Below are 56,429 nucleotides of genomic sequence, written 5' to 3' on the forward strand. Positions count from 1 at the left end.
GACACGCCTCATATGTTGATGGCCAACCACGAAATCCCTGCAAAAAGACCTGCAACTGGTTCCCACTGATGGAAAGAAGCCCCAATGACATCAAGCAACAATCGCGAATCGCAGTATCCGATCGATAAGATCTTCCTCGATCGCTGGTCGCCGCGCGCCTATTCCAACGAGACCATGCCGGAAAAGGATCTGCTGACCATTCTGGAGGCTGCCCATTGGGCGCCATCCGCTTCGAACCTGCAGCCCTGGCGCTTCGTCTATGCCCTGCGCGGTTCGGAGAACTGGGACAAGTTCCTCGATCTTCTGATCGAATTCAACCAGGGCTGGGCGAAATCCGCTGCGGCGCTGCTCTTCGTCATCTCGCGCACCCATAGCGGCGAACTCGGTTCCGCCGAGCAGAAGCCCAGCTACAGCCACTCCTTCGATGCTGGCACTGCCTGGGGCTTTCTGGCGATGCAGGCACATCTAGCCGGCTATGCAGCCCACGGCATGGGCGGCTTCCATGTCGAGAAGTCCTACGAGGTTCTCGGTATTCCTGAAGGGTTCCGCGTCGAGACCGCTGTCGCGATCGGCAAGATCGGCGACAAAAACCAGCTACCGGAAAAGCTGAGGGAGCGCGAGGTGCCGAACCATCGCAATCCGCTTTCCGAGGTTGCCTTCAATGGCAGGTTTATCGCCAAGTAATTGATATCAATGGAAAAGGCCCGCCAGATGTTCTGGCGGGCCTTTTTGTTTCTCGTGACAGGGATCAGATGTCGAGATTGGCGACGCTTAGCGCATTTTCCTGAATGAACTCGCGCCGGGGCTCGACCTCATCGCCCATAAGCCGGGCAAACAAGCCGTCGGCATCGTTCGCATCCGCGACCCTGACCTGCAACAACGAGCGCGCATTCGGATCCAGTGTCGTTTCCCAGAGTTGCTCGGCATTCATTTCGCCAAGGCCCTTATAGCGCTGCATGGTAAGACCCTTGCGGCCGGCGGTGAAGATCGTTTCCAACAGTTTGCGCGGGCCGGAAATCTCGGTTTCGCCATCGCGGCGCACGAGCTTCGGCGGCACGACGTAGGTTTCCTTGAGCCGGACGCCGAGCTGGTCGATGAGGCGTGCATCCTGCGAACCGATCAGCGCCATGTCGAGAAGCACGACTTCCTTGACGCCGCGCACCATGCGCTCGAAGCGCAAACCGCCCTCATCCGTCACGAGGCCGGTCCAGCCGCGTTCGGTTTCCTCGGCGATGATATCGAGCCGCTTGGCGACGTCATCAACGAGCACCGCGGCCCGCGCCCGATCGCTGACCAGTTCGGCATTGAGCGCGCCGGCAATCGCCGCCTGTTCGACGACATCGCGGTTATAGCGCGAATGCAGATTGTCGAGCAGCGTGCGCAGGCGCAGCGCATCGAAGATAACCTCGCGCAGATCCTGTCCTGCGCGCACCTCGCCATTGCCAAGCCTGAGGCTCGCATCGTCAAGACCCTGCGCGATCAGATATTCTTCCAGCGCCTTCTCATCCTTCAGATATTGCACCGATTTGCCGCGCGTCACCTTATAGAGCGGCGGCTGGGCAATATAGAGATGGCCGCGTTCGATGAGATCGGGCATCTGCCGGAAGAAGAAAGTCAACAGCAGGGTACGGATATGGGCGCCGTCGACGTCGGCATCCGTCATGATGATGATCTTGTGATAGCGCAGCTTGTCGGCGTTGAATTCGTCCTTGCCGATGCCGGTACCGAGTGCGGTGATCAGCGTGCCGATTTCCTGGCTCGAGAGCATCTTGTCGAAGCGGGCGCGCTCGACGTTGAGAATCTTGCCGCGCAGCGGCAGGATCGCCTGATTTTCGCGCGAACGGCCCTGTTTGGCCGAACCGCCTGCCGAATCGCCCTCGACGAGGAAGACTTCGGACTTGGCGGGATCGCGTTCCGAGCAGTCGGCGAGCTTGCCGGGCAGCGAGGCAATATCGAGAGCGCCCTTGCGCCGGGTCAGCTCGCGCGCCTTGCGGGCGGCCTCGCGGGCCGCAGCGGCTTCGACAACCTTGCCGACCAGTACCTTCGCATCGGACGGATGCTCTTCGAGCCAGGTGCCGAGCGCTTCATTGACGAGGCTTTCGACCACCGGGCGGACTTCCGAGGAAACCAGCTTGTCCTTGGTCTGCGAGGAGAATTTCGGATCGGGAACCTTGACCGACAGCACAGCCGTCAGGCCTTCGCGGCAATCGTCACCCGTCAGCGTCACCTTTTCCTTCTTGGTGATGCCGGATGACTCGCCGTAGGAGGTGATCTGGCGCGTCAGCGCGGCGCGGAAGCCGGCCATATGCGTGCCGCCATCGCGCTGCGGGATGTTGTTGGTGAAGCAGAGCACGTTTTCATGGTAGCTGTCGTTCCACCACATGGCGACTTCGACAGTGATGCCGTCCTTCTCGCTGCGGATCGACACCGGCTTTTGGACCAGCGGCTTCTTGGCGCGGTCGAGATAGGCGACGAAGGCTTCCAAGCCGCCGTCATAGAGCATCTCTTCCTGCCTGATGTCGGAATGACGCTTGTCGGTCAAAAGGATGCGCACGCCGGAATTCAGGAAAGCAAGCTCGCGCAGGCGATGCTCCAGCGTGCCGTAATCGAATTCCGTCATGGTGAAGGTGTCAGAGCTCGGCATGAAGCTGACTTCGGTGCCGGTCTCATTGCCGGCATCGCCGGTTTCCTTGAGCGGCGCATCGGCCACGCCGTGGGTGAAGCTCATTTCGTTGATCTTGCCCTGGCGGCGGATCTTCAGCTTCAACCAGACGGACAGTGCGTTGACGACGGAAACGCCGACGCCGTGCAAGCCGCCGGAGACCTTGTAGGAATTCTGGTCGAACTTACCGCCGGCATGAAGCTGGGTCATGATGACTTCGGCGGCCGATACGCCTTCGCCGGTATGGATATCCGTCGGGATGCCGCGGCCGTTATCGGTTACCGTCACCGAACCATCGGGATTGAGGGTGACCGTGACGATGTCGGCATAGCCACCCAACGCCTCGTCGATGGCGTTGTCGACGACTTCGTAGACCATGTGATGCAGGCCCGAACCGTCATCCGTGTCACCGATATACATCCCGGGTCGCTTGCGCACGGCATCAAGGCCCTTCAGAACCTTGATGCTGTCTGCGCCATACTCGGCGTTACCGCCGTTTTCGGTTACGGATATATCGGTCATTTTATTGAAGTCTTTCCAGTGTTTAGAGAATCTCGCCGATCACTGACGAATCAGCGGTTTTTCTTTCCCTGAATATAGGATGTTTCACCCCGAACTTCCAAACGGAAGGCCCCTAAATCAGGTATAAAACAGGGGATTGAGGCGCTTTTCAGCCTGATTTGCCGCCATTTTCGAGAACTCGAGATAGCTCTTGTATCGTTGCTGCGTCAAGATTGCGAATCTTGCCGGCCAAGTGGTTGACGAAGGCCGTATATTCAGGTGCAAGCCCCGACGTGTCGACGACGACGCGGGGGTCGGAAAAGCGCGCCAATAGGAACAATTCCTCGGCTTCGTCCCAGATGATGTTGAAATATCCGGCGATGCGCTGCAGCAGATCAAAGGTCGGTGTCCCGCGTTTTCCGTGTTCTAAGGCGGATAAATAAGCCGGCGTCACATTCAGCGCGGCCGCCATTTCCTTTTGCGAGACGCCCTTGCGCAGCCTGAGCTTTCTCACCGCTTCGCCGAAGGGGGTCAAGGCTTGTCCCCCTTCAGGCGCGACAGGCGGATATAGAGCGCGCCGTCGCCACCATGATGTTGCGCCGCCGTCTCGTAGGAGGAGATCAGAAATCGGAATTCCGGCTTGGAAAACCAGAGCGGTACCGCGCGCTTGAGCGCCCCTTCGCTGCCCATGGAGCTGCCCTTGCCTGTTATGACAAGCACATGGCGAAGCCCGCGGCCATGAGCGCGCAGGAGGAAATCCAGAAGCATGCCATGCGCCTCGCTCTGGATGAGGCCGTGAAGATCGATCCGGGCCTCCAGCGCCAGCCGCCCCTTGGCGATCTTGCGCTTGACCGGACGTTCGAGCTGGTGGTGGCGGCCGGAAGGCTGTTTGGCGGGCGTCGGCACATTTTGCGGGTCGGTTGGCACCGGAGCCGTTCCCGCCTTTGCGGCGCGGGCCTTTTCCTCGCTCTCCGCTTCGGCTGCCAGCGCTGCTTCGAAAGCCTCCATATCGGCCATTCGGCCGGCCATGGGCCGGGTGCTCTTGGCTACCCTGCCCCAGAGGATGCGGTCCTCCGCGCTGAGCTTATGCTCCTTGTTCTTTCGTTCCGAGGCCATCAGCCGAACCTTCGCGCCGCCGCCTTTGGAATGAATATATAAAAATCGGCGTCATTGCGCACTGTGCCGGCGAGCTCCCCGGCATCATAGCCCGAACCGGTAAATATATCGCCGCGCGCCGGCCCGACGATGGCGGAGCCTGTATCCAGCGCCAGCATCAGCCGCGCGAAAGGCTTGCCGGCATCAAGATGAGTGAGACTTTCCGAGCGGATGAAGAAGGGAAAGCCGAAGGTATGGATCAGGCGATCCACCGCAAGGGAACGGCCGGCAAGCAGAGGCACCTTGGCGGCGGCGATCGGACCGAGCGTGGGGTCGCTGACATCGGCCTCGCGGAAGAAGATATAGGACCGATTGTGCCAGAGAACCTCGTCGACCTCCCGTGGGTGGGCATAAAGCCAGTCGCGGATCGTCTGCATGGATATCGTCGCGCGGTCGAGCATACCCCGCTCGATGAGCAGGCGCCCGACCGCCGAGAAGGGATGCCCGGCCTTGGCGGCATAGGTGATGCGGCCCATGCGCCCATCCGGATAGCGCAGGCGGGCAGCCCCCTGCACATGCACGAAGAAGACGTCGACCTTGGATTTCGCCCAGGCGATCTCCAGCCCCTTGCTCTCAAGATAACCGCGATCGATCTCGCCGCGATCGGGATAGGCTGAAATCGCACCGTCGCGGAGGCGTCCGAACATATAGGACGGGTCGAGACCCGCAGGCCGATTGCCGTCGTCCAGGTCGATCAGATCATCCGGTCGCCGGTAGAAGGGATAGCGATAGGTCTCGTCCGGCGTGGCCGAAACCTCGATCTCCGGCTCAAAGAATGCGGTTACGAACCCTTTGGCGCCATCGCCACGGCGAATGAAGAAGGGCCGGCAATGCTCTTCGAAGAAGGCACGTGCCTCGGCCGCATCGCGTGGTTCCCAATCTTCGGCGGCATCGAGCAGAACCAGAAGTTCATCGGCGGTCAGCCCGGCAGCGCCGGTGCGGTAGGGCTTTACGTCGCGGATATGGGTTCGACAGTCCTTCATGGCGCGAAAAAGGCTGGAAGGATCGTCGTCCTTCCAGCCCTTCAGATCGGCGAAGGTTGCCGGTTCCAGTCTGAAATCCTGCAATGGGCTCGTCATTGTTCAGATTCGGTCGCCACAAGTTTCCAGTTCGGATCGCGGGAACGGGTGTCGCGGGCGAAAGTCCAGAGGTCGCTGACCTCGGCCACGGCCTCGGCGTCGCCGTCGATCAGCGTGCCGGCCTTGTCGTAGGTCGCCGAAATCATCTGGCTGACGATGCGCATGGTGACGAAGGCTTCGGTTCCCTTGATCTCGGCGCTGAGAATATCGGCCTTGTCGATGCCGACGAAGGTCGATTTGACCTTTTCGCCCTTGGCCTCGCGATCGGCGATTGCTGCGTCGAAGCCGTCATAGACCTCGCGCGAAAGCAACCCCTTCAGGGCCTTGCGATCGCCATCGGCAAAAGCCATGACGATCATCTCATAGGCCATGCGGGCGCCATTGACGAATTCCTTCGGATTGAAGGCGGGATCGGTCTTGCTCACTTCGCGCAGAGAATCATTGAGCGGCGTGCCGGCCGGGGTGAAGGCGTCGACGGCGGCGAAGCGATCCTCCTCTTCCGCCGTGTCGCGACGCGGCAAGGTCACCACCTTGCCGGCATCCGGCGGCGTCGGGCCATTCACCGGATCGGCGGAACCATAGAGATCGCGCGGCGGCTTCTCATTCCCCGTGCGGCGGCCAAGGACACTGCGCAACTGAAAGAAGATCAGCACCGCTGCCACCAGGAAAAAGATCGTCACAAAGTCGTTTGCACCCATCTCGTATCGGAACCACCGTTAAAATTAAAGTTTCAATCCCCATATAGTCCGCATCCATCTATCATTCAAATAGCGGACCAGTTTCTTTATTATGCGCGATCAACTAACGCTTATGCCGAGAAACCCGCGTTCAGGACCAGGATAACATGCGCCTATCGCTTCTACCTATCTTCGTTTTTCTGATGCCGCTCGCGGAAATCGCCGGCTTCATCGTCGTCGGAAAGATGGTTGGCGTCTGGGCGACGCTGGGGCTGGTGATCCTCAGCGCCCTGCTCGGTGCGGCGCTCTTGAGAATACAGGGGATCGGCATTCTCCAGCGCATCTCGACCGAGAGCCGCAACGGCGGCGATCCCGGCCGCGAGATGGTGCATGGCGCCATGATCGTTATCGCGGCCTTCTTCCTGATGCTGCCGGGCTTCATCTCCGATATCATCGGCCTGCTGCTTTTCATTCCGGCCGTGCGCGATCTCGCCTGGAGGATCCTGCGCAACCGTATCGTCGTCGTCGGCAATTCCCGCGCCTTTCGTCGCGGTCAAGGACCGGGCGCCGGTCCGCAGGCTCAGCCAAGCAAACCCGGAACGGTCGTCGATCTCGACGAAACCGATTTCCATCGCGAGCCTAAGCGCAACTCGCCCTGGTCCGATCAGAAGCGGCTCGAGGACTAGAACAGTGGTCCAAAAAGCGCCGGGGCATAAGGGTTGTAAGCCCCAATTCGAAATGCTAGATGGCGACACCTATTGACGTGAGAGGACACCCCCATGGCCAACGAGACCAGCGGCAACGGCGCAGCCAGCCCGAGCCTTAGCATCCTTGCTCAGTACACCAAGGATCTTTCCTTCGAAAATCCGGGTGCTCCGCGCTCGCTTCAGGCCCGGGAAAATGCTCCCGACATCAATATCAATGTCAACGTCAACGCCAATCCGCTGTCTGATTCGGATTTCGACGTCGTATTGACGCTGAATGCCGAAGCCAAGGATGGCGAGCGCGTTCTCTTCCATACCGAGCTGGTCTATGGCGGCGTCTTCCGCGTCACCGGCTTCCCGCAGGAACACATGCTGCCGCTGCTCTTCATCGAGTGCCCGCGCCTGCTGTTCCCCTTCGCGCGTCAGATCATCGCCGATATCACCCGCAACGGCGGCTTCCCGCCGCTGATGATCGACCCGATCGATTTCGCGCAGATGTTCACGCAGCGCATGGCCGAAGAGCAGGCCCGCGCCCAGGTTTCGGCCGTTCCGAACTAAGCCTTCACCCGCCTATCATTGATAGAAAAGAAAATGCCCGGATCAATGTCCGGGCATTTTCTTTTGGTGCCTCGAGATGCGCTTCTATTCGGAAGCGCGATATTTGGACCAGATCCCCTTCGCGCCGAGCTTGGCAATCAGCGCCGCATGGGCGGACAGTTCTTCTTCGCTCACCCTGCCCGGCAAAGGCTCGGGCCGCACGAAGACATCGACAACAATCTCCTCCCCCTCGTCATTCTGACGGGAACGCGCCGATGAACCGTTGCTGCTGCCGAGGCCGAGCGCGGTCTGCCGGCCGCCGATCATCTCGATATAGACTTCGGCAAGCAGTTCGGAGTCGAGAAGCGCTCCGTGTTGAGTGCGATGTGAGTTGTCGATGCCGTAGCGCCGGCAGAGCGCATCCAGCGAGTTCGGCCCCATGGGATGCTTGCGGCGCGCCATGGCCAGGGTGTCGATCACCATATCAGGCAGGATCGGCGGCCGGCCGAGCCGGGCGAATTCGGCATTGACGAAGCCCATGTCGAAGGTGGCGTTGTGTGCGATCCATTTGGCGCCGGCGAAGAATTCGAGGATCTGATCGGCGACATCGGCGAAGGGCGGCTTGTCCTTCAGGGACTCGTCGGTGATGCCATGCACGGCGAGTGCGTCCGGATGAACCTTGCGATCGCCTGGATTGATGAAGAGGTGCAGCGTGTTACCGGTCGGGAAATGGTTGATGAGTTCGATGCCGCCGATTTCGATGATACGGTCCGCCCTGTTGTCGAGCCCGGTGGTTTCGGTATCGAAAATGATCTCGCGCATATCAGGGCTCTCCGCCTTTTGATTCATCAGTCGGCGGCTTTTGCCGCAGGTCCGCTATGATCTCTTTTACCTGTTCGCGCGCCGCATCGATGCTCCGGCCGGTATCGATGACATAATCGGCGCGCGCCCGCTTTTCCGCGTCCGGCGTCTGGCGGGAGAGAATCATATCGAATTTTTCCTCTGTCATGCCCGGCCGGGCAAGCACCCTTTGCCTTTGAATCTGTGGATCACAGCTGACGACGACGATCTTATCCACCCTTTTGTCCGCCCCGGTTTCGAACAGCAGCGGGATATCGAGCACCACCATATCGACGCCGGCTTGCCGTTGGCGCTTGAGGAACAGGCGCTCGCGCTCCCGCACCAGCGGATGGACGATGGCCTCCAGTCGCTTGAAGCCGGAGGGATCACCCGAAAGCTGGCGGCCAAGCTCCTGCCGATCGACCATCCCATCCCTGGTCGAACCGGGGAAAGCAGCCTCGACCAACGGAACCGCCTCGTTGCTGTAGAGATCATGCACTACGGCATCGGAATCGTTCACCGGAATGCCGGCTTCGGCGAATAGTTTCGCCGAGGTCGACTTTCCCATCCCGATCGATCCCGTGAGGCCGATTCTGATCATGTGTGCCCGTCCATGTCGGCGATGATCAAGGCCCTCAGAGCCTCATCGACCACCGGGCGTTTTCCGAACCATTTTTCAAAGCCCGGCACCGCTTGATGCAACAGCATGCCAAGACCGTCGACAATGGCAAAGCCCTGCTCTTCCGCCTGCGCCAGAAGCGGCGTCTTCAGCGGCACATAGACAATGTCCGTCACGACAGCCCCATCCGCAAGGGGCGAGAAATCGATCTGCGGGGCAGCCTCGCCATCCATGCCAAGCGACGTGGTGTTGATAAACAGGCCTGCGTTCTGCATGACTTCGCGAAGTGCGGCGATAGGATGCGCGTGAACCCGGTCGCCGAAGCGATCCGCCAATTCCTGTGCCCGCTCGACGGTGCGGTTGACGACGTGGATCTCCGTGAAGCCGCGATCGCGCACGGCCTGTATGACGGCGCGGCTGGCACCGCCCGCTCCGAGGATCACGGCGCGCTCGCTGCGATCCCAGCCCGGATGGCGTTCATCGAGATTTGCCGTGAAGCCGCGACCATCGGTGTTGGTCGCGTGAAGCAACCCCTCCTCAAGCCATAGCGTATTGGAAGCGCCAAGCTCCTCAGACAATTCGTCCGGCCGGTCCGCCAATTTGAAAGCCGCCTCCTTGTGCGGGATCGTCACGTTGCCGCCGACAAAACCGCCGGAGCGCTCCTTGAGCGAAACGATGAACGCCGGAAAGTCTTCCGCGGAGACTTCATGCGCACGGTAGCTGCCGGCAAGGCCGAGCTGGCGCAGCCAATAGCCGTGGATCAGCGGCGAGCGGGAATGCCTGACCGGATAGCCCGTGACGAAGGCTTTCGGAGATTGTGTTTCACGTGAATCATCCATCGATCGCTCCCAATTCACGCAGCTGCTGGAGAAGCGGCAGCATCGGCAATCCCACTATGGTAAAATAGTCGCCATCGATCTTGGAGAAGAGTTGGATGCCCTCCCCCTCGAGCTGATAGGCACCGACGCTCGACAACGCCTTCTCGCCGACACGGGTGAGATGCCGATGGATGAAATCGGCCGATAGCTCACGCATCGTCAAGTTGGCGTGTGACACATGTTCCCAAATGATATCGCCGTTGCGCGCCAGAGCGATAGCGCTGTTGAGCCGGTGTGTCTGGCCCGACAAGATCCGCAGATGCTCTTCGGCGTCCGCGATGGTCTTCGGCTTGTGGAAGACCCGGCTGCCGAGCGACATGGTCTGATCCGAGCCGATGACGAACGAACCGGGAAAGCGATCGCTCACCTCTTTCGCCTTCGCCTTGGCCAGCACCAGAGCCACGGCATCCGGACCGGCACCATCGCGTTCCAACGGCGCTTCGATTGCGCGCTCGTCGATATCGGCGGCGATGGCTTGAAAATGCAATCCGGCATTTTCCATCAACATCCGCCGGAACGGGCTGGACGATGCAAGGATAAGGGGCACGGTCATGGCGGCTGCCTTTGAAATAGCGATGTGCAGCGCTTAGCGCAGCTTGGGGCGCAGGGCAACAATGGCGGCCGCAGTCTCTTCGATCGACCGACGCGTGACGTCGATGATCGGCCAATTGTGCCGCGCGCAGAGCGAGCGGGCATATTTCAGCTCTTCGGAGATGGCGGCGCGATCCGTGTAGTCGCCACGATCGAAGCCGGGCGTCGTGCCGAGAATGCGGTTTTCGCGCACCTGCGAAATCCGATCCGTTGTTGCCACCAGGCCTACGATCAGCGGCTTCGTCGCCCTGGCCAGGCTTTCCGGCAAAGGCATGCCCGCCACGATCGGAATATTGGCGGTCTTGATACCGCGGTTTGCAAGATAGATGCTGGTCGGCGTCTTGGAGGTGCGGCTGATGCCAATAATGACGACGTCGGCATCGTCATAATCATCGGGCATCTGCCCGTCGTCATGATCCATGGTGAAGTTCAGCGCTTCGATGCGCGCGAAGTAGTCGGCATTCATCACATGCTGCGCCCCGACCCGGCGACGCGATGCCGTGCCGAGATAGGTCTGAAAGACATTCATGACCGGCTCGAGAACATTGACGCAGGGCACGCCCATCTCCCGGCAACGCTCGTCGATGAAGTCGGCAAGCTCGCGATCGACGATCGTATAGAGGACAATGCCGGGACTGTGATCGATTGCTTCGAGTACAGGCAGAAGCTGCTTGCGATTCCGAATCAGCGGATAGACGTGCTCGATCGGCTGCGTGGCATGGAATTGAACGGATGCGGCCCGACCGGCCGAGATGAGAGTCTCTCCCGTTGAGTCAGAAATCAGGTGAAGATGAAAGAAGCTTGTTCGGTTTTCCACGCTACTTTCCATCGCCTGTTAATATCCCGGGAAAAAAAGAGGTACGAGAAGCGGCCTGTCCTGGGCAAGGGGAAAACTGCCGAGTTTTCCACATTTGGGTTTTTCGTCCGGTCGCTTTCGCGTTGCTTGTGGGCAATGTGGACAAGGTGGGAAGTTCCGCGCCTCTCCCCAACTTATCCCCAGAAAGCTTGAGAGTGCAATTCGCGGCAACCTACTCAAAAGATTAGAAGATCTGCTTTGCTTTCCACATATCCCCATAGCCGCGCGTAAATTCCTGAAAAGTTGCTGGCGTGGCGCGACAAATTGGATAGGCGATGAATGAACTTTAATCCTTGATAGTCACCGACTCTAAGAAATAGAAACCTTAAGATATATATTTGATTTTATATGGGATGATGTCTTTGACCGGTGAACGTCGGAAGATTATAAGGGTGCTGGGTGGAGAAACGGTGAGCCCTCCCCCTCTATGGCTGATGCGACAGGCCGGTCGTTATCTGCCAGAATATCGCGAGACGCGCGCCAAGGCCGGAAGCTTTCTCGATCTCTGTTATACGCCCGATTATGCTGTGGAAGTGACGCTGCAGCCAATACGCCGCTACGGTTTCGACGCCGCCATCCTGTTTTCCGACATCCTCGTCATTCCTGACGCATTGAAGCGCAATGTCCGCTTTACCGAGGGACATGGCCCCGAGATGGATCCGATCGACGAGGCAGGCATCCTGGCTTTGAAGCCGGAAGGCGTGATTGCCCATCTTGCGCCGGTCATGGAGACGGTGCGGCGGTTGCGGCGGGACCTCCCCCCCGAAACGACGCTTCTCGGCTTCTGTGGCGCGCCTTGGACCGTTGCGACCTATATGATCGCCGGTCACGGCACGCCGGATCAGGCCCCCGCCCGATTGTTCGCCTATCGTCACCCGAAGGCGTTCGAACATCTTCTGATGCTGCTCGCCGACATATCCGCCGACTATCTCGTGGCGCAGATCGATGCTGGTGCCGATGCCGTGCAGATTTTCGATTCGTGGGCTGGTGTACTCGGCGAGAAGGAATTCGAGGCCTTCGCCGTCAGGCCGGTCGCAAGGATGATCGCGTCGGTCAAGGCACGCCGGCCGCAGGCGCGGATCATCGCATTCGCCAAGGGTGCGGGCTATCAATTGAAGACCTACCGGCAGAAGACCGGTGCGGATGCGATCGGTCTGGACTGGTCGGTGCCCCTGGCTTTCGCCCAGGAGCTGCAGCAGGAGGGCCCAGTGCAGGGCAATCTCGATCCGATGCGCGTCGTTGCCGGCGGCAGGGCTTTGGAGGAAGGGATCGATGATATCCTGCAGCATCTCGGGAACGGTCCGATGATTTTCAATCTCGGGCACGGGATAACGCCGCAGGCGGACCCGGCCAATGTCGCTGCACTCGTCGAGCGCGTGCGGGGATGGAGAGGCTGATGACGACGGAGAAGCAGACGGACAAAGCTCCGGGCCAGAGAGCCGGGCGACGTGCCTATTTCATGATCCTGATCTTCGCAGCCCTGGCGATCGGGCTCTTCGCCTGGCATCCGGCCGATCTCTATCTCTGGATCAAGGCCCTTCACATTATCGCGGTGATCTCATGGATGGCCGGCATGTTCTACCTGCCGCGGCTTTTCGTCTATCATACCGATGCCGAACCTGGCTCGCAGCAATCCGAGACGTTCAAGGTGATGGAACAGCGCCTGTTGCGCTACATCATAACGCCGGCGATGATTTTGACCTGGATTTTCGGGCTCTATCTTGCCTGGTCGGTTTATGATTTCCAGGGCGGCTGGCTACATGCGAAGATAGGGCTGGTTGTCGTGCTATCAGCTGTTCATGGTCACTTCAGCAGCGCGGCGCGCGCCTTTGCCCGCGATGAGAATAAGCATTCGGCGCGTTATTGGCGTCTCATGAACGAGGCGCCGACGCTGTTGATGATCCTGATCGTCATACTTGTCGTCGTGAAACCCTTTGCGTGAGATGGGTCTTTTTTAGCGGCGGAGTTAAATTTCCTTCATTTTGCCTGCCCCCCTTGCGGGCCATAGACTGAATCGCTATTTTCCCGCCATCTCTTCTTCGTGGCATGTATCCATTCTGTCTCCCGCGAACGCCCCTATCGCGGTTCTGAATTCGAACAACATTGCCTTTCCCCTCATAAAAAAACGAGTAATTCCCTTCATGGCTGAAATGAAGCTTCAAGAACTGAAAAACAAATCCCCGACCGATCTCCTGGCCTTTGCCGAGTCGCTCGAGGTCGAAAACGCCAGCACGATGCGCAAACAGGAACTGATGTTTGCGATCCTGAAGGTGCTCGCTAGCCAGGACGTGGAAATCATCGGCGAGGGCGTCGTCGAGGTTCTGCAGGACGGCTTCGGTTTCCTTCGCTCCGCGAATGCCAACTATCTTCCCGGCCCGGACGACATCTACATCTCCCCTTCCCAGATCCGCCGCTTCTCGCTGAAGACGGGCGATACGGTCGAGGGGCCGATCCGTGGCCCGAAGGAAGGCGAGCGCTATTTCGCGTTGCTGAAGGTCAACACGATCAATTTCGACGATCCGGAAAAGATCCGTCACAAGGTCCACTTCGACAATCTGACGCCGCTCTATCCGAACGATCGTTTCCGTATGGAACTCGACGTTCCCACAACGAAGGATCTTTCGCCGCGCGTCATCGATCTCGTGGCGCCGCTCGGCAAGGGCCAGCGCGGCCTGATCGTCGCTCCGCCGCGGACCGGTAAGACTGTTCTGTTGCAGAACATCGCCCATTCGATCACCGCCAATCACCCGGATTGCTACCTGATCGTCCTTTTGATCGACGAACGTCCGGAAGAAGTCACCGACATGCAGCGCTCCGTGCGCGGCGAAGTGATTTCGTCGACCTTCGATGAGCCGGCCGTCCGGCACGTCCAGGTCGCCGAAATGGTGATCGAGAAGGCCAAGCGGCTTGTCGAGCACGGCCGCGACGTCGTCATCCTGCTCGATTCCATCACCCGCCTCGGCCGCGCCTACAACACGGTCGTTCCCTCTTCCGGCAAGGTCCTGACGGGCGGTGTCGACGCCAACGCACTGCAGCGCCCGAAGCGCTTCTTCGGTGCCGCGCGTAATATCGAAGAAGGCGGCTCGCTGACCATCATCGCGACCGCGCTGATCGATACCGGCAGCCGCATGGACGAAGTCATCTTCGAAGAATTCAAGGGCACCGGTAACTCGGAAATTGTTCTTGACCGCAAGGTCGCCGACAAGCGCATCTTCCCGGCCATGGATATCCTCAAGTCCGGTACGCGCAAGGAAGACCTGCTGGTTCCGCGCCAGGATCTCCAGAAGATCTTTGTCCTCCGCCGTATTCTGGCCCCGATGGGTACCACCGATGCGATCGAGTTCCTGATCGACAAGCTGAAGCAGACGAAGAACAATCCGGATTTCTTCGAGTCGATGAACACATAATCATTAGCCGGATTCATCGGCGGCGCCATTATGGTGGCGCCCACAATGTGATATCATCGGGTCGCCTTGGGCGGCCCGATTTCTTTTGAGGCCGTTCCCCAGAGAAGGATAATGAGCCTCCACTCGGAATCGATTCGGATGCGGACCAAATCCATGCAGGTGACCAGCGACACGATCTACGCACTCTCCAGCGGTGGCCTTCCCTCCGGCGTCGCCGTGATCCGCATCAGCGGCGCAAAGGCTCTGGAAGTCACAGAATCGCTTGTCGGACCATTACCGGCCGCGCGTCAGGCTGTTTTGAAAACGATTCGGACTCGTAACGGTCTTGTTCTTGATCGCGGTTTGGTGCTTATTTTTCCCGGGCCGAACTCGTTTACGGGCGAGGATTGTGCGGAGATTCATGTTCACGGTGGTAAAGCTGTCGTTGCCGCGCTGCTGGCTGAGCTTGCGACGTTCGAACAATGCCGCCTTGCGGAACATGGTGAATTCTCTCGCCGGGCATTGGAAAACGGCAAGATGGATCTTGTCGAGGTCGAAGGTCTAGCCGATCTCATCAGCGCTGAGACGGAGATGCAGCGGCGGCTGGCGATGGAACATGCGGCCGGTGGTCTGTCGCAGCTCTATGACGGATGGGCGGATCGCCTGACGCGCGCCCGCGCGCTGATCGAGGCGGAGCTGGATTTTGCCGACGAGGAAGATGTGCCGGGCTCGGTTTCGGATCTGGTCTGGAGCGACATGGCCAAGCTCCGCTTGGAACTGGCGGATCATCTTGCGGGAGCGGATTTCGGCGAGATCATTCGGGACGGATTGAAGGTGGTGATTGCCGGTGCGCCGAATGCCGGCAAGTCGAGCCTGATGAATGTGCTGGCGCGCCGCGAGGTGGCGATCGTTACCGAAATTGCCGGGACGACCCGTGACGTTCTGCATGTCGATCTCAATATCGATGGCTACGCCGTTAAGCTCTACGATACTGCGGGTCTGCGCGATACGGACGAAGTCGTGGAGCGTGAGGGCATTCGGCGTGCGCTGAGGACGGCCGCTGATGCCGATATTGTCCTTTCGCTGGCGGAGATCGGTGAACGGGTTCAACTGGAGTTTCCGGGATTTGTCGGCAGAGTCGTCAGGATCGGTACCAAATCCGACATTTATCCCGATGAAGCTGACGGCGACTATGAACTGCGCATCTCGTCCGCCACGGGAGCTGGTCTTGCCGAGTTGCATGCATTGCTGCTGGAGGATCTGCGAGGCCGCTCCAGTTCCCTCTCTCTGGCTTTGCCGAGCAGAACGCGTCATCGTACGCTTCTTTCGGATAGCTTAGAGGCGCTGACGGCGGCGGTTGCCTCGGCTTCGGCCGGTCTTGATATACGGGCAGAGTATCTTCGACGGAGCGCAAATAGTCTCGGCCGGATTACGGGCCGGGTAGATGTCGAGGATTTGCTGGATGTCATCTTCTCGGAATTCTGTATCGGCAAATGATTCACGTGAAACAGCGCGATCGGCACACCAGAGATAACGTTTCACGTGAAACCTTCTTGACTCCTGAAATCGCTGTGCCAAACAAGCGGCATTACGAGGACTTTGATAATGCTCGACAGAACATATGATGTGATCGTCGTGGGCGGTGGCCATGCGGGCAGCGAAGCAGCTGCTGCGGCTGCGCGCCTGGGCGCGCGTACGGCGCTTATCACCCACAAGCGCAGTACGATTGGTGTGATGTCGTGCAACCCGGCGATCGGCGGCCTTGGAAAAGGTCATCTGGTCCGCGAGATCGACGCGCTTGATGGCCTGATGGGGCGAGTGACTGACGCGGCCGGCATTCAGTTTCGCATGCTGAACCGGAAGAAGGGGCCAGCCGTCCGCGGTCCGCGAACGCAAGCTGATCGTAAGCTCTATCGCCTGGCTATGCAGGCGGAGATCGCCGCGATAGAGAATCTCGATATCATCGAAGGTGATGCATTCGATCTCGCCATCGAGCACGGGCGAGTTTCCGCAGTCACCTTGAAAGATGGCAGAGTGATCCCCTGCGGCGCCGTGGTGCTGACGACGGGGACTTTTCTTCGCGGCTTGATCCATATCGGTGACAAGAAAATTCCAGCTGGCAGGGTCGGGGAAGAACCGTCGATCGGGCTATCCGGCACTTTGCTGCGTCATGGCTTGGCGCTTGGTCGTCTGAAGACCGGCACACCGGCACGCCTGGATGGCACGACGATCGATTGGGATTCGGTCGGCCGCCAGGGTGCGGATGAAGATCCGACGCCTTTTTCCTTCATGACGGATTCCATCGTGAATCCACAGATCGAATGTGGTGTCACCCGCACGACGCCGGCGACGCACAAGATCATTGCCGACAATCTGAAGCGCTCGGCCATGTATTCCGGTCAGATCGAAGGTGTTGGACCGCGCTATTGCCCGTCGATCGAGGACAAGATCGTCAAGTTCGGCGAACGTGATGGCCACCAGATCTTTCTTGAGCCGGAAGGGCTGGATGACACGACGATCTATCCCAACGGTATATCGACGTCGCTACCCGAGGATGTGCAGGAAAGCTTCATCAGAACCATTCCGGGTCTGGAACGAGTTCGGATTTTACAATGCGGCTACGCCATCGAGTATGATCACGTCGATCCTCGCGAGCTGAAACTGTCCCTGGAAGTGGAAAAGATTCCCGGTCTTTTCCTCGCCGGCCAGATTAACGGCACAACTGGATATGAGGAAGCCGGCGCGCAGGGCCTGGTTGCGGGCCTGAATGCCGCGTGTTTTGCCTCTGGTGGTCAAGCAATCGAGCTCAGCCGCACTGAATCCTATATCGGTGTGATGATCGATGATCTTACATCGCGCGGTGTCGCCGAGCCCTATCGCATGTTCACGTCGCGCGCGGAATACCGTCTGTCGCTGCGGGCGGACAATGCTGACGTGCGCCTGACGCCGGTTGGCCTATCGATCGGATGTGTGACCGCTGCGCGTGGCGTGCGGTTCAACGCTTATCTGGAAAAGCTGGGGCAGGCTCGTAACCAGTTGAAGCAATTGAATGTGACGCCGAGTGAGGCCGAGAAGACGGGGCTGCATCTGAACAAGGACGGCCAGCGGCGCTCAGCTTACGAGCTTCTTTCTTATCCCGGTCAATCCATCGAATCGCTGTCCAAGCTTTGGCCGCAACTGCGTTCGATTGAGCGAGGTGTTGTCGAGGCCGTGGAAATCGAGGCCGCTTACGCCGTCTACATGGACCGGCAGACCGCTGATATCGTTCAGACGCGGCGCGAGGAAGAACGCCTTATCCCTGCGGAGTTTGATTTCGCCGTTCTGTCCGGCTTATCCAATGAGCTGAAGCAGAAGCTGAGCCTGGCCCGACCGAAGAATATCGCCCAGGCCTCGCGCATCGACGGGATGACGCCGGCGGCAATTTCGTTGTTGCTGGCTCATTTGAGAAAGCTGGGCAGTGTTGACGAGCGGAAGCTCGTTTCCTGATCCTGCAAGGTTTGAGAGTCCAATTATGGAATTAAACGGTGTACGTGTTTCACGTGAAACACAGGAACGTCTGCAGCATTTTGCGGAACTCTTTCAAAAGTGGGCTAAGACGATCAATCTGGTTGCGCCGTCGACTGTCGATGACCTCTGGCGGCGACATATTGCCGATAGCGCGCAGATCTTCCAACTACATCCAAAACCTGCTCACTGGGTCGACCTGGGCAGCGGGGGCGGGTTTCCGGGCGTCATTACCGCGATTCTGCTGGCCGAGCAGGGTGGAGGCCATGTCGATCTGGTCGAAAGTAACCAGAAAAAAGCGGCCTTTCTCAGGGTTTGTCTACGTGAATGCGGCGCTCGTGGCACAGTTCATGCCGTCCGGATCGAAGAGGCTCCAGCGACTATTCAGAACTGCGATGTGATCTCCGCGCGCGCCCTTGCGGAACTGGACATGTTGCTGGACTACGCCGCACCGTGGGTGGAGCGCAACGAAAATATACGTCTCTTGCTCCATAAAGGCCGGGATTACGAGCGCGAGCTTCAGAAAGCCCGTGGTCGTTGGGGATTCGATCTGTTAAAACACCAGAGTGTCGTTGAGCGGGATTCTGTTATTCTGGAGTTAAGCCGCCTTCGGCGCCTGATTTAACCATAAATTGGATGTGCGGCAGATGATCGGCGAGCGAAATCGGATTATTACCATCGCAAATCAGAAGGGCGGCGTTGGCAAGACGACGACCGCGATCAATCTGGCCACGGCCCTCGCCGCGATCGGCGAGCGCGTGTTGATCGTTGATCTCGATCCGCAAGGCAATGCCAGCACCGGCCTGGGCATCGAGCGACGAAATCGGAAGCTTTCATCCTATGACATTTTGACCGGTACGCATACGATCCTGGAAACCGTGCTGGAGACTGCTGTACCGAATCTCTTTATCGTGCCATCGACAATGGACTTGCTTGGCGTCGAGATGGAAATTGCGCAACAGCCGGATCGCGTCTTTCGGCTTCGACGTGCGTTGTCCGGTTCGGACGCCCTCGCCTTCTCTTATATATTGGTCGATTGCCCGCCCTCTTTTAATTTGTTAACCATGAATGCCATGGCGGCCGCACACTCGGTGTTGGTACCGCTGCAGTGCGAGTTCTTCGCTCTTGAAGGCCTTAGTCAATTGCTTGAGACGGTGGATCAGGTTCGGCGTACCGTCAATCCATCGCTCGACATTCAGGGCATCGTGTTGACAATGTTCGATTCCCGCAACAATCTCGCGCAGCAGGTCGTGAACGACGTTCGCACGCATTTGGGTGAAAAGGTCTACCATACGTTGATTCCGCGCAACGTTCGCGTGTCCGAGGCCCCTTCTTATGGCAAGCCGGCAATTCTCTACGACCTGAAATGCGCGGGCAGCCAAGCTTATTTGCAGTTGGCGTCGGAAGTGATTCAAAGGGAGAGGCAGCGTAAGGCTGCAGCCTGATATAATATTTGTTCCAGGGTGAGTATCGGCGATGAATGATGATCTTTCGAAACGGCGTCTTGGGCGCGGATTGGCGGCTCTTATCGGAGAGATGGACCAGCCGACGCCGGTGGATGTTGGAAGACCGCCGGTCAATCCGGATCGTATGGTGCCGATCGAATTCATCGCCCGCAACCCGCGAAATCCCCGTCGTTATTTCGACGAAACCGAGCTGCATGATCTCGCCAGCTCCATTCGCCAGCACGGGATTGTGCAGCCGGTCGTCGTTCGCCCCGTTTCGACCGATCGTTATGAAATAATAGCCGGCGAAAGACGTTGGCGCGCGGCACAGCTGGCCGGCCTGGTCGAGATCCCGGTCATCGTTCGTGATGTTGACGACAAGACCGCGCTGGAAATTGCCATCGTCGAAAACGTTCAGCGTGCGGATCTCAATCCGCTCGAAGAAGCGCTGGGCTATGAGCAGCTGATTGCCGAGCACGGATATACCCAGAATGATCTCGGCGAGATCATCGGCAAAAGCCGCAGCCATGTCGCCAATTCCCTGCGTCTTCTGAAGCTTCCCGATCAAGTGCGCGATATGCTCGCTGCCGGTAGCCTTTCCGCTGGTCATGCGCGCGCGCTGGTGTCGACCTCCGACCCCGCGACCCTTGCCCGCACGATCGTTTCCAAGGGCATGTCGGTCCGAGATGCCGAGCGTCTGGCGCAGAATGACATCAAGGCCCAGAACGATCCCCGTCCCGCCGGAACCCGCAAGGACGAGAAGGATTCCGATACGCTGGCGCTCGAGCGTACCCTATCCGATGCGCTCGGACTGGATGTCGCGATCAACCATCGCGGCAATGGCGGTCAGGTAAAGATATCCTACAAGACCCTCGAGCAACTGGAAGAGATTTGCCGGCTGCTGGAGCGGCGCTAGAGCGGTTGCGGGAAAAGTCCGCAACGGTTTTTTATCCCTGAATTGCATAAAAAAACAATAGGTTAGCCCGCATAAGCGGGCCCATGAAGCGCTGATGTGCGCGGAAACATGTTTCCCGTGAAACATCAGCCCTTGCGGGCGGATTGCAGCGTCGTTGCCAGCAGGGTCTGGGTCGCGATCGTATCCTCCAGGCTGGCGCGCTGGCGCGTCTGCAGGACGGCGGATTGCAGCCTGTTCATTTCGCGCGCAATGGCTGGCGCTGTCCAACTCTTGAGTGCCTGTTCGATGATCGGCTTGCGACGAAAATGCAGGTGGCGCCCAAGTGTCTGCATGACCTGCGCTGGCGCCAGCCGCTTTTCGTCCATTTCGGCCCGCATCGTATCGAGCAATTGAAATTGCCTCAGGCAGCCCTGCAGCACGAGAAACATCGGCGTTTTCGAGGTGGCGATCTTCTGCATGGCATGCAGGAACGCTTCCGAATCGCCCTTCAGGATGGCGTCGACGGCGTCGTCCGTGGAGATCGCGCTGGCATCGCCGATGATATCGGTAACATGTTCTTCCTCGATCATACCCTGCCCGCGGCAATAGAGCGCCAGCTTGCGGACTTCGTTGCGCGAGGCAATACGGTCGCCGCCGAGAAGCTCCAACAGCACCTGGCGGGCCGCGGGCGTGATGCGGAGATTTTCATTTGCCAGCTCAGTATCGATGAGACCGTTGAGCGCGCGAATGTCGTCTGCGTAGCAGGGAATTGTCGCGACCGCGCGAGACGGTTCGGCTACCTTGCGCAACCCCGACCCCTTCTTGAGATCGCCTGCCTCGATGATAACAAAACTCGCATCCGGCGGGTTATCAGCGATGATCTGCAACGAATCGACGAGGCTTTTTTCGTTGGCGGCGCCGCGAATCCAGACGAGCTTCTCGCCGCCGAAGAGGCCGATGGCATTGACTTCGTCGAGCAAGCGGCCTGCATCGCTCTGCAGGTCGGTAACATCGAGCTTGATAACGGAGAAAGGATCTTTCAGATCGACTCCGGTCTTGGCCGCGATTTGGGCCGCGCGTTCGGAAACCAGGCCGCGATCCGGGCCATAAACGACAAAAATCCGGTAGTTCCGCGCGGCATTTTGGAGGAATCCGTCAAATTCGTGAGACTTGATTTCCGCCATGCCGCGCCCTTGATCAGCGGCTGAGCGCGGCAGCGATGTCGGCAGCCACCATTTCGGCGACCTCGCGGGCAGCGCGATCTTCCGAATCGCGGATCGCACGCTGCTTGGCGAATTCCTGCGACGGGAAATCCACCAGCGACGTGACCGAACGGCTGCCGGACTTCAGTACCTTGCCGTTGCTGGCATCCTTCAGCGTGAAGGATGCGGTGACGGTCGTACGGCCAGCTCCCGACGTATCGGAGGACGGCAGGTAGATAACGCCGCCCGTGCCCGAGCTGACGCCCAGATCGACGGTGTATTTCGGTGTCTTGGTCTCGCCGGCGCCGCGCCCGGCGATGAAGATCAGCTGGTTGCGGACTTGCTGGCCGACGCGCGAAGTGGCGTCTGAGAAAGAGACCTCGGACAGCTTCTGCGTCACGCCGGTGCTGACGGCATAGAGCGGCTTGACCTGGCAGGAGGACAGAAGGCCGGCAGCGGCCATCAGAGATGCTACGCCGGCAATGCGGGCGAACTTGAAAAGAGTATCAGACGACAATGTTTACGATCCTCTGTGGAACGACGATGATCTTCTTTGGCGCCTGATCATTCAACGCGCTTTTGACGGCATCCAGGCCAAGCACGGCCTGCTGGACGGCATTCTGATCTGCATCGCGCGCGATTGTCAATTCAGCGCGTTTCTTGCCGTTGATCTGAACGGGATAGATGATCTCGTTTTCGACGACGAGCACCTCGTCATAAGTCGGCCAGGGGCTGGTCGCGATCATGTGGCTATTGCCGAGTGCTGCCGAGCATTCCTCGGCCAGATGCGGCGTAATCGGCGCAACCAGCGCAATCAGGATCTCGACGGCTTCACGAACGGCGGAGCAGTAGGCGGCGTCGGCCTGGCCAGCCGCAACCTTGCCCAGCGGCGCAGCCAGCGCGTTGACGAATTCGTAGATGCGCGCCACGGCCTTGTTGAAGGCGAGCTTGTCGTAATCGCCCTGAACGGACTTCAGCGTGCGGTGCGCGATCTGTGAAACCGCAAGCGCTTTGCCCTCCTTAGCCGGAGTCGGCTCGACGGACTTCAGAGCCTCGGCCGCTTCGGAGACCAGGCGCCACATGCGCTGCGTGAAACGGTGGGCGCCTTCGACGCCCGCTTCGGACCAGATGACGTCGCGATCGGGAGGCGAATCGGAAAGCACGAAGAAGCGCGCGGTATCGGCACCGTAGGACGCGATGATGTCATCGGGATCGACGACGTTCTTCTTAGACTTCGACATCTTCTCGATGGAGCCGATGGCGATGTTCTCGCCGGTCGACAGCAGCGTTGCCCGGCGCTGCCCGTCCACTTCCTCGATGCTGATATCGGCCGGCGATACCCATTCGCGCGTCAGGCCTTGGCCGCGGCTGTAGGTTTCGTGCACCACCATGCCCTGCGTGAACAGGCCCTTGAAGGGCTCTTTGACGTCAAGATGGCCGGTTTCGCGCATGGCGCGGGTGAAGAAGCGCGAATAGAGCAGATGCAGGATCGCATGCTCGATGCCGCCAATATATTGATCGACCGGCAGCCAGCGGTTGGCTGCTGACTGGTCGGTCGGCTGGTTTTCCCAAGGTGCGGTGAAGCGGACGAAATACCAGCTCGAATCGACGAAGGTATCCATCGTATCGGTTTCCCGACGGGCATCCTTGCCGCATTGCGGGCAGGCGACGTGCCGCCAGCTGGCGTGCCGGTCGAGCGGATTGCCGGGCTGGTCGAAAGTCACGTCGTCAGGCAGCTTGACCGGCAGATCCTTCTTCGGCACCGGCAGCACGCCGCAATCATCGCAATGGATGACCGGGATCGGGCAGCCCCAGTAACGCTGACGGGAGATGCCCCAGTCGCGCAGGCGGAAATTCACCTTGCGTTCCGCCTGCGGCGTGTTGCCGAGGCTCGTCTCAGAGAGCTTCGTCGCCACCGTCTGGAAGGCTTCCTCGGTGCTCATGCCGTCAAGGAAGCGCGAATTGATCATCACGCCGTCGCCGTCATAGGCGACGTCGCCGACGGTAAAGCTCGCAGCATCGCCATCAGCGGGCATGACAACAGGCACAACGGGCAGATCGTATTTGCGGGCGAAATCCAGATCGCGCTGGTCGCCCGACGGGCAGCCGAAGATGGCGCCCGTGCCATAATCCATCAGCACGAAATTGGCGATATAGACCGGCAATTCCCAGGAGGGGTCGAAGGGATGACGGACGCGGATGCCGGTGTCCATGCCCTTCTTCTCGGCGGTTTCGAGTGCTGCCAGCGAGGTGCCGGCGCGGCGGCACTCCTCGCAGAAGGCTTCGATGGCCGGGTCCTTCGCAGCGGCTTCCTTGGCCAGCGGATGATCTGCCGATATCGCCAGGAAGGACGCGCCAAACAGCGTGTCGGGACGCGTCGTGTAGACCGTGATCTCGCGATCGGCATTGGGCGCGGTTTCCGGCACGATCTCCCAGCGGATGGACAGGCCTTCGGAGCGGCCGATCCAGTTCTTCTGCATCAACCGTACTTTTTCGGGCCAATGGTCGAGCGTGTCCAGGGCATCAAGCAGCTCCTGGCTGAATTCGGTGATCTTGAAAAACCACTGCGTCAGCTCGCGCTGCTCGACCAGGGCGCCGGAGCGCCAGCCGCGCCCGTCGATGACCTGCTCATTGGCAAGAACGGTGTTGTCGACCGGGTCCCAATTGACCTTGGATTTCTTGCGATAGACCAGACCCTTCTCCATCATGTCGATGAAGAGCATCTGCTGGCGATGATAGTAGTCGACGTCGCAGGTGGCGAATTCGCGGCTCCAGTCCAGCGACAGGCCCATGGCTTTCAGCTGTGTGCGCATCGAGGCGATGTTCTGGTAGGTCCATTCCTTCGGATGCACCTTGTTGTCGCGGGCGGCGTTTTCCGCCGGCATGCCGAAGGCATCCCAGCCCATGGGGTGCAGCACGTTATAGCCGCGCGCCCGCTTGTAGCGGGCAACAACATCGCCCATGGCGTAGTTGCGCACATGACCCATGTGGATGCGGCCCGACGGATAGGGAAACATCTCTAGAACGTAGTATTTCTCCCGCGGATCGGCGTTGTCGGTCACGAAGACCTCGTCCTCGTTCCATTTCTGCTGCCAGCGAGGCTCGGCGTCGCGCGGATTATAACGTTCGGTCGTCATCTGATTTTGTATTCCGGAAAATCATGGGGATTAAGGCGTGACCTTCACCACGAAACCACCCAAGCGTCAAGTTTAGCAGGCGCGGCAAGTGCCTTATCTTGCAAAGCAAAGCTGGATTCCGGCGCAATCGCCCTTGGCAAAGGCCGCTCGCCTCATTACTGCAAAGTCTGAGAAGCAAGCGTGAATATCGAGGCGAAAAGATGGAACTTCAAGAGCGCCTGAACGAAGTTCGTTCCCACATCGCGGCGGCGGAGCGTCAGGCCGGTCGGCCTGATGGTGCCGTGCAGCTCGTTGCCGTTTCCAAAACGTTCGATGCCGCTGCGATCCGGCCGGCAATTTCGGCCGGTCAGCGCGTGTTCGGCGAGAACCGCGTGCAGGAAAGCCAGGGCAAATGGCCAGAGCTGAAGGCCGAGACGCCTGGGATCGAGCTGCACCTGATCGGGCCGCTGCAATCGAACAAGGCCGTCGATGCCGTGGCGCTGTTCGATGTCATCGAAACGATCGATCGGGAAAAGATCGCCCGTGCGATCGCCGATGAAATGAAACGGCAAGGCAAGACCGTCAGGCTCTATGTGCAGGTGAATACCGGTCTGGAGCCGCAAAAGGCTGGGATCGCACCTGATGATACCGCCGCCTTTGTCGATCTCTGCCGCAAGGAGCTCGGACTTTCGATCGAAGGCCTGATGTGCATTCCGCCGGCGGACGAGAATCCGGGGCCGCATTTTGCCTTGCTCGCAAAGCTTGCCAAAAAAGCAGGCGTGGAAAAGCTCTCCATGGGCATGTCAAGCGACTATGAAATTGCCGTCGCCTTTGGCGCGACAAGCGTTCGCGTCGGCTCAGCGATTTTCGGGGCGCGGTAGATCCAATCGAAAACAAAGGCAACGCCGTCATGGGTCGGGCAGAGATGCGTGTGGTCGTCCACCATTCGCCCTCGTGGTTCGAGGCTACGGCCCCTTCGACAAGCTCAGGAGCCTACACACCTCACCATGAGGCGCTAACCTTCTGCGCACGGTCGTTGTATAGAACTTGGTTCTATCGAGTATGGCCCGCGGCTGCTCAGCAACAAAAAGCCCCGGATTTCGACGGGGCCTTCGTATTTGCAACCGATAATGCCGGATCTCAGAACTGATCGTCGTCGTCGTCGCGGGTGGTCGACTTCAGCGATTTCAGCTTGGCGAAGACGGCGTCGGCGTCGATTTCCTTTTCCTTAGGTTCGTCACGCTCATAGCTGAAGCCGAGCTTTTCGGTTTCCTGGGCGGGCTGCAGTGTCGCGCCGAGTTCGGCGGCGGTCGGCAGCGGACGGCCCTTGGAGGCCTTTTCGACTTCCATGTCGAGGTCGATCTGGCTGCAGAGGCCGAGCGTCACCGGATCCATCGGTGCCAGGTTGGCCGAATTCCAGTGGGTGCGCTCGCGGATCTGCTCGATGGTCGACTTGGTGGTGCCGACGAGGCGGGAAATCTGCGCATCCTTCAGTTCCGGATGGTTGCGCACCAGCCAGAGAATGGCATTCGGGCGATCCTGGCGCTTGGAAACGGGCGTGTAACGCGGGCCGCGGCGCTTCGATTCGGGCACGCGGACCTTCGGCTCGGAGAGCTTCAGCTTGTGGTTCGGATTGGCTTCGGCGCGGGCGATTTCCTCGCGCGAAAGCTGGCCGGTCGAGATCGGGTCCTGGCCCTTGATGCCCTGTGCGGCTTCGCCGTCGGCAATGGCTTTCACTTCGAGCGGATGCAGCTTGCAGAACTGCGCGATCTGGTCGAATGACAAGGCTGTATTGTCGACAAGCCAGATGGCAGTTGCCTTCGGCATGAGCAATTGTTGAGCCATAGATATAGTCCTTCTGTCAGTCCGCGCCGGTGTCGCGGTCCGGGGTGTAACACCACATTGTCCGGGAAATATTGCCCTATATAACGGTAGTGTCGCGGAATTGCAATTCTTTGAGTATGAAATGCACTTTGTCCAATTGCTGTCGTAGTTTGACCTGCTATTGATTGGGCGGAAAGAGCACCCATAATTGCGACAGGGGTGCCGGAATTCGAGGAGGAGAGAATGTCGGAAAAGATTCACCCGGTGACGAAACCGGTCAAGGCGCGTGCTTTGATCGATAAGGCGAAATACCAGAAATGGTATCAGCAGAGCGTCGAGGATCCCGACAAATTCTGGGGCAAGCATGGCAAGCGCCTCGACTGGTTCAAGCCTTATACCAAGGTCAAGAATACGTCGTTTACCGGCAAGGTCTCGATCAAATGGTTCGAGGACGGCGTGACCAACGTCTCCTACAATTGCATCGACCGGCACCTGAAGAAGCACGGGGACCGCGTCGCTTTCATCTGGGAAGGCGACAATCCCTATATCGACAAGAAGGTCACCTATAACGAGCTCTACGAGCAGGTCTGCCGACTGGCGAACGTCTTGAAGAAGCACGGCGTCAAGAAGGGCGATCGCGTCACCATCTATATGCCGATGATCCCGGAAGCGGCTTACGCCATGCTCGCCTGCGCCCGCATCGGCGCGGTGCATTCGGTCGTCTTCGGCGGCTTTTCGCCCGAGGCGCTGGGCGGTCGTATCGTCGATTGCGAATCGACCTTTGTCATTACCTGCGACGAAGGCGTTCGCGGCGGCAAATCCATCCCGCTCAAGGAAAACACCGATAAGGCGATCCAGATCGCGGCCAAGCAGGAGGTTGCGGTCAAGAATGTTCTGGTCGTCCGCCGCACCGGCGGCAAGGTTGCCTGGGAGGCCGACCGCGATCTCTGGTATCACGAGGCTATCGCCAAGGTGAAGGCGGATTGTCCGCCTGCGAAGATGAAGGCGGAAGATCCGCTCTTTATTCTCTATACGTCGGGTTCCACCGGCAAGCCGAAGGGCGTGCTGCACACGACGGGCGGCTATCTCGTCTATGCGGCGATGACGCATGAATATACGTTCGACTATCACCCCGGCGATATCTACTGGTGCACGGCCGATGTCGGCTGGGTGACCGGCCATTCCTACATCGTCTATGGGCCGCTCGCCAACGGGGCGACCTCGCTGATGTTCGAAGGCGTACCGAATTATCCCGACCAGGGCCGCTTCTGGGATGTCATCGACAAGCACAAGGTCAATATCTTCTACACCGCACCGACGGCGATCCGCTCGCTGATGGGTGCCGGCGATCATTTCGTCAAGCGTTCGTCGCGCTCCAGCCTGCGCCTGCTCGGCACGGTGGGTGAGCCCATCAATCCGGAAGCATGGGAATGGTACTACAAGGTGGTCGGCGACAGCCGCAGCCCGATCGTCGATACCTGGTGGCAGACGGAAACCGGCGGCCATATGATCACGCCGCTTCCGGGCGCGACGGACCTGAAGCCCGGTTCGGCCACCCTGCCCTTTTTCGGCGTCCAGCCGGAGCTGGTCGATAGCGAAGGCAATGTGCTGGAAGGTGCGGCCGACGGCAATCTCGTCATCGCCGACAGCTGGCCCGGCCAGATGCGCACTGTTTATGGCGACCACGAGCGCTTCATCCAGACCTATTTTTCGACTTACAAGGGTAAGTACTTCACGGGTGACGGCTGCCGGCGCGACGAGGACGGCTATTACTGGATCACCGGCCGCGTCGATGACGTGCTCAACGTCTCAGGCCATCGCCTCGGCACGGCCGAGGTCGAATCGGCACTGGTATCGCACAAGCATGTTTCGGAGGCGGCTGTCGTCGGCTATCCGCATTCGATCAAGGGCCAGGGCATCTACTGTTACGTGACGCTGATGGTCGGCCAGGAAGGTTCGGACGCGCTGCGGCAGGAGCTGGTGAAGCACGTTCGCACCGAAATCGGCCCGATCGCCTCGCCGGACAAGATCCAGTTCACCCCCGGCCTGCCGAAAACCCGCTCCGGCAAGATCATGCGCCGCATCCTGCGCAAGATTGCCGAGGACGATTTCGGCGCGCTTGGGGATACGTCGACACTGGCCGATCCGGCTGTCGTTGATGATTTGATCGCCAATAGACAGAACAAGGCCGATGCGGCTTAGGTGAACCCCGCGCTGCTTCGGCTGGTAGGGAGAATGCCTCAGGATTAGACGAGGCTAAATCCTCGTCTAATTTTCAAGGCTCATCCGGAAGCTCTGAAAAAGGTAATCGCGGAGCGAGCGACATGATCGTGTACGCTTCTTCGCTGCAAACCGGAGTCATAAAATATCTCCGGCGACGTCTTTATGCCTTGCGGCGTGGGTTCTGGTAAAAAGGTGTAATGACCTACTCCTCCCTGGAGGATCTCAAGGGAACTGGGTCGGATCTTTTCGTGAAGCCAAACGCAGCATTCGTTCGCGGGAGCGATGGTATCCGCATCGCCTCCTATAATTTGAACCGGCGCATTTATTTGTTCGAGGCTGTCCTCGGCAAAGCCGAGAACCGAGCGGCCAGGCGCAATCGCCAGCCCGTTCACAAATCTTTCGTCCTTGAAGTTTTCCCTTCGCCGATTCCACGACTCCAGAAAAATTCTGTCATGTAGAAGTGAAGGGATATGCTTGGCCAAATCAGGGAATTCCCTTGGGCCTCGCACTGGGCTCTTTCGAGGATTATCAGGTTCAAACTGGGAGTATGCCACGCGTGCTCCCAAGAGCAGCAGCGTCGTATAAGCACCGGCGGAGAAGCCGGCGACGTGGGCGCGGTTCCCGAATGTCGCTCCCAGAACCTCTTTCCAATCATCGGCGTCGAACAATGCGCTTAAATCGCTGGCCCGTTCCCAGAGACACAGGAAGCCTTCGGGCCTATAGGGCTCGGAGCCCGTGTGACCATGATGGTTTATCGCCAGGGCAACAAAGCCGGATTGCGCCAGACGATGCCCAAGCCAGCTCAAGCCGCCCGCGACGCCGCCCGAGCCGTGGGACAACATGACGACCGGCAGCGGATCGGACGTCAGCTTGATCGGCGCATCGTACGCGACGGCTTCCTGCTTAAACCATGATGGCGCCAATGGTGGCGTCTCTATCGCTTCATCGTCGGCCGGGTACCAAACAGACCAAGCGAGTGGCCGGGGGCCTGTACCATCCCAATTTGTTCGGCTCTGATCGAAGGACAGTCCCTGGGAGAAACCTACAGGCATCATTTCCCCTCTGTTTCCCAACGATAGCAGTATCGGCTATTGGGCGTAGTGGCTCCTTCTCATCATGGTGATGAGCAATGTGTCTCAAAAATCGATAGCCCGCCCATTGATCTCCCAATCGCCGAAGCGGGCGGGATCGGCGCCGCCGCGGCCGCCGATTTCGGGGGGGAGTTCGGCCTGCGCCTGAGCTTCCTGCGCCTTGCGGCGCTCTTCCGCTTCTGCCAACGCGCGCCTGGCGGCGGGCGAGAGCGGCTTGCGGGTGATTTCACCGGCTTCGGTGTCTAATTTATTGTCGTTATCTGCTGTCTGCATGAGGCGATCGGTCCGGAACCGTTGAAATAGGCGGATGAATAGCCAAATCATAGTGCGTCCGGCTGCAAAGAAAAAGGTTTGGACGACAGATGTGTTGGAGACCCCTCGATGAATCTCATGCGTACCGCCATGCTGCTTGCCTTCATGACCGCCCTGTTCATGGGCGTCGGCTATCTGATCGGCGGTCAATCGGGCATGCTGATCGCATTTGTCGTTGCCGCCGGCATGAACTTCTTTTCCTATTGGAATTCCGACCGCATGGTGCTTTCCACCTATAATGCGCAGGAAGTGGATGAGCGCAGCGCCCCGGAATTCTACCGGATCATCCGGGATCTCGCCCGCAATGCCGGCCTGCCGATGCCGAAGGTCTATCTTTACGACAGTCCGCAGCCGAATGCTTTCGCCACCGGCCGCAACCCGGAAAACGCCGCCGTTGCCGCCTCGACCGGCCTGCTGCATGCGCTGACGCCGGACGAAGTGGCCGGCGTGATGGCGCATGAGCTTGCGCATGTGCAGAACCGCGACACGCTGACCATGACGATCACGGCGACGCTTGCCGGCGCCATTTCCATGCTTGGCAACTTCGCCTTCTTCTTCGGCGGCCGCCGCGACAACAACAATCCGCTCGGCATGATCGGCGTCCTGTTGGCGATGATCGTCGCCCCTCTGGCGGCAATGCTGGTGCAGATGGCGATCAGCCGCACACGCGAATATTCGGCCGATCGCCGTGGCGCCGAAATCTGCGGCAATCCACTATCGCTGGCCTCGGCGCTTGGCAAGATCGCCCGTGGGGCGGAGCATATCCCGAACGAAGCGGCCGAAGGCCATCCGGCGACGGCGCATATGTTCATCATCAATCCGCTGTCGGGCGAGCGCATGGACAATCTGTTCTCGACGCATCCGAACACGGAAAACCGCATCGCCGCATTGCATGAAATGGCACGCTATGGCGGCGGCGGCGGCCCTTCGGCCAAGGCGCCGTCCGGCTTTGGCTCGACGGGACCGGTCTTGACTGCTAATCCGGAACGCAAATCGCGCTCCGTACCGAATACGGGTCGCGGTGGTTCGCAACCGCCGAAGGGACCCTGGTCTTGAGTTCTGACAAGAAAAACAAAGGCTTCAACGAGGACGGAAGAGGATCGGGCAAGGGGCCGGCTGAGGCTCGCCAGCATGATTCGGCGCCTGCGAAGCCCGGCTTTGCCGCGCGCGCGGCCGCAACGAAGATTCTGGCTGCCGTCATCGACCGCAAGACACCGCTCGACGGCATGCTGGATGCGGAGGGCGGCAATCCTGCCTACAAGGCGCTCAGCGATAGCGATCGGGCGCTGGTGCGCGCCATCCTGAACAGCGCGCTGCGGCATTTGCCGCGCATCGAAGCGGCGATATCGTCTCTGCTCGATGCGCCGCTGCCGGAAGGCGCTCGCGCCCTGCATCACGTGCTGGTGGTCGGTGCTGCGCAGATGCTCTATCTCGATGTGCCGGATCATTCCGCCGTCGATCTTGCCGTCGAGCAGGCCAATCGCGATCCCCGCAATCGCCGCTTTGCCAAGCTGGTCAACGCCATTCTCCGGCGCATCGGGCGGGAGAAGCAGGCCATTCTAGAACAGGTCGCAAGCGTGCCGGCGATGCCGGCCTGGTTTCTCTCCCGCCTGGAATCAGCCTACAGGGCGCAGGCTGCACTCAAAATTTCGGACACGCAGCTTGAGCCGGCGGCGATCGATCTTACGGTGAAATCCGATGCCGAAGGCTGGGCGAAACGCCTCAATGGCGTGGTGCTGCCGACCGGCGGCGTGCGGCTCGCCGCTTTCGAAGGGTCCATTCCCTCGCTTGAGGGCTTCGAGGAGGGCGAATGGTGGGTGCAGGATGCCGCCGCCAGTATTCCGGCGAAATTGTTCGGCTCGCTCGCCGGCAAGCGGATCGTCGATCTCTGTGCCGCGCCCGGCGGCAAGACGGCGCAGTTGATCCTTGCCGGCGGCAAGGTCACGGCTCTCGATCAATCCGCCAATCGGTTGAAGAGGCTGTCGGCCAATCTCGCGCGTCTCGGGCTGGAAGCGGAGACCGTCGTTGCCGATATGAGCAAATATCAGCCTGACGCGCTTTTCGATGCTGCCCTTCTCGATGCCCCCTGCTCCTCGACGGGAACCACCCGCCGTCATCCCGACGTGCTCTGGACCAAGGGCCCGGAGGATATCGCCAAGCTTGCCGCCTTGCAGGAGCGCCTGCTTCGCCATGCCCTGACGCTGGTCAAGCCCGGCGGCCTGGTGGTCTTCTCCAATTGTTCGCTCGATCCCGAAGAAGGCGAGGATCTGGTTGCCCGTCTTCTCGCCGATACTGATAGTGTCGAGCGCGTTCCGATCACGCCCGGCGACTGGCCCGGCCTCGAAGCAGCGATCTCACCTCTCGGCGCTTTCCGTACCACGCCGGACATGCTGCCGCTGACCGGCGGCTTTGCCTCCGGCCTCGACGGATTTTTCGCCGCCATGCTGCGACGCACGCGTTAGTCGCACTCTTATCGCATCTTTCGCGCATCAGTTAAGAATCCGGTAACATGTCCTTAATTGGTATATGTGTAACCTCTTTTTAACTACGGGTAACGAGAGTAAGCAGAAGCGAATATGCAGGTCTGCGGCAGGGTTTTGTGAGTTCATACATGCGGGAAGCATGGCGGCGGATGTCGCGCCGCGCGGCGTTGACGCGATTGCGTCTCACCCGCCACACCATGCGTGTGCCGGAACGCCTGATCGTGGCGCCGACCGACCTGCGCAGCGTCGATCCGTTTTTTGTCGAAGAACTTCTGAACGGCCGCATCCTGCTCGCCGGCCGGGTTCTGGAACTGCAGGGCGCATCGCCCTTTTCCCTGGAGCTGCCGTCGCGGGCCTTCGCCGCGCGTCTGCACAATTTCCGCTGGCTGCGACATTTGCGGGCAGAGAAGAGCGACCAGGCTTCGGCCTTAGCGCGTTCGATTCTGAGCGATTGGATCGCCGTTCACGGCCGCCGGCTGCATGGCCTTGCCTGGTCGCCCGACATCGCGGCGCAGCGGCTGATCGCCCTGTTGTCGCATTCGCCCGTGCTCCTGCATGGGACGGATAGCGGCTTCTACCGCCGCTTCATGCGCATGCTCGTCTTTCATGTGCGCTATCTGCGCCGAATGGCGTCGACGGCAAGGGACGGCACGACGCGGTTTCGTGTGCGCATCGCGCTGGCCATGTCCTCTGTTGCCATGCCCCATAGCGCCCTTGCGCTGAAGCGCGCCGGTCAGGCGCTCGATCGCGAGATCGACCGGCAGATCCTGCCCGATGGCGGCCATATCTCCCGCAATCCGCGGGTGTCGCTGGAGCTGCTGCTCGATTTGCTGCCGTTGCGCCAGACCTATGTCAATCTCGGCCATGACGTGCCGATCCGCCTCATTCCCGGCATAGACCGCATGTATCCGGCGCTTCGCTTCTTTCGCCATCAGGACGGCGATCTGGCGCTCTTCAACGGAGCGACGTCGACGCTTGCCAACGAACTGATGTCGGTCCTGCGCTATGACGAGACGGCCGGTCAGGCGTTCAAGGCGCTGCCGCACACGAAATATCATCGGCTGGCAGCCGGCCAGGCCGTCGTCATCGTCGATGTCGGCGCTCCCGCATCGGTCGATCTCAGCCGCACGGCGCATGCGGGCTGCCTCTCCTTCGAAATGTCGTCGGGCAAGAGCCGCTTCATCATCAATTCCGGCTCGCCGGAATTCGCCGGCGAGCGCTACGCACAGGCCGCGCGGGCGACCGCTGCGCATTCGACCGTCACCCTCAACGATACCTCGTCGAGCCTGTTCTCCAAGTCGAAATCGCTGGGGCCGATCATGGTCGGCGGCGTGAAGAAGGTCATCGTCGAGCGCGCGGAGACGGAAGATGGGCGCGATTATGTCCGGGCTGCTCATGACGGCTATCTCTCTACCTTCGGCTATGTTCACGAGCGCGAGCTGAGCCTCAATGCTAGCGGCACGATTCTCGCGGGACGCGACCGCTTCCTCGTGCCGGAAGGCAGGAAACAGGCGCCGAAAGGCGAAGGTATCGCATCGGCCCGCTTCCATATCCATCCCTCGATCAGCCTTTTGCAGACCGAGACGGATAGCGCGCTGCTGATCGCGCCTGACGGCGAGACCTGGGTCTTCTCCTCGCCGGGTAACGAGGTGCTGGTGGCGGAGGATATCTTTTTCGCCGACCCTTCCGGTATGCGCTCCTCCGATCAGCTCGAGATCGTTTTCCAGATCACCGAAAAGCCGGAAATCCGCTGGTTTTTATCCCATCGGCCATAGGCTAACCGCGCCAGCTATGCTAACGGGGCGGCATTATCGTCCCGCGCCCTTTCCGCCGGACATCTCCTCATGCCAGAGCGTTTTCGCTCTGTTTTTGTTATCTCGCAATTCCGGACGGAAAACTGCTGCGCCCTTTTCCTGGAATTGCTTCAGACCGGAGAAAGCCCATGGCCGTCGTTTCCAAGAAAATCCCTGCCCCTTACAAAGTGAAGGTGAAGACCGCGCTTCTGTCCGTCTTCGACAAGACCGGCATCGTCGAGCTGGCCCGCGCGCTCAGCGAACAGGGCGTGCGGCTGCTGTCGACCGGTGGCACGCACAAGGCGATTGCTGCGGCAGGCCTTGCCGTCACCGATGTCTCGGAGGTCACGGAGTTTCCGGAGATCATGGACGGCCGCGTCAAGACGCTGCATCCGAAGGTGCATGGCGGCCTGCTCGCCATCCGTGACGATGCCGAGCACCAGGCTGCGATGAAGGAGCACGGCATCGAAGGCATCGACCTTGCCGTCATCAATCTTTATCCCTTCGAGGACGTGCGCAAGGCTGGCGGCGACTATCCGACGACGGTGGAGAATATCGACATCGGCGGCCCGGCGATGATCCGCGCCTCCGCCAAGAACCACGCCTATGTGACGACGCTGACCGATCCGGCGGATTATGCCGAGCTGCTGGCGCAGCTTTCCGCCGATGCCGGCCAGACCACCTACGATTTCCGCAAGCGCATGGCCGCCAAGGCTTTTGCCCGCACTGCCGCCTATGACGCGATGATCTCCAACTGGTTTGCCGAAGCGCTCGATATCGCCACGCCGCGCCACCGCGTCATCGGCGGCGTGCTGCGCGAGGAGATGCGCTATGGCGAAAACCCGCATCAGAAGGCGGCCTTCTACGTCACCGGCGAAAACCGTCCCGGCGTTTCCACGGCAACGCTGCTCCAGGGCAAGCAGCTTTCCTACAACAATATCAACGACACCGATGCCGCCTACGAACTTGTGGCCGAGTTCCTGCCGGAAAAAGGTCCGGCCTGCGCGATCATCAAGCATGCCAATCCCTGCGGCGTCGCCACCGGCCCGAGCCTGGTCGAAGCCTATAAGCGGGCTCTCGCCTGTGATTCCGTTTCGGCCTTCGGCGGCATCATCGCGTTGAACAGCCTGCTCGATGCGGAAACGGCGGAAGAGATCGTCAAGCTCTTCACTGAGGTCATTATCGCACCCGCGGTCAGCGAGGAAGCCAAGGCGATCATCGCCCGCAAGCCCAACCTCCGCCTGCTGTCGGTCGGCGCTCTGCCCGATCCGCGCGCAGCCGGCCTGACCGCCAAGACCGTCTCCGGCGGCCTCCTGGTCCAGAACCGCGACAATGCCTTGGTCGAGGACATGGAGCTGAAGGTGGTCACCAAGCGTGCGCCGACGGCACAGGAGCTTGAGGACATGAAATTCGCCTTCCGTGTCGCCAAGCACGTGAAGTCGAACGCCGTTGTTTACGCCAAGGACGGCCAGACGGCCGGTATCGGCGCGGGACAGATGAGCCGCGTCGACTCCGCCCGCATCGCCGCGATCAAGGCGGAAGAAGCGGCCAAGGCGATGGGGCTCGCCGAGCCGCTGACGCGCGGTTCCGCCGTGGCCTCCGAAGCCTTCCTGCCATTTGCCGACGGCCTGCTGTCGGCGATTGCCGCCGGCGCCACCGCCGTCATCCAGCCGGGCGGCTCGATGCGCGATCAGGAAGTCATTGACGCCGCAAATGAGCATAATGTCGCGATGGTCTTCACCGGCATCCGCCATTTCCGCCATTGATGGCTTTACCCTCGCCCCAGCGGGGAGAGGGTCGCGCGTGCCGCGGGGTGAGGGGCGTTACCGGAAGTTATATATCGTTCGCAACGATATAGGCTGGTTCCAAATACGCCGAGGGACCTCCTCATCCGCCCTTCGGGCACCTTCTCCCCGCTGGGGAGAAGGTGATGAGCATATCCTTCAGCGAAATAGGAATATCCCTATTTTGCCTTGTCAGCCGGATAGGGCGTCGGCAGCAGAAGCAGCAGGCCGCCGGCGAGGAAGATGACCAGCGTCGCCATGCCGAGTCGCGCCGAGCCGCTCCAATAGGTCACCAGAGAGAAGAACAGCGTCGCCATGAAGCTGGTGGCGCGGCCTGAGAGCGCGTAGATGCCGAAATAGCGGCCGGCCTCGGCAAGGCTGACGCTGCGCGCCAGATAGGAGCGTGACGAGGCCTGCACCGGGCCGAAGGCGATGCCGATCAGCAGGCCATAGCCGATATAGGCCTTTTCCGCCGCCGTGCCGAAGAGGCTGCCGGTGCTGACGGTCGAGAGCGGAACGAGACCGAAGAGCGTGAAGCCAGGCCCTGTCGAGATGATGCCGAAGGTCGCGACGAGCAGCAGCGTCAGGCTGATGACGACAGTCGTTTTCGAGCCCAGCCAGCGGTCCACATAGCTGGCCGCAAAGCAGCCGAAAATGGCGATGACGTTGAGGATGATACCGTAGATGCCGATCTCGATCGTCGCCCAGCCGAACATGCCGGCCGCAAAGGTGCCGCCGAGGATCAGCAGGCCGTTGACGCCATCCTGATAGACCATGCGCGCGACGAGGAAGAGGCTGATGCCGCGCCGGCGCTTCAACTCGCCGAGCGTCGTTCTGAGCTCCCGCAGGCCCGAGCGAACTGCGGTTCGAAGCGGCAGGCCGCGTGCGGCATCGGGCGTGAAGAAGAACATCGGCAGGATGAAGAGGAAGTACCACACGGCGGAAATCGGACCGGTGATGCGCGCATCCTCGCCGAGCGTTGCGTCGAGGCCGAAGAGCGGCATCAGGCCGAAGATGGTCTTGCCGGTTTGCGGATTGCCGGCGAGCAGGGCGACGACGGTGATCAGCACGATCATGCCGCCGAGATAGCCGAGACCCCAGGCGGCATTCGACAGCTTGCCGATATCGTCCTTGCCGACCAGCCTCGGCATCATCGAATCGTTGAAGACGATCGAGAATTCGGCCGAGATCGAGGCGAGGATCATGAAGATGACGGGATAGATCACCGGCGAGCCCGGTGCTGCACCCCAGAGACAGAAGAGGCTGGCGATCTTGATGACGGCGAAGAAGGCGATCCAGGGTTTGCGCGCGCCCGATTGATCGGCGATCGAACCGAGGACTGGCGACAGGAGGGCGATGATCACCGAGGAGATCGTCGCCATATTGCTCCATGTCGTCTGCGCCGAGACCGGATCGGCCGTCAGCCGCGCGACGAAATAGGGGCCGAAGATGAAGGTGGTGACGACGGTGAAGAACGGCTGTGCCGCCCAGTCGAAGAACATCCAGCCCCAAATGCCGCGTGCCGGCACTTTTGCCGGCACGTCGTCGCCAATCCCGGTCATCACCAAATCCAGCCCCTGATTCCCTCACCCGCCTGCCGGGGTCGGGGCGGACTGTGTCACCTTGCCCGGCCGTTCGCAAGATCGCTCAGCAGGCCTGCGGCAACGGTGATTCGCGCGAGGTTGGGATCACCGCTTTCGCTCAGGCTGCCAAGCTCTTCGGCGATGCGGTTGATGCGGATGCGATCTTCCGCATGCCACGCCTGGATCGGCTGTTTGTCCTTCGGATGGTTTGCCAGGGCCGAGATGACGATATCGCGACGGGCGCCGGCGATCTGGTCGAGGCTGCGGGCCAGGGCAAGGCTTTCATAGTGATCGCCCGTGACGATCCGGCTGCCGGCAAGCAGCAGGCGGCCGACGCGGAAGGTCTGCGACACGGTGAAGTAGCTTTCGGCGGCGCGGTTCAGCGTGTCACCGGTGCGCTCGGCGATCTGCATGATCTCCGGAACGAGGACGAGCGCATAAATCGTGGCGATTTCCGAAGCCAGCTTTTCCGGCAGGCCGGCAGCCTGGTATTCCGCCTCGCGGGCGGCAATCTCGGCTGCGAAATCGGCCGGGATATGGCTGAGGAAGACCGGCCGCAGCTTTTTCAGCGCTGCTTGAAGCCGGCTAACCGTCTCCTCGATGTCGCCCTTGGCTGCGCCGGTTTTCAGAAGCAGGCGGGTGAGCACCGTATAGACCTCGGTGATCTCGCCATAGACGCGGTTCTGCATCTGGCCACCAACCTTGCCGTCAAGCGCGTCCGTCTCGTTCCAGAGGCGATCGAGATCGAAGCCGTCGCGGGCGACCACAGCCGCTTTGACGACTTCGGCTGCCGATGCCGCCGTCGCGTCCATCATGCTCACAGCAAAGCCCGGGCCGCCGCGATTGATCGCCTCGTTGGCGAGCGCCGTCGCGATGATCTCGCGGCGCAGCCGGTGGCTGTCGATATCGGTGGCGTTCGAACGCTGCATCTTGGCTGGGAAATAGCGGCTGAGGGTCGCGGCGAAATAGGGATCATCCGGCAGGTTGCTGGCAATAAGCGCGTCGAAGAGGACGATCTTGGCATAGGAGAGCAGCACGCCGATCTCGGCGCGCGTCAGCGGACGCCCGTTGGCATAACGCTCGGCGAAGGTCTGATCGTCGGGCAGCGTCTCGACCTTGCGGTTGAGCTGCTTGGCCGTTTCCAGCACGCTCATGAAGCGGCTGAGCTCCAGGCCGTTGCCGGTGCCCTTGCGCTCCGTCAGCGAGATCGCCAGGGATTGCAGATAGTTGTTCCGCAATACCAGAGTCCCGACTTCGTCGGTCATCGATGCCAGCAGGATATCGCGTTTGGCACGCGTCAGGCGGCCGTCATGCATGGCATTGGCGAGCGCGATCTTGATGTTGACCTCGACGTCCGAGGTGTTGACGCCGGCCGAATTGTCGATGGCGTCGGAGTTGCAGCGTCCGCCCTTGAGGCCATAGGCGATGCGGCCCTTCTGGGTGACGCCGAGATTGGCGCCCTCGCCGATCACCCTGGCGCGAACCTCTTCGGCGGTGATGCGGATCGGATCGTTGGCGCGGTCGCCGACATCCGAATCCGTTTCCGACGGCGCCTTGACATAGGTGCCGATGCCGCCGAACCAAAGTAGGTCGACGGGAGCCCTAAGGATCGCCGTCATGATCTCGAAGGGCGTGGCGACCGATTTGTCGATGCCGATGGCAGCGACTGCTTCCGGCGTCAGCGTCACCGACTTTGCCAAGCGCGAAATGATCATCGCACCCTTCGACAGGACCGACTTGTCGAAATCCTGCCAGCTGGAGCGCGGCAGGTCGAAGAGGCGCTGACGTTCGGCAAGCGTCCTTTCCATGTCCGGATCGGGATCGATGAAGATGTCGCGATGGTCGAAGGCGGCCAGAAGGCGGATCTTCGGCGAGAGCAGCATGCCATTGCCGAAGACGTCGCCGGACATGTCGCCGACGCCGACGACGTTAAAGGGCGTCGTCTGGATATCGATATCCATCTCGCGGAAATGCCGCTTCACGGTTTCCCAGGCGCCGCGGGCGGTGATGCCCATCTTCTTGTGGTCGTAGCCGGCCGAGCCGCCGGAAGCGAAGGCGTCGTCCAGCCAGAAGCCGGCTTCCTGCGCCAGTGCATTGGCAGTGTCGGAGAAAGTGGCCGTGCCCTTGTCGGCGGCAACGACGAAATAAGGATCATCGCCATCGAGCCGCACGGTATCGGCCGGCGGCACGATATCGGCGCCGGAGATATTGTCGGTGATCGACAGCAGCGTGCGGATATAGGTCTTGTAGGCTTCGCGACCGGTGTTGAAGATCTCGTCGCGGCTGCCGCCGACGGGAAGCTTCTTCGGATAGAAGCCGCCCTTGGCGCCGACGGGCACGATGACGGCGTTCTTGACCTGCTGCGCCTTCACCAGGCCGAGCACTTCGGTGCGATAGTCCTCGGCGCGATCGGACCAGCGCAGGCCGCCACGCGCTACTTTGCCGAAGCGCAGATGCACGCCTTCCACCTCGACGCCATAGACGAAGATTTCGCGGAAGGGACGCGGCTCGGGCAGGCCGTCGAGAAGCTTCGGATCGAGCTTGAAGGCGAGCATCGCCTTCGGCGTGCCGTCGGCACTCCTCTGGAAATAGTTGGTGCGCAGCGTCGCATCGATGGCGTTGACGTAGCGGCGGAGAATCCGGTCGTCATCGAGGCTCGGAACGTCGGCGAGCTCGGTTTCGATGGCGGCGTGCAGCTCGACAAGCTTCTTCGTGCGGCTCTTGTCGTTGAGCTTCGGATCGAGCGTGTCGTGGAACAGGCGGAAGAGCGATCCTGCAATGCGCGGATACTTGTCCAGCGTCGCGGCGATATAGTCCTGCGAATAGGCGATGCCGGCCTGGCGAAGGTAGCGCGAGTAAGCCCGCAGCACGTTGGTTTCGCGGGCGGAGAGATCGGCCGAAACGATCAGCCGGTTGAAGGCGTCATTGTCGATCGTGCCGCTGAAGGCGGCGAGGAAGGCTTCCTCCAACGCGGCACCATGGCGGGCGAGATCGATCGTCAGGCCACCACGAGCCTCGAGTTCCATGTCATGAAGCACGACATGACCCGCCCCGCCATCCTTGGCCGTGACATAGATATCGAAGGTCCGCTCGCTGATGACGTTGAAACCGAGATTTTCCAACAGTGGCACGCGGCGCGACAGCGCCAGATTGCCTCGCCCGTGGAAGATCTTCAGCGAAAGGATGTCGCCTGCCTCGTCCTTGCGGACATAGAAGCCGATGCGGATCGGCTCGGCGCCGGCCGTTGCCGTAATATTGGGCAGATCAGCAAAGGCGTCTTCCGGCGAGAAGGCTTCCTGGAAAGCCTGGCTGACGGATATGCGCGGCGCTTTCGGGCCGGCGAGCATGACGAAACGCTCGTCCCAGCGGGCGGTTATGGCGCGGATCGCTTCTTCCAGCTTGGCTTGCGGAATATGCGGCGTTTTGCCGGCGCTACGGCCGATGATGAAATGCACGCGCGCCACGCCGCCTTCCGGGAAGGCCGGGTAATAGGCGGAAACGCGGCCGTCATAGACGGTTTTCAGATAATTGCCGATCTTTTCACGGACGACGGAATCATATTCTTCGCGCGGCACATAGACGATGACGGAGACGAACCGATCGAAATGGTCGATGCGTGGCAGCGCCCGCACGCGCGGCCGGTCGGCCAGATCGTTGATCTGTTCGGCGAAGCTTGCGAGCAGCGTCGTATCGATCTGGAAGAGGTCGTCGCGAGGGTAGGATTCAAGCGTATTTTCCAGCATGCGGCCGGAATGGCTTGTGGGGTCGAAGCCGAAATGATCCTTGACCTTCTGCACCTTCGAGCGCAGCAGCGGCACTTCGGTGGCAGCGCTGGTGTAGGCCGTCGAGGTGTAAAGGCCGACGATACGCAGCTCGCCGGTGACGTTACCGTCGCTGTCGAAGCGCTTGACGCCGACATAGTCCATATAGGCGCGGCGATGGACAACCGACTTGACGTTGGCCTTGGTAACGATCAGGAAATCCGGCCCGTCGAGGAAGGCGAGGATTTCCGGCGTCGTGGTGACGGCGTCCTTGCCCTGGCGCAGCACGCGGACATCCGGATTGGAAAGAATGCCGAGGCCGGCGCCGCGATCGCGCTCGACCTTGGCGTCGGCGCCCTTGCCGGAATAGACATATTCGCGCATGCCGAGGAAGGTGAAATTGCCGTCGCGCAACCAGGAAAGGAAGGCAAGAGCCTCGTCGCGATCGCCCTTGCGGCGTCCCGCGGCCTCATATGTGGAGAGTTCCGAAATGACGATATCGAGGCGCGCCAGCATCGGCTTCCAGTCGGAAACGGTGAGATGCGTCTGATCGAGCACGGTCTGCACCCGCTTGATGAGATCCGTTGCCTGCGCTGCCGTCAATGGCGACAGATGAAGCTGGATATGGCTGACGCGATGGGCGGGATTGCTTAACTGATCGGCGGAATAGAGACTGGGCTGCTTGTCCTCCTCGATGACCAGGATCGGGTGCACGGCCATGTAGAGATCGCGGTAGGTGCTGCTCACCTCGCCCATGATCGATTCGTAGAGGAAGGGCATGTTGTGGTCGGTGATCGAGAGGATCGACACCGCGACGCCATCAGGCTCGATATTGGCGACCTGTTCGATGTTGACGCGCGGAGACGTGCCGTTCCAAGCTGCCAACTCTCGCGCGGCGTGCACCGCAGCATGGGCCAGCATTTCCGGACTGTAATGCTCCATGTCGTCATTGCTTGCCCGGCCGAACAGGATTTCGGGATCGAGATGCGCCTTGCCCGTCGTGGCCGCGATCTTGCGTACCGCTTCGAGCTGCTTTTCCCGTTTCGGATTGGTCCTGGACGCCATGAAATTCCTCCCGATTTTCGAAATTTGACCACAGTAGCAGAAGGTTTAGCGAAAAAACTGGCAAAATGAATGCGAATTAGATTGCTTTTCGACCGATTTGGCCACGAATTTTTAGAAATCTTGCCGAAAGGTGGATCTCGCCCCAAAGCAGATGGCGTTGACGTGAAATTGCCGAACCCGGCTATTCAACAGAGGTTTTCATGAGTTTGTGAAGCGCGGTTGACAGAGTGGCGCGAAAGGGATCATCAACGGCGCCATTGCAGTTTGAAGCCCTGAACTGGAAGTCATGATCATGTCGCAAATATCGGCCGGCGCCGTTATCGTCATCTCCAGCCATGTCGTCAGAGGTTCCGTCGGCAATCGTGCCGCGGTCTTTGCGCTGGAAACGCTCGGCCATCCGGTCTGGGCGCTGCCGACCATCGTCCTGCCATGGCATCCGGGCCACGGTCGTTCGACGCGATTGACCTTCAACGAGGCGGATTTCGACCGTGCGATCGACGATCTGATCGCCGCGCCGTGGCTGCCTGAGGTGAAGGCTGTCCTGTCGGGATATTTCGGCAATGCAGCGCAGGTGCATTCCGTTGCCCGGCTGGTGGCGGCCTTGCGGGAGAAGAACCCCGATCTCCTCTATGCCTGCGATCCGGTCATCGGCGATGCCGGCGGGCTCTATGTGCCCGAAGCGACGGCGGAGGCGATCCGCGATCATCTGATCCCGCTGGCGTCGCTGGCAACGCCGAACCGCTACGAGCTTGCCTGGCTCGCCGGCGCGCCGCTCGAAGACAACAATGCCATCATGGAGGCCGCACTCGCCCTCGGGCCGTCGCGCATGCTGGTGACGTCGGCGGTGCCGATGATGGCTGGCGGCATCGGAAATCTCTATCTTAGCGGCCGCAGCGCCTTGCTTGCAGAGCATCGCAGCATCGAGAATGCTCCGAACGGGCTCGGCGACCTGCTGTCCGCCTTGTTCTTGTCCCGCCTTGTGTCCGGGATGGACGAGGAACGGGCGCTGCAGCTTGCCACGGCCAGCGTTTATGAAGTGCTGGCGCGCGCCGTCAAGCGCGGCAGCGACGAGTTGACGCTCGCCGCGGATGCGGCCAGCCTATCGACGCCGATGGCGATGGTACAGCTGCGGCACCTCATGCATCCGGCGCAGCGGCGGAAAAAATAGCAGCCGGGAATGCCGGGCGCTTTTTGCAGCGCAATAGTTGCCATCGGCCGATGTGCGCTGTAATTCAATATCCATGCAAAGCTTTCCCGACACCCTTTTGAACGGCTATCGCAATTTCATGAGTGGGCGTTACGTCGATGAGCGCGAGCGCTATCGCACGCTCGCCGATCTCGGCCAGAACCCGTCGACGCTTGTGATTGCCTGTTGCGACTCCCGCTCGGCACCGGAGATCATCTTCGATGCCGGCCCGGGAGAACTCTTCGTCATCCGCAACGTCGCCAACATGGTGCCGCCCTATGAGCCTGATGGTAATTTCCATTCGACCTCGTCGGCGCTCGAATTCGCGGTTCTGTCGCTCAAAGTCTCCGATATCGTCGTGATGGGTCACGGCCGTTGCGGCGGTATTCGCGCGGCACTGGATCCGAACGCCGAGCCGCTTTCGCCCGGTGATTTCATCGGTAGGTGGATGGGGCTGCTGAAGCCGGCCGCCGAACAGATCCAGAGCAACGACATCATGACGCCGGCGGAGCGTCAGACGGCGCTGGAGCGCATCTCGATCCGCAATTCGCTCGACAATCTGCGCAGCTTTCCGGAGATCAAGGCGCGGGAAGAAGAAGGCAAGCTGCGCCTGCATGGCGCATGGTTCGATATTTCCACAGGGGAATTGTGGGTCATGGACCCTGAAACCCGGGATTTCATCCGGCCTGATGTCTAGGAGCTGAAATTAGCTCAAATAAAAAGCGCTGTGAACCATCCGGTCGCAGCGCTTTTTTCGTTTTGATCCAGCTTATCTGCCGTCGATCTGCTGACCAATATAGGCGATTGCCTGCTGATAGACCTTTGCGTCGTTCCAGCCGGCAATGGCTGAGAAGTTCGGTTCGCCAGGCTGGTAGCCGGCGCCGGGTTGCCAGCCATGACCGCGCAGGAAGTTCGCCGTCGAAGCAAGCGCGTCTGCGCGCGATCCCACAAGGTCGACCCTGCCATCGCCATCTTCATCGACGCCGAAGGCAACGACGTTTTTCGGCATGAACTGCGTCTGACCGATTTCGCCGTGCGCAGCGCCACGGGCCGACGGGCTGAGGTAGCCCTCGCCGACAAGCTTGAGGGCAGAGTAGAGCTGCTCGGTGAAGAATGCGGAACGGCGGCAATCATAGGCAAGGGTCGAGACGGCCGAGAGCGTATGCTGATCGCCCATGAAGCCGCCGAAGCCGGTTTCCATACCCCAGATGGCGATAATCGGGCCTGGGGGCACGCCGAAGCGCTTCTCGATCTTGGAGAAGAGCGCGGCATTGGCCTGCTTCATGCTCTTGCCGCGATTGATGATCGACTGGCCGCCGCGCTTCTTCATGAATTCCTCGAAGGAAAGCTTGAAGCTCTTCTGGCCGCGATCGGCCCGGATGGTGGGCTGATTGTAATGGACGTTGGCGAAGGCCCGATCGAGGACCGACGGGCTGACGCCCTGTCCTTGCGCTTCCCGCTTGAATTCCTGCACCCAGTTCTCGAAGCCGGCGGAAGTGTTGCCACAGGATGCCGCATTCGCGGCAATCGGCGTCGCCAGCAACAACCCGCCCGCCACGAGAGTTGCCATTCCAGACTTTGTGATGCGCATTCAGTTTCCCCGAATTCTTACCGCGCCGCAAACGCGGTAACCGTTTTTGAATGGCGCATAAGCCCTCCAATCCGGGCTCGTGCGCGGTCTAGTCTTCACTGGACCATGCCAGCATCCGACCGTCCTGTCATTATCACATTTTAGCGACCGATGTTTTCGCTTCACGGGAAGCATCGCCGCCAAAGGCATTTGCAAAAGCCCCGCCTTTCGGTCCGAAATGGCGAGGCTTCCATTTTAATCCTGCTTAGCTGGCGAAGATTTATAAACCGTAAATTGGTTTAGGAATGCTTATGCAGCCTGCTTACGTGGCTTGATCAGGCCGCGGTTGATGAGCAGTTCGGCAATCTGAATGGCGTTCAGTGCCGCGCCCTTGCGCAGGTTGTCGGAAACGACCCAGATGTTGAGGCCGTTTTCGACGGTGGCATCCTCGCGGATGCGCGAAATATAGGTCGCGTCTTCACCGGCGCACTCGTAAGGCGTGATATAGCCACCGTTTTCGTGCTTGTCGATGACGAGGCAACCTGGCGCCTCGCGCAGGATATCGCGAGCCTGATCGGCTGATATCTCGTTTTCGAACTCGATATTGACCGATTCAGAATGACCGATGAAAACCGGCACCCGGACAGCTGTGCAGGTGACCTTGATCTTCGGATCGAGCATCTTCTTGGTTTCGGCCAGCACCTTCCATTCTTCCTTGGTGTAGCCGTCTTCCATGAAGACGTCGATGTGCGGAATGACGTTGAAGGCGATGCGCTTGGTGAACTTCTTGTTCTCGATCGGGTCGGCGACGAAGACGGCGCGGGTCTGGTTGAACAGCTCGTCCATGCCGTCCTTGCCGGCGCCGGAAACGGACTGGTAGGTCGAGACCACGACGCGCTTGATCTTGGCGAAATCATGCAGCGGCTTCAGCGCAACGACGAGCTGCGCGGTCGAGCAGTTCGGATTGGCGATGATGTTGCGCTTGGTGAACTGCGTGATGGCATCCGGGTTCACTTCCGGCACGATCAGCGGCACGTCGGCGTCGTAGCGCCATGCGGACGAGTTGTCGATGACGACGCAGCCCTGGGCGCCGATCTTCGGCGAGTACTTCTTCGAGACATCGCCTCCGGCCGACATAAGGCAAATGTCGGTGTTGGAGAAATCGTAGTTCTCCAGGTTGGAAACCTTCAGCGTCCGGTCGCCGAAGGAAACTTCGGTTCCCTGCGAGCGGGCCGACGCGAGCGCCACGACCTCATCGGCCGGAAAACCGCGTTCGGACAGGATATTGAGCATTTCGCGGCCGACATTCCCGGTCGCGCCCGCTACTGCAACTTTGAAACCCATTTCTCAAGCTCTCTTTCTCTTCTCTCCTCTTTGGCGAGGGGGGAACTGCGGCCATGACGACCGGTTCCTGTCCCCGACCGAGCCGGGGAGAGAGCGGCAGGCCAGAGACGTCAGACGGTTTTCGTCGTCGTTTTGGCCTTGGTTTTGGAAGAAACCGGAAAATAGACATCCAGCCCGGCATATTCCGCCAGGTGACTGAAGCCGTCGATCTGCTCGAAGCGAACCATGGAAGTCTTCCTTTTCCGTCGCCGGTTCTAAGAGGTTTTCCACAGGAGTCAAGGATTTCCTCGTTTCCGCAGAAGCGGGAGCGAGGAAATCGAGATTATGGCATCCACCGCGGTCGTTATGTCCGAAGGCGGGCAGTGCCGCGGTTAGCTGTTGGTGTTGCGCGTGGATTCGAACAGGAACCAGGTGCGGCGTTCCGTCTCGTCCAGCCAGTTCTCAAGAAGGCTGGCGGTGGCGATATCGCCATATTCGTCGCAGACGTCATGGGTCGCGCGGATTTCGGCAGCAAGCTTGAGGTTGTTATCCGCCAATTCGGCGAGCATGTCCTGGGGATCGACATATTCGGCGTCGTTGTCGGGGATGCGCTGCAGCCTGGCAATATTGCCGATCGACCGCAACGTCGTTCCGCCGATCTTCCTGGCTCGCTCTGCCATCGGGTCGGTCATGGCGAAGATCTGATCGCCCTGTTCGTCCAGAAGCAAGTGATAGTCGCGAAAATGCGGGCCGCTCATATGCCAATGGAAATTCTTGGTTTTCAAATAGAGGGCAAAGACATCCGCCAGCAGCGCGTTCAGCGCTGCGGAAATATCGCGTGTCGCTTCTTCACTGAGATTGGTGCGGGTACCCAGTTTCGATTTGGTGTTAGCGGTATTCATAAAGTCGTCCTCCGTTTTGATGTTCGCGACAGTGATCGCCGGCGGATCTTGAAGGAATTCGATGACATTCGCTGTTGCGTGGGATCGCATTGCAGACAGGATCTATTTTGAGGTTTCGCGGACGAGATGTCGCTTCGCGGCACGGTCGACTGCGATGCTGTGCGGAAAACCCGAACATTTGCAGTAAATAGGAAAACGGGGTCGTTTTGCAATCGTTCGCTAACATATTGGCTCGGCGCCACAGCCGGCCGTATAAAGCCGCCCTCCTCCTGGAGAGCGGCTTCGCCGTGAAGCCTATTTCAGGCCGCCGCCGGCATAGAGGGTTTCCCCCGTCAGCCAGCTCGAATCCTTCGAGGCAAGGAAGACCGCGATCGGGGCGATGTCGGTCGGCTGGCCAAGGCGGCCGAGCGGCGTCTGCGAAACCATCTGCTTTTCGAAGTCGCTGCCGATGACGCCGGCCGCGATGACGCCCTCGGTCTCGACGCCGCCGGGCGAGATGGTGTTGACGCGGATGTTGCGAGGGCCGAGTTCCTTGGCAAGGATCTGGGTGATCGAGGTCACGGCCGCCTTGGTCGCCGTATAGACCGCGGTGGTCGGCAGGTTCATGGTGACGGCGGTCGAGGCGATGTTAATGACATTGCCGCCTTCCGGGCCGAAATACTTCACCGCTTCCTGCGTCGTCAGCAGCGTGCCGAGGACGTTGATGTTGAATTCACGATGGAATTCCTCCTCGGTGATCTCTTCCAGAGACGCGAATTTGTAGACGCCGGCATTGTTGACGAGAATGTCGACGCCGCCGAAGGCCTGCTTAGCCTCTGCAAAGAGCCGCTTTACGTCTTCGGATTTTGATACGTCGCCGTGGACGGCGAGCGCCTTGCCGCCCTTGGCGGTGATTTCTGCCACCACCTTGTCGGCGCCTTCGCGGCTCGAGGCATAATTGACCACGACGGCCGCGCCTTCCTCGCCCATCGCCTTTGCGATGCCTGCGCCGATGCCCTTGGATGCTCCGGTCACGATCGCGACCTTGCCTGTCAGCTTGCTCATATTAGCTCCTGTAGAGAATTGTTAGACGATTTTACAATTGTCGAACTATTGTCGTGTGCGACCCGAAAACCGATCGGCATCGTCCGTTTGATATTTAGATAATCATCTAACTGATACAAGGGCAGGCGCCGACGACCGCAGACGAAATTGTCAGATTCTGGAAAGCTCCGCCATGTAGGCGGCCAGGATGTCGCGTCGCAACACAAGGTTTGCGAACTTGCCTTCACGCCGGATCTCGATGAGACCGGCGTTTTCAAGTTCCTTGAGATGGTGCGAAATCGTCGCGGCGCTGACGGTGTGGCACTGGTTGAGGACGCTGCAGGCCATGGGCTCGGTTCGCTTGCCGATTTCCTTCAGGATCTGCACGCGGCGCGGCTCGGCCAGCGCCCGGGAAATCAATCCCAGCTGCCTTTCGCTCAAACGTATCGGACCGGCATCCATGGTTTTCATCACAGTGGAAACGAAATCGGGTTGACCGCTTTGCGCGGCGGCTGTCCTCCCAGATATATGAATGCCTGATGACCTTGGCAACCTTTGGGATGCGGCCAGGCATGAAGGCGCGCTCAGGCGAAAGGGAGTGCCCTGTCCCGCCTGTTCTGTGCGGAGACCGATCCGGTGTTTCGACGGAGATGCCGCAGGCGGCGCAATAGCCGCAGATCGATTTCAGATCAAAGGCTTGCTGGTCTTCAGCAGTGGCCATCTCGGTGTCGGCCAACCGGCATTGTTGATGCGGAAGAGCAGGCCGTAGCGGGAATAGACGATCGCCGTCATGAAGGAGAACCATCCACCGAGCGCCAGGCCGGCCATGACGTCGCTTGGATAATGCGCGCCGATCATGACGCGTGTGATCGCCAGCCAGAGGGCACATGCGGCGAAGATATAGCGATAGCGCGGGAAGAGGAAGGCAAGTGCCACGAACAGCGCGCCGATGGTGGTCGCATGGCCCGACGGGAAGCTCTCGAAGCTGGCACGGCCGTTGAACGGCGAGAAGCCGAACGGCCCCCAATCCGCGAAATGCATCGGGCGGGCGCGGCCGATGGCGCGCTTCAGCAGATTGGCGAGGAGACCTGAAAGCACGATGGTGGTCAGCAGATAGCCGCCAATCTGGCAGATACGCAGCGCCTGGCAGCGACAGCGTTGCGAGTGAAGCAACCTGCTGCCGGCCCAGCCTTCGAAGAACAGGAAGGCGCTGATGAGGATGATCCAGCCGGAATCGCCGAAATCGGTCAGCATTCCACCGAAGAAGCGAATGGATGGCGACAGGTTCTTGAGGGTTGCGCCGACGGGCCAGTCGAACAGCAGTGCGGAGAGAAGGACGATATTGGCCGTCAGGAAAAGACAGATCTTCCAATGGGATGGCGCAAGCCGTGCGTCGCTTCGCCGCCAACGTCTGTCGAGAGACGTCAAGATCGCCTGCATGTCCACCGTCCGTCGTCGAACTTCCACCAAGTCAACGATCAAGCCTAGCAGGCTCTTGTAACAGTATTTTTAAGGTGGCCGGCCATAGCTGCGCTGCCCGGAGGCTCGACGAAAAACCCCGCACTGCACAAGCAGAGCGGGGTTTCGTGTTTCACGTGAAATATATCAGGCGATTTATGCGGACAGGGCCTTGAATTCGGCGAGGATGGCGTCGCCCATCTCGGCGGTGCCGACCTGGCGGCTGCCTGCCGACATGATGTCGCCGGTGCGGATGCCGCTGTCGAGCACGTTGGCGATCGCCTTTTCCAGCGCATCGGCATCAGCCACGAGGCCGAAGGAGTAGCGCAGGCACATGGCGAAGGAGGCGATCATGGCGATCGGGTTGGCGATGCCTTTGCCGGCGATATCGGGCGCCGAACCATGTACCGGCTCGTAAAGCGCTTTGCGCTTGCCGGTCTTGGCGTCGGGAGCGCCGAGCGAGGCCGAAGGCAGCATGCCGAGCGAGCCGGTCAGCATGGCGGCGACGTCGGACAACATGTCACCGAAGAGGTTGTCGGTGACGATGACGTCGAACTGCTTCGGCTGGCGAACGAGTTGCATGCCGCCGGCATCGGCGAGCATGTGCTCGAGCTGGACGTCGGCATATTTTTCCTTGTGCGTGGCGGTAACGACCTGGTTCCAGAGCACGCCTGATTTCATGACGTTGCGCTTTTCCATCGAGCAGACGCGATTGTTGCGGGTGCGTGCCAGTTCGAAGGCGACGCCGGCGATGCGCTCGATTTCATAGGTGTCGTAGACCTGGGTGTCGATGCCGCGCTTCTGGCCGTTGCCGAGATCGATGATCTCCTTCGGTTCGCCGAAATAGACGCCGCCGGTGAGTTCGCGCACGATCAGGATGTCGAGACCCTCGACCAGTTCCGGCTTCAGCGACGAGGCCGATGCCAGCGCCGGATAGCAGATGGCCGGGCGCAGGTTGGCGAAAAGCTGGAGATCCTTGCGCAGGCGCAGCAGGCCGGCTTCCGGGCGCACTTCGTAAGGTACCGCATCCCACTTCGGACCGCCGACGGCGCCGAAGAGAACGGCATCGGCGGCCATTGCCTTTGCCATATCGGCATCGGAGATCGCCGCACCGTGCGCATCATAGGCGCTGCCGCCGACAAGGCCTTCGTCGGTGACGAAACCGGCGTCCTTCGCCTCGTTCATATAGGCGATGATCTTGCGGACTTCGCCCATGGCTTCGGGGCCGATGCCGTCACCCGGCAGGAGGAAGAGATTGCGCACTGTCATGGGAAAGCCTCCGCGAAAGAAATAGGTTGCGGGTTCTTAGACCTGCAAATGCGGCTTTTCAAGCGAGGAAGGGCGCGAAACGGTACGGTTTTCGGGAGTTTGGGGTGCCATCTGTCGACCATCGCATCTTTCGACGTCGGCTTGTTCGGTCAGGGCTTTCTATCTATAAATGGCCATGCATAAACAAATACGAGCAATTTTTACTGACACTACAATCCGGGTTTATCAGGCTTATGGCGATCAGATCGCCGATATAGCGCTTCGGCAGGGCACTTTTGCAGCGCCGTTCAGTTTCTCGCGAATGACCTGGATCAAACCGTCTTTTCTCTGGATGATGTATCGCTGCGGCTGGGGTCTCAAGGATGAGAACCAAAAGCGGGTGCTGGCCATCGATATCGATCGCGCCGGTTTCGAGCGGGCCTTGTCGATGGCATGCCTGAGCCACTTCGACCCGGAGCTTTATACCAGCGAGACGGCTTGGAAGGAAAAGCTTCAGGTCAGTATGGTTCGGATTCAGTGGGATCCGGAGCGAGACATCTTTTTCCGACCTTTGCCCCATCGGTCGCTTCAGATCGGTCTCAGCGGCGATACCGTACCGTTATATGCCGAAGAGTGGATCAAGAAGATCACTGATGTCACTGAGCAGGCTTTGCGCCTCAAGAAGGCGGTTGACGCAGGAGATCAGACCTATCTGGACACGCATCTGCCGCAAGAGCAGCCATATCCGCTGCCGCGTTCAATTGCCTTGGCGATTGGCGCAGTGGTCGATTGATGGACCTGACCGCTGCGGCGATGTGTGACGCATAGCTAGCCGGCCTCTGGCGCAAGACCAGAGACCGATGTCATCTGTTCCGTTTACTCAGCCAGGCCGAGCGAGGCCAGATAGGCAGCCGATGCCGGGATCTTCGACTTGTCCTTGATCTCGATGATCAGGCGCGGGTTATTGTTAAGCTTGGCAAGGGCGGCAAAGACGGCACGCCAGTGAATATTGCCTTCGCCGAGGCTCCAGTGGCGATCGGCATAGCCATCGGCATCCTGCAGGTGGACGTGCTGCAGGCGGTTGCCGGCGGCGTGGACATAGTAGTCGACCGGCGGCGCGCCGGTGTAGCCATGGGCATAATGGGCATGGCCGGTATCGATCGAAACGGCGACGGCGGGCGAATTGAAGCTGTCGGCGAGGCCGACGCGGATATGGGGATCCTTGTCCTCGATGTTTTCGATGACCATGGTCAGTCCGATGTCTTCGGCGCGCTTCACCGCATCCTTGAGCGTCAGATGCGTATATTCGATGATCTTCTCGCGCTCGCCCTTGTTGTTGTCGAGGTTGTTGTAGGACCAGGACGTATAGGGGCTATGGATGACCATCTGCGTGGCGCCGATATTGGCGCAGACGTCGAGTGCCTGCAGCAGCCGCTTGGAAACGACGGCGCGGATCTCCGGATCCTGCGAGGCGATGACGAAACCCCAGAACGGGCCGTGGATGCCGAGGCGGCCTTCATGGCCGTCAAGCAGCTTGCGGGCGCGCTCGGCCAGCGGCTGCCAATCGCCGTTCAGGACTTCGGCTTCGACGAAGCTCTGCAGTTCCAGATCGCGCGGCTTTTCGAGCAGCCAGTTGCGATGAGTTTCGACGTCGGAGAGCGTCATGGCGGCGCCGACAATGGGAAGGGAGGTCATGGGGAATGCTCCAGTGGGGAGGAGGAAAATAGGGGGCGGAGGGAGCCCGAAGGGGTTCCGCAGAGGCTGTATGATCCCCGTTTTTGTCGGGCATATTACAGCCGGCCGGATCCCATGACCTTTATGCGCCACGGCATAAGAAAAAAGCCGGGCTTTTCAGCCCGGCTTCGACACGTAAATGTGATGATGAAATCGATCAGGCGGCCCAGGGATGAGCGGCGGCGTTCGACTTTTCGAACTTGTCGATCGCAGATGCCTTTTCCAACGTCAGGCCGATATCGTCGAGGCCGTTCAGCAGGCAGTGGCGCTTGAATTCATCGAGTTCGAACTTCAGCGAGCCGCCGTCCGGGCCGGTGATTTCGAGGTTTTCCAGATCGACCGTCAGAATGGCGTTGGAGCCGCGCGAAGCGTCGTCCATCAGCTTGTCGAGGTCTTCCTGGCTGACCTTGATCGGCAGGATGCCGTTCTTGAAGCAGTTGTTGTAGAAGATGTCGGCGAAGCTGGTCGAGATGACGCAGCGGATACCGAAATCGAGCAGCGCCCAAGGAGCGTGCTCGCGCGAGGAGCCGCAGCCGAAATTGTCGCCGGCGATGAGGATCTTCGCATTCTGATAGGCCGGCTTGTTCAGCACGAAATCCGGATTCGGCGAACCATCTTCGTTGTAGCGGGCTTCAGCGAACAACCCCGTACCGAGACCGGTGCGCTTGATGGTCTTCAAATAATCCTTCGGGATGATCATGTCGGTGTCGACATTGACGACCGGGAGCGGTGCTGCAACACCGGTCAACTTCACGAACTTGTCCATGGGGTCCTGCCTTCATTTTCGTCTAAGCACGAATTATCCTGCCAATAGAGCAAATCCGGCCCGAAATGAAGGAGAATCTTGGAGATGCTCTAAAACCGGCGCTTTGGTCACAATCCGCCTTCAGGAACATGCCTGGGATTGGTGCGAGCGCATTCGACAGTGGGCAATAGGCTGCCCCCTGCCCTGTGTTCGACCTTAGAGATCGATGATCGTGCCGCGACCGTCGTTCCAGATGCGCATTTCGCGCTGGCTGTTCGTCTTGGCGCGCACCGGCGCAGGCTTCATGCGGAGCGAAATCGCACGGGCTGCCATGAGCACGGTCAGGATACCGCCGACGGCAAGCGTGAGCGAAACGGTAAACAGCGCCATGGCTGCAAACACGGTGATACCGGCAAGAGCAATGAACAGGGAACGGATATTCTGCATGGTCGAGACCTCTCTACTTACGGCAATGTGGTCCTCTTCCTTTCCATCTGCAAGAGGAGCATGGCTTTTTGTTGGCTTGCCTGCCGATTAAAAGCGCGGCAAAACGACACTATGAGCCAATCATCCTTCTCTCGTCCCGCCCGCCTGCGCCGCTCGGTGTTGAGCGTTCCCGCCATCAACCGGCGCGCTTTGGAAAAGCTTGATAGCCTCGATTGCGATGCCGTCATCTTCGATCTCGAAGATTCCGTCTCGCCGGAGAAGAAAGCCGAGGCGCGGGATAATTTACGGAGATTCTTCGCCGCCTCGCCGCTATCAGGCAAGGAGCGGGTCATTCGCATCAATGCGCTTTCCTCCAATTTCGGTGCCGACGATCTGGACCTGGTTCTGGCGCTCGAGCCGGATGCGGTGCTGTTGCCCAAGGTGGACGAGCCGCAAGACGTGATTGATGTCAGCGACAGGCTGGCCGAGGCGGATGCGTCGGAGAGCCTGCGCATCTGGGCGATGATCGAGACGCCACGCGGCATCCTGAATGCGGCTTCGATCGCCGAGGCCGGGCGCACGTCGGGCAGCAGGCTCGATTGCTTCGTCGTCGGTCTCAACGACCTCAGGAAGGAAACCGGCGTGTTGCCGCAGCCGGGCCGCGCCTATCTCGTTCCCTGGCTGATGCAGGTGGTGCTGGCCGTGAGCGCCTACGGGCTTGAGGCCCTCGACAGCGTTTTCAACGATTTCAAGGATATGGAGGCGTTCGACGCCGAATGCGGCCAGGGCGCCGCCATGGGCTTTTTCGGCAAGATGCTGATCCATCCGAGCCAGATCGAAGCCGCCAACCGGCATTTCGGTCCGGATGCAACAGCCATTGCCGAGGCTGAGGCCATCATCGGCGCCTTTGCCGCGCCGAACGCTGCTGATCTCAATGTCGTGAACCTCGGCGGGCGGATGGTGGAGCGGCTGCATCTTGTCCAGGCAGAGAGACTGGTTCATAAAGCTCGCCTGATCGCAGCACGCCATCACCCTTCGACACGCTCAGGGTGAGGGCTGATATCCTACGAAAGACGCTTTGATGAAACTCTACCGCTTCCTCACCGGGCCCGACGACGCTTCCTTCTGCCACAAGGTATCAGCGGCGCTGAACAAGGGCTGGGAACTGTCGGGCTCGCCGACCTACGCCTTCAATGCGGCCACCGGCCAGATGCAGTGCGGCCAGGGTGTCGTCAAGGAAGTCGCGGGAAAGGATTACGATCCTGAGATGAAGCTTTCCGAGCAGTAAGTACCGGGTACCTCGTGCCCTTCCCCTGACCGTCCTGCGGTCGGGGTCTGATGTCATCGATCCGTCGCTTCTTCCGCGCTTTCCTCGATGCGCTCCATGTCCTCGTCGCTCAGGCCGAAATGATGGCCGATCTCGTGGATCAGGACATGGGTGATGATGTCGCCGAGGGTTTCCTCGTTTTCCGCCCAGTAATCGATGATCGGCCGACGATAGAGGCGGATCTTGTTGGGCATCTCGCCGGTCTGGGCGGTGAAGCGCTCGGATATGCCGCGACCCTCGAAAAGGCCGAGCAGGTCGAAGGGCGTTTCCAGCGCCATGTCCTCGAACACATCGTCATCGGGAAAATCCTCGATGAGGATGATGAGGTTGCCGGTGAGCGAGCGAAATTCGTCCGGCAAGTGGCTGTAAGCCTCCATGGCCAGAGATTCGAATGTGCTGATTGAGGGCGCGTGGCGGTCCCGCCAATCCTCGCTCTGGTCAATGCGAGCCATGAATGCTTCCTTCCTTCGCTGGTCATATAGAGCCTTTGCGCCGCTTTTACGAGTGCGGATTAAGGCAAAGGAATATTTTCTTATAAATTGGTGTTGACTCTTTTTCCGACCTCTGGAATCCATAAGAACATAACAGGAACATAAATGATCTGGAGATAACGTCATGGCCGAAGCCGCCGTGGCGCGGGAAACGTTTTTTGCCCTGCGTGAAACTATTGCCCGACTTGAAGGCAGGCCTATACCGGCGCTGGCCGCGGCGGCGCGCGAAACGCTGGCGGAGAAGGCGAGACCCGGTTCTGCAGGTGTTGCCCAGCCATTGCTTGCGACCGGCGTCGACGACCTCGATGCGGCGATGCAGGGCGGTGTTCCCCTTGATGGTCTGACCGAGGTCCGCTCGCTGGGCCTGCGCGATGCGGGCGCAGCCAGTGGCTTCGCCCTTGCTCTTGCCGCGCGGCTTCATGCGCAAGCT

53 protein-coding genes (2 of these 53 cut by a window edge) are annotated in these 56,429 nt (G+C 60.0%); 24 read left to right on the forward strand and 29 right to left on the reverse strand.

The features are described from left to right. Position 1: a 1-nt sliver of a DUF2218 domain-containing protein gene (locus tag FHT29_RS29825; RefSeq protein ID WP_092573055.1), read on the forward strand. 299 nt of this gene lie to the left of the window's left edge; just 1 of its 300 coding nucleotides falls inside the window; the start codon falls outside the window, past its left edge; its stop codon straddles the left edge of the window (only 1 of its three bases is visible, at position 1). Positions 2-84: 83 nt separating this feature from the next. Further along, a complete protein-coding gene (locus FHT29_RS29830; protein ID WP_168600822.1) occupies positions 85-684 on the forward strand; it encodes a nitroreductase family protein in 600 nt (199 codons plus the stop codon). Between the two features lie 64 nt (positions 685-748). Here the strand turns inward: FHT29_RS29830 and gyrB are convergent, their stop codons facing one another. From gyrB to FHT29_RS29855, 5 genes are all read right to left on the reverse strand, one after another. Then, positions 749-3,184: a DNA topoisomerase (ATP-hydrolyzing) subunit B gene (gyrB, locus tag FHT29_RS29835; protein WP_168596400.1), complete on the reverse strand. Its 2,436-nt coding sequence runs from the start codon at positions 3,182-3,184 to the stop codon at positions 749-751. A gap of 148 nt (positions 3,185-3,332) precedes the next feature. Further along, positions 3,333-3,698, reverse strand: a complete 366-nt coding sequence (locus FHT29_RS29840) for a helix-turn-helix transcriptional regulator (RefSeq protein ID WP_047559359.1) — start codon at positions 3,696-3,698, stop codon at positions 3,333-3,335. Then, positions 3,695-4,279, reverse strand: a complete 585-nt coding sequence (locus tag FHT29_RS29845; RefSeq protein WP_047559362.1) for a Smr/MutS family protein — start codon at positions 4,277-4,279, stop codon at positions 3,695-3,697. The genes FHT29_RS29840 and FHT29_RS29845 overlap by 4 nt, the downstream gene beginning before the upstream one ends. Further along, on the reverse strand, positions 4,279-5,397 hold the full coding sequence (locus tag FHT29_RS29850) for a murein transglycosylase A (RefSeq protein WP_168600823.1): 1,119 nt from the start codon (positions 5,395-5,397) through the stop codon (positions 4,279-4,281). The genes FHT29_RS29845 and FHT29_RS29850 overlap by 1 nt, the downstream gene beginning before the upstream one ends. Then, the gene (locus FHT29_RS29855) at positions 5,394-6,095 is read right to left on the reverse strand and encodes a Tim44/TimA family putative adaptor protein (RefSeq protein ID WP_168600824.1); all 702 of its coding nucleotides are present in this window, start codon (positions 6,093-6,095) and stop codon (positions 5,394-5,396) included. Before FHT29_RS29855 ends, FHT29_RS29850 begins: the two co-directional genes overlap by 4 nt. A gap of 146 nt (positions 6,096-6,241) precedes the next feature. Between FHT29_RS29855 and FHT29_RS29860 the strand changes: the two genes are divergently transcribed. Together FHT29_RS29860 and secB are read left to right on the forward strand one after the other, a co-directional pair. Next, positions 6,242-6,760 (forward strand): FxsA family protein, encoded by a 519-nt coding sequence (locus tag FHT29_RS29860; RefSeq protein ID WP_034510816.1) that lies wholly within the window; start codon positions 6,242-6,244, stop codon positions 6,758-6,760. A gap of 93 nt (positions 6,761-6,853) precedes the next feature. After that, positions 6,854-7,336, forward strand: a complete 483-nt coding sequence (gene secB, locus FHT29_RS29865) for a protein-export chaperone SecB (RefSeq protein ID WP_037195603.1) — start codon at positions 6,854-6,856, stop codon at positions 7,334-7,336. A gap of 84 nt (positions 7,337-7,420) precedes the next feature. On the opposite strand, the gene dnaQ is transcribed toward secB, so the two are convergent. The 5 genes from dnaQ to FHT29_RS29890 are packed head-to-tail and all read right to left on the reverse strand — an operon-like array spanning position 7,421 to position 11,060. Continuing rightward, positions 7,421-8,137 carry a DNA polymerase III subunit epsilon gene (dnaQ, locus tag FHT29_RS29870; protein WP_037195605.1) on the reverse strand — a complete coding sequence of 239 codons (717 nt, stop codon included), beginning with the start codon at positions 8,135-8,137 and terminating at the stop codon, positions 7,421-7,423. 1 nt (position 8,138) lies between these two features. Continuing rightward, positions 8,139-8,756 carry a dephospho-CoA kinase gene (coaE, locus tag FHT29_RS29875; RefSeq protein WP_037195607.1) on the reverse strand — a complete coding sequence of 206 codons (618 nt, stop codon included), beginning with the start codon at positions 8,754-8,756 and terminating at the stop codon, positions 8,139-8,141. Further along, positions 8,753-9,613, reverse strand: coding sequence for a shikimate dehydrogenase (locus FHT29_RS29880; RefSeq protein WP_168600825.1), 861 nt, complete (start codon positions 9,611-9,613; stop codon positions 8,753-8,755). Before FHT29_RS29880 ends, coaE begins: the two co-directional genes overlap by 4 nt. After that, the gene (locus tag FHT29_RS29885; RefSeq protein ID WP_168596406.1) at positions 9,606-10,205 is read right to left on the reverse strand and encodes a Maf-like protein; all 600 of its coding nucleotides are present in this window, start codon (positions 10,203-10,205) and stop codon (positions 9,606-9,608) included. Before FHT29_RS29885 ends, FHT29_RS29880 begins: the two co-directional genes overlap by 8 nt. Before the next feature lie 33 nt (positions 10,206-10,238). After that, the gene (locus FHT29_RS29890) at positions 10,239-11,060 is read right to left on the reverse strand and encodes a pyruvate, water dikinase regulatory protein (protein ID WP_037195616.1); all 822 of its coding nucleotides are present in this window, start codon (positions 11,058-11,060) and stop codon (positions 10,239-10,241) included. Positions 11,061-11,461: 401 nt separating this feature from the next. On the opposite strand from FHT29_RS29890, the gene hemE reads away from it, so the two are divergent. The 8 genes from hemE (at position 11,462) to FHT29_RS29930 (ending at position 20,350) form a co-directional block, all read left to right on the forward strand. After that, positions 11,462-12,496: a uroporphyrinogen decarboxylase gene (gene hemE, locus FHT29_RS29895; RefSeq protein ID WP_168600826.1), complete on the forward strand. Its 1,035-nt coding sequence runs from the start codon at positions 11,462-11,464 to the stop codon at positions 12,494-12,496. Then, positions 12,496-13,041: a protoporphyrinogen oxidase HemJ gene (gene hemJ / locus FHT29_RS29900; protein WP_168600827.1), complete on the forward strand. Its 546-nt coding sequence runs from the start codon at positions 12,496-12,498 to the stop codon at positions 13,039-13,041. Before hemE ends, hemJ begins: the two co-directional genes overlap by 1 nt. 199 nt (positions 13,042-13,240) lie before the next feature. Continuing rightward, positions 13,241-14,506: a transcription termination factor Rho gene (gene rho, locus FHT29_RS29905; RefSeq protein ID WP_092573064.1), complete on the forward strand. Its 1,266-nt coding sequence runs from the start codon at positions 13,241-13,243 to the stop codon at positions 14,504-14,506. A 138-nt stretch (positions 14,507-14,644) separates the two neighbouring features. Continuing rightward, positions 14,645-15,982: a tRNA uridine-5-carboxymethylaminomethyl(34) synthesis GTPase MnmE gene (gene mnmE / locus FHT29_RS29910; RefSeq protein WP_246703179.1), complete on the forward strand. Its 1,338-nt coding sequence runs from the start codon at positions 14,645-14,647 to the stop codon at positions 15,980-15,982. A gap of 108 nt (positions 15,983-16,090) precedes the next feature. Further along, complete coding sequence (mnmG, locus tag FHT29_RS29915; RefSeq protein WP_168600828.1) at positions 16,091-17,971, forward strand: tRNA uridine-5-carboxymethylaminomethyl(34) synthesis enzyme MnmG; 1,881 nt, start codon at positions 16,091-16,093, stop codon at positions 17,969-17,971. A gap of 25 nt (positions 17,972-17,996) precedes the next feature. Further along, positions 17,997-18,614 (forward strand): 16S rRNA (guanine(527)-N(7))-methyltransferase RsmG, encoded by a 618-nt coding sequence (gene rsmG, locus FHT29_RS29920; protein WP_113084806.1) that lies wholly within the window; start codon positions 17,997-17,999, stop codon positions 18,612-18,614. 22 nt (positions 18,615-18,636) lie between these two features. Continuing rightward, on the forward strand, positions 18,637-19,434 hold the full coding sequence (locus FHT29_RS29925; RefSeq protein ID WP_037195627.1) for a ParA family protein: 798 nt from the start codon (positions 18,637-18,639) through the stop codon (positions 19,432-19,434). Positions 19,435-19,465: 31 nt separating this feature from the next. After that, complete coding sequence (locus tag FHT29_RS29930) at positions 19,466-20,350, forward strand: ParB/RepB/Spo0J family partition protein (protein ID WP_037195629.1); 885 nt, start codon at positions 19,466-19,468, stop codon at positions 20,348-20,350. Positions 20,351-20,475: 125 nt separating this feature from the next. On the opposite strand, the gene holA is transcribed toward FHT29_RS29930, so the two are convergent. The 3 genes from holA to leuS are packed head-to-tail and all read right to left on the reverse strand — an operon-like array spanning position 20,476 to position 24,668. Beyond that, positions 20,476-21,513, reverse strand: coding sequence for a DNA polymerase III subunit delta (gene holA / locus FHT29_RS29935; protein WP_168600829.1), 1,038 nt, complete (start codon positions 21,511-21,513; stop codon positions 20,476-20,478). A 13-nt stretch (positions 21,514-21,526) separates the two neighbouring features. Continuing rightward, on the reverse strand, positions 21,527-22,048 hold the full coding sequence (gene lptE / locus FHT29_RS29940; RefSeq protein ID WP_047559388.1) for an LPS assembly lipoprotein LptE: 522 nt from the start codon (positions 22,046-22,048) through the stop codon (positions 21,527-21,529). Continuing rightward, complete coding sequence (leuS, locus tag FHT29_RS29945; protein ID WP_047559391.1) at positions 22,038-24,668, reverse strand: leucine--tRNA ligase; 2,631 nt, start codon at positions 24,666-24,668, stop codon at positions 22,038-22,040. Before leuS ends, lptE begins: the two co-directional genes overlap by 11 nt. A 200-nt stretch (positions 24,669-24,868) precedes the next feature. Between leuS and FHT29_RS29950 the strand changes: the two genes are divergently transcribed. After that, positions 24,869-25,528, forward strand: a complete 660-nt coding sequence (locus FHT29_RS29950; RefSeq protein ID WP_037195641.1) for a YggS family pyridoxal phosphate-dependent enzyme — start codon at positions 24,869-24,871, stop codon at positions 25,526-25,528. Between the two features lie 259 nt (positions 25,529-25,787). On the opposite strand, the gene FHT29_RS29955 is transcribed toward FHT29_RS29950, so the two are convergent. Next, on the reverse strand, positions 25,788-26,492 hold the full coding sequence (locus FHT29_RS29955) for a DUF1013 domain-containing protein (protein WP_037195643.1): 705 nt from the start codon (positions 26,490-26,492) through the stop codon (positions 25,788-25,790). Between the two features lie 222 nt (positions 26,493-26,714). Between FHT29_RS29955 and acs the strand changes: the two genes are divergently transcribed. After that, positions 26,715-28,673: an acetate--CoA ligase gene (gene acs, locus FHT29_RS29960; RefSeq protein WP_168596410.1), complete on the forward strand. Its 1,959-nt coding sequence runs from the start codon at positions 26,715-26,717 to the stop codon at positions 28,671-28,673. Positions 28,674-28,753: 80 nt separating this feature from the next. Here the strand turns inward: acs and FHT29_RS29965 are convergent, their stop codons facing one another. Together FHT29_RS29965 and FHT29_RS29970 are read right to left on the reverse strand one after the other, a co-directional pair. Next, positions 28,754-29,746, reverse strand: a complete 993-nt coding sequence (locus FHT29_RS29965; protein ID WP_168596411.1) for a hypothetical protein — start codon at positions 29,744-29,746, stop codon at positions 28,754-28,756. 84 nt (positions 29,747-29,830) lie between these two features. After that, the gene (locus FHT29_RS29970) at positions 29,831-30,058 is read right to left on the reverse strand and encodes a DUF1674 domain-containing protein (protein WP_047559527.1); all 228 of its coding nucleotides are present in this window, start codon (positions 30,056-30,058) and stop codon (positions 29,831-29,833) included. A 108-nt stretch (positions 30,059-30,166) separates the two neighbouring features. On the opposite strand from FHT29_RS29970, the gene htpX reads away from it, so the two are divergent. The 4 genes from htpX to purH all read left to right on the forward strand — a co-directional run bounded on the left by htpX (position 30,167) and on the right by purH (position 36,139). Continuing rightward, positions 30,167-31,153, forward strand: coding sequence for a zinc metalloprotease HtpX (htpX, locus tag FHT29_RS29975; RefSeq protein WP_168600830.1), 987 nt, complete (start codon positions 30,167-30,169; stop codon positions 31,151-31,153). Then, entirely contained in the window at positions 31,150-32,559 is a 1,410-nt protein-coding gene (locus tag FHT29_RS29980) for an RsmB/NOP family class I SAM-dependent RNA methyltransferase (RefSeq protein WP_168600831.1), read from the forward strand. The genes htpX and FHT29_RS29980 overlap by 4 nt, the downstream gene beginning before the upstream one ends. Positions 32,560-32,708: 149 nt before the next feature. Further along, positions 32,709-34,355, forward strand: coding sequence for a heparinase II/III family protein (locus FHT29_RS29985; RefSeq protein WP_037195652.1), 1,647 nt, complete (start codon positions 32,709-32,711; stop codon positions 34,353-34,355). Positions 34,356-34,522: 167 nt separating this feature from the next. Next, positions 34,523-36,139, forward strand: coding sequence for a bifunctional phosphoribosylaminoimidazolecarboxamide formyltransferase/IMP cyclohydrolase (gene purH / locus FHT29_RS29990; RefSeq protein WP_047559405.1), 1,617 nt, complete (start codon positions 34,523-34,525; stop codon positions 36,137-36,139). 197 nt (positions 36,140-36,336) lie between these two features. Here the strand turns inward: purH and FHT29_RS29995 are convergent, their stop codons facing one another. Continuing rightward, positions 36,337-37,719, reverse strand: coding sequence for an MFS transporter (locus tag FHT29_RS29995; RefSeq protein ID WP_052212497.1), 1,383 nt, complete (start codon positions 37,717-37,719; stop codon positions 36,337-36,339). A 56-nt stretch (positions 37,720-37,775) separates the two neighbouring features. Further along, complete coding sequence (locus FHT29_RS30000) at positions 37,776-42,566, reverse strand: NAD-glutamate dehydrogenase (RefSeq protein ID WP_047559408.1); 4,791 nt, start codon at positions 42,564-42,566, stop codon at positions 37,776-37,778. Between the two features lie 292 nt (positions 42,567-42,858). On the opposite strand from FHT29_RS30000, the gene pdxY reads away from it, so the two are divergent. Together pdxY and FHT29_RS30010 are read left to right on the forward strand one after the other, a co-directional pair. Then, entirely contained in the window at positions 42,859-43,734 is an 876-nt protein-coding gene (pdxY, locus tag FHT29_RS30005) for a pyridoxal kinase PdxY (RefSeq protein WP_037195661.1), read from the forward strand. A gap of 73 nt (positions 43,735-43,807) precedes the next feature. Beyond that, positions 43,808-44,449: a carbonic anhydrase gene (locus tag FHT29_RS30010; protein ID WP_047559410.1), complete on the forward strand. Its 642-nt coding sequence runs from the start codon at positions 43,808-43,810 to the stop codon at positions 44,447-44,449. A gap of 72 nt (positions 44,450-44,521) precedes the next feature. On the opposite strand, the gene FHT29_RS30015 is transcribed toward FHT29_RS30010, so the two are convergent. From FHT29_RS30015 to leuB, 7 genes are all read right to left on the reverse strand, one after another. Then, on the reverse strand, positions 44,522-45,343 hold the full coding sequence (locus FHT29_RS30015; protein ID WP_037195665.1) for a lytic murein transglycosylase: 822 nt from the start codon (positions 45,341-45,343) through the stop codon (positions 44,522-44,524). Positions 45,344-45,631: 288 nt separating this feature from the next. Next, on the reverse strand, positions 45,632-46,666 hold the full coding sequence (locus FHT29_RS30020; RefSeq protein ID WP_037195667.1) for an aspartate-semialdehyde dehydrogenase: 1,035 nt from the start codon (positions 46,664-46,666) through the stop codon (positions 45,632-45,634). Between the two features lie 371 nt (positions 46,667-47,037). Further along, positions 47,038-47,547 (reverse strand): DNA starvation/stationary phase protection protein, encoded by a 510-nt coding sequence (locus FHT29_RS30025; protein WP_047559533.1) that lies wholly within the window; start codon positions 47,545-47,547, stop codon positions 47,038-47,040. A 294-nt stretch (positions 47,548-47,841) separates the two neighbouring features. Next, the gene (locus FHT29_RS30030) at positions 47,842-48,591 is read right to left on the reverse strand and encodes a glucose 1-dehydrogenase (RefSeq protein ID WP_047559413.1); all 750 of its coding nucleotides are present in this window, start codon (positions 48,589-48,591) and stop codon (positions 47,842-47,844) included. A gap of 150 nt (positions 48,592-48,741) precedes the next feature. Then, the gene (locus FHT29_RS30035; RefSeq protein ID WP_051963408.1) at positions 48,742-49,032 is read right to left on the reverse strand and encodes a helix-turn-helix domain-containing protein; all 291 of its coding nucleotides are present in this window, start codon (positions 49,030-49,032) and stop codon (positions 48,742-48,744) included. A gap of 222 nt (positions 49,033-49,254) precedes the next feature. Beyond that, positions 49,255-50,010 (reverse strand): lipid A 1-phosphatase LpxE, encoded by a 756-nt coding sequence (gene lpxE, locus FHT29_RS30040; RefSeq protein WP_047559417.1) that lies wholly within the window; start codon positions 50,008-50,010, stop codon positions 49,255-49,257. Positions 50,011-50,184: 174 nt separating this feature from the next. Next, entirely contained in the window at positions 50,185-51,297 is a 1,113-nt protein-coding gene (gene leuB, locus FHT29_RS30045; RefSeq protein WP_047559420.1) for a 3-isopropylmalate dehydrogenase, read from the reverse strand. Positions 51,298-51,466: 169 nt separating this feature from the next. Here leuB and FHT29_RS30050 point away from each other — a divergent pair, with 169 nt between their 5' ends. Next, positions 51,467-52,069: a DUF4291 domain-containing protein gene (locus FHT29_RS30050; RefSeq protein WP_047559429.1), complete on the forward strand. Its 603-nt coding sequence runs from the start codon at positions 51,467-51,469 to the stop codon at positions 52,067-52,069. An 83-nt stretch (positions 52,070-52,152) separates the two neighbouring features. Here FHT29_RS30050 and FHT29_RS30055 read toward each other — a convergent pair whose 3' ends face one another. The 3 genes from FHT29_RS30055 to FHT29_RS30065 all read right to left on the reverse strand — a co-directional run bounded on the left by FHT29_RS30055 (position 52,153) and on the right by FHT29_RS30065 (position 54,202). Then, a complete protein-coding gene (locus FHT29_RS30055) occupies positions 52,153-52,971 on the reverse strand; it encodes a sugar phosphate isomerase/epimerase family protein (RefSeq protein ID WP_047559431.1) in 819 nt (272 codons plus the stop codon). A 196-nt stretch (positions 52,972-53,167) separates the two neighbouring features. Continuing rightward, on the reverse strand, positions 53,168-53,776 hold the full coding sequence (leuD, locus tag FHT29_RS30060) for a 3-isopropylmalate dehydratase small subunit (protein ID WP_037195677.1): 609 nt from the start codon (positions 53,774-53,776) through the stop codon (positions 53,168-53,170). A 195-nt stretch (positions 53,777-53,971) separates the two neighbouring features. Then, complete coding sequence (locus FHT29_RS30065; protein ID WP_037195680.1) at positions 53,972-54,202, reverse strand: hypothetical protein; 231 nt, start codon at positions 54,200-54,202, stop codon at positions 53,972-53,974. Positions 54,203-54,313: 111 nt separating this feature from the next. On the opposite strand from FHT29_RS30065, the gene FHT29_RS30070 reads away from it, so the two are divergent. Continuing rightward, positions 54,314-55,234, forward strand: a complete 921-nt coding sequence (locus FHT29_RS30070; protein ID WP_113118865.1) for a CoA ester lyase — start codon at positions 54,314-54,316, stop codon at positions 55,232-55,234. 28 nt (positions 55,235-55,262) lie between these two features. Further along, on the forward strand, positions 55,263-55,469 hold the full coding sequence (locus FHT29_RS30075; protein ID WP_047559437.1) for a DUF1737 domain-containing protein: 207 nt from the start codon (positions 55,263-55,265) through the stop codon (positions 55,467-55,469). A gap of 53 nt (positions 55,470-55,522) precedes the next feature. Here FHT29_RS30075 and FHT29_RS30080 read toward each other — a convergent pair whose 3' ends face one another. Beyond that, positions 55,523-55,960 (reverse strand): metallopeptidase family protein, encoded by a 438-nt coding sequence (locus FHT29_RS30080; protein ID WP_034510894.1) that lies wholly within the window; start codon positions 55,958-55,960, stop codon positions 55,523-55,525. A 163-nt stretch (positions 55,961-56,123) separates the two neighbouring features. Here FHT29_RS30080 and FHT29_RS34780 point away from each other — a divergent pair, with 163 nt between their 5' ends. Next, on the forward strand, positions 56,124-56,429 hold the beginning of the coding sequence (locus FHT29_RS34780) for a hypothetical protein (RefSeq protein ID WP_246703180.1). Its footprint extends 645 nt past the window's final position; only the first 306 of its 951 coding nucleotides appear in the window; the start codon lies at positions 56,124-56,126; its stop codon lies off the right edge, out of view.

This window comes from Rhizobium sp. SG741, from assembly GCF_012275435.1.
GTDB lineage: Bacteria > Pseudomonadota > Alphaproteobacteria > Rhizobiales > Rhizobiaceae > Rhizobium > Rhizobium lusitanum.

What these genes read in the sequence shown, in the direction of transcription:
- gyrB (WP_168596400.1), bottom strand. Translation starts at nt 3,184, where the DNA reads ATGACCGATATATCCGTAACCGAAAACGGCGGTAACGCCGAGTATGGC.
- FHT29_RS30000 (WP_047559408.1), bottom strand. Translation starts at nt 42,566, where the DNA reads ATGGCGTCCAGGACCAATCCGAAACGGGAAAAGCAGCTCGAAGCGGTA.
- FHT29_RS30010 (WP_047559410.1), top strand. Translation starts at nt 43,808, where the DNA reads ATGCAAAGCTTTCCCGACACCCTTTTGAACGGCTATCGCAATTTCATG.
- secB (WP_037195603.1), top strand. Translation starts at nt 6,854, where the DNA reads ATGGCCAACGAGACCAGCGGCAACGGCGCAGCCAGCCCGAGCCTTAGC.
- FHT29_RS30055 (WP_047559431.1), bottom strand. Translation starts at nt 52,971, where the DNA reads ATGACCTCCCTTCCCATTGTCGGCGCCGCCATGACGCTCTCCGACGTC.
- FHT29_RS30070 (WP_113118865.1), top strand. Translation starts at nt 54,314, where the DNA reads ATGAGCCAATCATCCTTCTCTCGTCCCGCCCGCCTGCGCCGCTCGGTG.
- lpxE (WP_047559417.1), bottom strand. Translation starts at nt 50,010, where the DNA reads ATGCAGGCGATCTTGACGTCTCTCGACAGACGTTGGCGGCGAAGCGAC.
- FHT29_RS29855 (WP_168600824.1), bottom strand. Translation starts at nt 6,095, where the DNA reads ATGGGTGCAAACGACTTTGTGACGATCTTTTTCCTGGTGGCAGCGGTG.
- FHT29_RS29955 (WP_037195643.1), bottom strand. Translation starts at nt 26,492, where the DNA reads ATGGCTCAACAATTGCTCATGCCGAAGGCAACTGCCATCTGGCTTGTC.
- acs (WP_168596410.1), top strand. Translation starts at nt 26,715, where the DNA reads ATGTCGGAAAAGATTCACCCGGTGACGAAACCGGTCAAGGCGCGTGCT.
- FHT29_RS30035 (WP_051963408.1), bottom strand. Translation starts at nt 49,032, where the DNA reads ATGGATGCCGGTCCGATACGTTTGAGCGAAAGGCAGCTGGGATTGATT.
- FHT29_RS29885 (WP_168596406.1), bottom strand. Translation starts at nt 10,205, where the DNA reads ATGACCGTGCCCCTTATCCTTGCATCGTCCAGCCCGTTCCGGCGGATG.
- rsmG (WP_113084806.1), top strand. Translation starts at nt 17,997, where the DNA reads ATGGAATTAAACGGTGTACGTGTTTCACGTGAAACACAGGAACGTCTG.
- FHT29_RS30025 (WP_047559533.1), bottom strand. Translation starts at nt 47,547, where the DNA reads ATGAATACCGCTAACACCAAATCGAAACTGGGTACCCGCACCAATCTC.
- FHT29_RS29985 (WP_037195652.1), top strand. Translation starts at nt 32,709, where the DNA reads ATGCGGGAAGCATGGCGGCGGATGTCGCGCCGCGCGGCGTTGACGCGA.
- coaE (WP_037195607.1), bottom strand. Translation starts at nt 8,756, where the DNA reads ATGATCAGAATCGGCCTCACGGGATCGATCGGGATGGGAAAGTCGACC.
- FHT29_RS30020 (WP_037195667.1), bottom strand. Translation starts at nt 46,666, where the DNA reads ATGGGTTTCAAAGTTGCAGTAGCGGGCGCGACCGGGAATGTCGGCCGC.
- FHT29_RS29925 (WP_037195627.1), top strand. Translation starts at nt 18,637, where the DNA reads ATGATCGGCGAGCGAAATCGGATTATTACCATCGCAAATCAGAAGGGC.
- mnmG (WP_168600828.1), top strand. Translation starts at nt 16,091, where the DNA reads ATGCTCGACAGAACATATGATGTGATCGTCGTGGGCGGTGGCCATGCG.
- FHT29_RS30065 (WP_037195680.1), bottom strand. Translation starts at nt 54,202, where the DNA reads ATGCAGAATATCCGTTCCCTGTTCATTGCTCTTGCCGGTATCACCGTG.
- purH (WP_047559405.1), top strand. Translation starts at nt 34,523, where the DNA reads ATGGCCGTCGTTTCCAAGAAAATCCCTGCCCCTTACAAAGTGAAGGTG.
- hemJ (WP_168600827.1), top strand. Translation starts at nt 12,496, where the DNA reads ATGACGACGGAGAAGCAGACGGACAAAGCTCCGGGCCAGAGAGCCGGG.
- FHT29_RS29845 (WP_047559362.1), bottom strand. Translation starts at nt 4,279, where the DNA reads ATGGCCTCGGAACGAAAGAACAAGGAGCATAAGCTCAGCGCGGAGGAC.
- mnmE (WP_246703179.1), top strand. Translation starts at nt 14,645, where the DNA reads ATGCGGACCAAATCCATGCAGGTGACCAGCGACACGATCTACGCACTC.
- FHT29_RS29965 (WP_168596411.1), bottom strand. Translation starts at nt 29,746, where the DNA reads ATGCCTGTAGGTTTCTCCCAGGGACTGTCCTTCGATCAGAGCCGAACA.
- FHT29_RS30080 (WP_034510894.1), bottom strand. Translation starts at nt 55,960, where the DNA reads ATGGCTCGCATTGACCAGAGCGAGGATTGGCGGGACCGCCACGCGCCC.
- FHT29_RS29830 (WP_168600822.1), top strand. Translation starts at nt 85, where the DNA reads ATGACATCAAGCAACAATCGCGAATCGCAGTATCCGATCGATAAGATC.
- leuD (WP_037195677.1), bottom strand. Translation starts at nt 53,776, where the DNA reads ATGGACAAGTTCGTGAAGTTGACCGGTGTTGCAGCACCGCTCCCGGTC.
- FHT29_RS30015 (WP_037195665.1), bottom strand. Translation starts at nt 45,343, where the DNA reads ATGCGCATCACAAAGTCTGGAATGGCAACTCTCGTGGCGGGCGGGTTG.
- FHT29_RS30075 (WP_047559437.1), top strand. Translation starts at nt 55,263, where the DNA reads ATGAAACTCTACCGCTTCCTCACCGGGCCCGACGACGCTTCCTTCTGC.
- holA (WP_168600829.1), bottom strand. Translation starts at nt 21,513, where the DNA reads ATGGCGGAAATCAAGTCTCACGAATTTGACGGATTCCTCCAAAATGCC.
- FHT29_RS29880 (WP_168600825.1), bottom strand. Translation starts at nt 9,613, where the DNA reads ATGGATGATTCACGTGAAACACAATCTCCGAAAGCCTTCGTCACGGGC.
- dnaQ (WP_037195605.1), bottom strand. Translation starts at nt 8,137, where the DNA reads ATGCGCGAGATCATTTTCGATACCGAAACCACCGGGCTCGACAACAGG.
- rho (WP_092573064.1), top strand. Translation starts at nt 13,241, where the DNA reads ATGGCTGAAATGAAGCTTCAAGAACTGAAAAACAAATCCCCGACCGAT.
- FHT29_RS30030 (WP_047559413.1), bottom strand. Translation starts at nt 48,591, where the DNA reads ATGAGCAAGCTGACAGGCAAGGTCGCGATCGTGACCGGAGCATCCAAG.
- FHT29_RS29950 (WP_037195641.1), top strand. Translation starts at nt 24,869, where the DNA reads ATGGAACTTCAAGAGCGCCTGAACGAAGTTCGTTCCCACATCGCGGCG.
- htpX (WP_168600830.1), top strand. Translation starts at nt 30,167, where the DNA reads ATGAATCTCATGCGTACCGCCATGCTGCTTGCCTTCATGACCGCCCTG.
- FHT29_RS29850 (WP_168600823.1), bottom strand. Translation starts at nt 5,397, where the DNA reads ATGACGAGCCCATTGCAGGATTTCAGACTGGAACCGGCAACCTTCGCC.
- FHT29_RS29860 (WP_034510816.1), top strand. Translation starts at nt 6,242, where the DNA reads ATGCGCCTATCGCTTCTACCTATCTTCGTTTTTCTGATGCCGCTCGCG.
- leuB (WP_047559420.1), bottom strand. Translation starts at nt 51,297, where the DNA reads ATGACAGTGCGCAATCTCTTCCTCCTGCCGGGTGACGGCATCGGCCCC.
- pdxY (WP_037195661.1), top strand. Translation starts at nt 42,859, where the DNA reads ATGTCGCAAATATCGGCCGGCGCCGTTATCGTCATCTCCAGCCATGTC.
- FHT29_RS29930 (WP_037195629.1), top strand. Translation starts at nt 19,466, where the DNA reads ATGAATGATGATCTTTCGAAACGGCGTCTTGGGCGCGGATTGGCGGCT.
- leuS (WP_047559391.1), bottom strand. Translation starts at nt 24,668, where the DNA reads ATGACGACCGAACGTTATAATCCGCGCGACGCCGAGCCTCGCTGGCAG.
- FHT29_RS29970 (WP_047559527.1), bottom strand. Translation starts at nt 30,058, where the DNA reads ATGCAGACAGCAGATAACGACAATAAATTAGACACCGAAGCCGGTGAA.
- FHT29_RS29995 (WP_052212497.1), bottom strand. Translation starts at nt 37,719, where the DNA reads ATGACCGGGATTGGCGACGACGTGCCGGCAAAAGTGCCGGCACGCGGC.
- FHT29_RS30050 (WP_047559429.1), top strand. Translation starts at nt 51,467, where the DNA reads ATGGCCATGCATAAACAAATACGAGCAATTTTTACTGACACTACAATC.